Raw genomic sequence first — 57,254 nt, forward strand, 5'->3', positions numbered from 1 at the left:
GTATGGCGCGGCAGGTCCTTCATGGGCCCTACTTTGAAGGCTACTCAGGATCATGGCCTCCGGGAAGGGGATCTTTCAGCCGCTGTTATCCGTCGCGTTCCTGCACGGCCCAGCTTTTGCTCAATGCGGCAGTGCCTGCCGCAACGGGCCCACCCGGTGGCGCTCCGCCAGGAACGCCGCCAGCGCGGGGTTATCGACCTCCCTCGCCAGCCAGGGAACTGCCTGTGCCGCAGCTTCGTCGCCGAGGACAGCCCGGTGGGACTGCCCCCGCACCACGAATTCCCGCATCCCGCTCCGGCTCGCCAGCTCTACCAGCTGCTCCACGAACGCGGCCGCACGGGGAGACCGGCTGGCAATGGAAACTTCCGCCGCCGTATCCAGAAGCCGGGCGGAGTACCAGAGGTACCAGGGTGTGGGTTCGAGGCCCCGGTCTATCCAGTGCTCCGCTGCTGCCAGATCGCCATGCACCATCAAGAGCCGTGCTTCGGCTCCGGCGGCCAGGGCCATGTAGCAGTGATCGCCGGCGAGCTCCGCCATCACCCATGACCGGTCAATCAGGGCCGCAGCCTTCTCCACCTGCCCTGCGGCAAGGTACGTCTCTCCCCGCACGCCGGCAACAAACGGTTCAAACGCCGTCCAGTGTTCCTCCGCAATCCACGCCTGCGCCCGGTCCAGGGAGTCAGCCGCCTGCTCCAGTTCCCCGCGCAGCAGCCGTACCCGGCCCAGCAGTGCCTCGCTGAAGACCTGCTGCCGGCGGTTCCGCACTGCCTTCGCCAGCTTTCCGGACTCCGCCAGCGCCCTCACGGCGTCCCCGTACCGTGCCGTGTCTGAGGCCAGCATGCCCTGGATGGCCAGGATTCTCGCCTGTTCGTCGGGGAATCCCCTGGCCGCCAGCATGGCCCGGTCCAGCCACCCGGCAGCCCGGTCCGGCACACCCCTTTGGACGGACAGGTAGCCCAGCTCGCGGTATGCGGCGGCGGCCGTTCGGGAGGCGCCGTCGGGCCCTTCCGCCTGGAGTGCACGGTGCAGGAAGTCCGCCACCTCGGCGCCGCGGCCGCCCGCCTGATGGATCAGGGCGCCGGACAAGGTGACCAGGGACTCTGCGATCAGGTGACTATCGTCAATGTGCTGCGCCAGCACCACCGCGAGCCGCAGCTGGTCCAGCCCCCGATCCACCGCACCCGCCCACAATGACGCGCCGCCGGCGTCAAGGTAGGAACGCACAGTCGCCGCGGTGGCCGGCATTCCCGGATCTGCCTCCGGCGCAGCATCGGAGAGGGCACGCCGGATTTCCGCGGGCAGCGGCAAACCCAGCTCCTGCCGGTAGAGGGCGCCGCACGCGGTCACGTGCCTGCGGGCCCGGCGGTGCTCACCCAAAGCCACCAGCGCCTTGACCAGGACAGCGTTGCAGTCCGCATGGAAGGGGTCCCGGTGAAGAGCCAGGGTGGCCAGCTCCACTGCCTCGCCGGGAGCACCCGAGGCCAATGCAACCAGCGCGGCCTCGTACAGCAGGGACTGGACCACGTTATCCAGCCGAAAGCGCTGGTCCGCCAGCCACGAATCGAAGACGGGGCAATCGGCGAAGGACAGTCCCTCCAGCAACTGGCCGGTGAAGCCGCGGGGGTCCAGGCCGGGCTTGGCGGCCGAGCCCACCACTTCGAGTGCGTCGCAGCGCCACGGCGGCTGAAGCACCAGCCGCAAAGGATCGCCGGCCACCGTGACGCCGTCAAGGGTCCGCCGCAGCTCGGACAGGTTCCAGCGCAGGGCACCGAGCGGGTCGGCGGCATCCGGAAACAAGAGCGACGCCGTGCGGGACCGGCCGGTGCCCTCGGCCTGCAGCGCGAGGTATGCCAGCACCGCCCAGGCCTTGCGGCCTCTGGGCTGCAGGGGAGCTGCGTCGGGGGACTCGACCGCGGGCGGACCAAGGAGCCGAATCAAATTCTCGGCCATACGGCCCATGGTACGCCGCCGGAGCAGCGGCGTCTGCGGGCCTCACACGCTTGGTCACACGCGGCTTGCACACACTGAAATCGCCCAACCGGCACACCATCACGAGAGGTACAAAACCATGGAATTGCTCGGCATCCTGCTCTTTGGACTCTGGGTTCTGATTGTCACTGTCTGCGTTGTCCTGACCGACGGCCGGGGCCACACGCCCGAGATCCGGTCCACGGACCCGTGGTCCGTAGGCAACCTTCCCAGTGAGCCATACGCGTCGCTGCGGATGTAGGTTCCACAGCCCCAGCCACCGGGAACAACGCGCCCATAACCACCAGGGCGCTCAGCATTCGCGGTCCTGGTCCGCATAGACGGTGCTGGCAAGCGCCGCTTGTGCGGGCCAGGGCCGTCCTTGTGGGAAGTCACCCCACACAGCGCCAGCGCAGGGACTTAAGCCAGGCCCATCGCTTCCCGCACTTCATCCAGGATGTGGTGCATCGCCGATTCGGCCACGGCCGTATCGCCGCGCGCCACTGCTGCCGCCACGTCCTCGTGCGCCTGCAGTGCCTCATCCCGGGGCTTGAACGGCATGAGCCCCTGCTGGGTCCGGCTGGTCAGCACTTCCGCCACCATGCCGTCCAGCGCCTGGAACATCTCGTTCCCGCAGCTTCGCAGGAGCAACTGGTGGAACTCGATGTCCGCGGCCAGGAACCCCCCGAGGTCGCCGGCTTCACCCAGCCGCCGCAGCTCAGCCCCGAGGGCAACGAGCTGGGCCCGTTCCGAGGCGCTGGCACGCCGGGCCGCACCGGCGGCGGCGATGGGTTCGACGGCGATGCGCAGCTCGGTGAGGCTGCTGTACTGGAGCTCGCGCCGGTCTGACGCCAGCCGCCAGCGCACCAGCTTCGGATCAAAAACGTTCCACAGGGACCGGTCCTGGACCACAATGCCCACGCGCCGCCGCGAGTAGACCAGGTTCATGGATTCCAGGACCTTCATGGTGTCCCTGGCTACGGTCCGCGATATCCCGTACTCCTGCTGCAGCCCTTCAAGGGTGAGCCGGCTGCCGGGGGCCAGGTTGCCGGAAGCGATGGCAACCCCCACCGCCTCCAGGACCCGCTCATGCATCGCGGGGGAGGCCCCGCCGTCGTGCGCTTTATCCGCGCCCTCATCTGTCGCCGTCGACATTCTGTCCGCCTCTCCTGCGCCGCAGCGCCTTCCCAGAATACCGGGAAAGAGAGGAAAGGTATGACCTGTAACACGAAAAGATAGTATCTTTGCAGCAAAAGGTGATACCTTATGGCGTAGCCCACTTCTAGACGGGCCCACAGCGAGCTTCTTCGAAAGCCAAAGACGTCTTCTCCGGAGGTATGACATGCAGTATCCCCCCACGCACCTTGTGGTCATGGGCGTTGCCGGCTCAGGCAAAACCACCCTCGCGGCCGCCCTGTCCTCGCAGCTGGGCTGGGCCTGCGCCGAAGCGGACGAGTTCCACCCCGAAGCCAACATCACCAAGATGACGCAGGGCATTGCGCTCCAGGACGAGGACCGCTGGCCCTGGCTGCAGGAAATCCGCACCTGGATGACCGCCCAGGCGCAGGCCGGCTGCAGCACCGTCCTGACATGTTCCGCCCTCAAGAAGAGCTACCGCAAGCTCCTCTCCGAAGCGGAAGGCCGCGTGGTCTTCCTCCACCTCGACGGCGGCGCGGACCTGATCGGCCAGCGCATGCAGGGCCGGGCGGGCCACTTCATGCCGCCCACCCTGCTGCCCAGCCAGCTTGCCACCCTGGAGCCGCTCAGCCAGGAAGAACTCGACGCCGGCAGCCTCCGCCTGGACATCTCGCAGTCGCCTGAGCAGCTGGTCGCCGCCGTCGTGCAGGCCTTGCAGCTTCCCACCGGCCAGGCGCCCTGCGCGCCCTGACCGCCCCCTAAACCCCTAAAAGTACTGTTTCAAAGGAGAACCATGACCATCGAAGGATGGACCCAAACGCTGGGCGCAGGACCCCTGCTGCTCATCGCGGGAGCCGCGATCCTCGTCCTGCTGTTCCTGATCATCAAGCTGCGGATGCACGCCCTGATCGCCCTGATCCTCATCAGCCTCGCCACCGCCTTCGCCACCGGCATTCCCGCCAACCAGGTGGTCCCGGTGCTGATCAACGGGTTCGGCACCACCCTCGGCACGGTGGCACTCCTGGTCGGCCTCGGAGCCATGCTGGGCCGCATCGTGGAAACCAGCGGCGGCGCCAAGGTGCTGGCCGACTACCTCATCGGCGTCTTCGGCGAAAAGCGTGCCCCCTTTGCGCTGGGCCTGGCCTCCCTGATCTTCGGCTTCCCCATCTTCTTCGACGCCGGCCTGGTGGTCATGCTGCCGGTCGTCTTCGCAGTGGCCCACCGCCTGGGCGGGGGAGTGCTCCGCTACGGCCTGCCCGCCGCGGGCGCGTTCTCCGTGATGCACATCTTCCTGCCCCCGCACCCGGGTCCGGTGTCCGCGTCCGCGTTCTTCGATGCCAACATCGGCCTGGTCACCCTCGCCGGCCTGATCGTCGCCATCCCCACCTGGTACGTCACCGCCTACCTCTTCGGCCTCTACACCGGCAAGAAGCTGGTCCTTCCCGTGCCGGAAATCCTGGGCCACGCCTCCGCCGAAGCGGAATCCAACCCGCCGCGCTTCCGCACCGTGGTGGGCCTGCTGCTCCTGCCGCTGGTCCTGATCTTCATGAACACCGGGCTGAACACCCTGGCTTCCTCCGGCGTGCTCGCCGAAGGCGTCAAGGACGAGCAGTGGTACCAGGTCCTGCGGACGCTGGGTGAAACCCCGGTGGCGCTGCTGATCTCGGTGCTGGTGGCCCTGTTCGTGCTGGGCAGCAAGCGCGGCAAGGACGCCGGAGCCCTCGAGAAGCTCCTCGAATCCTCGCTCGGCCCGGTCTGCTCCGTCATCCTGATCACCGGTGCCGGCGGCATGTTCGGTGGCGTCCTGCGCACCTCCGGCATCGGCCAGGCACTCGCCGACGTCCTGGGCGACCTGGGCATCCCGCTCATCCTGGCCGGCTTCCTGATCTCCAGCATCCTGCGCATCGCCCAGGGATCCGCCACCGTTGCACTGACCACCACCGCGGGCCTGATCGCCCCGGCTGTGGCCCTGGCCGGACTGAACGGCATGCAGGTGGCCGCCATGGTGATCGCCGTGGCCGCCGGCTCCGTGGTGGTCTCCCACGTGAACGACTCCGGCTTCTGGCTGGTGGGCCGCTTCTTCGGCATGGACGTCAAGACCACGCTGAAGACCTGGACCGTTATGGAAACCCTCATCGGTGTGATGGGCTTCGCCATCGCGGCCGTGATCTTCCTGGTGGCCGGAGTGGCGGGCTAGCAGCATTCCCATCCACGGCTGACTGGACAACAGCGGCGGGGCGGGCAGCAGAAATGCTGGCCGCCCCGCCGTCGTCGTACCCGGAGACTTTAAGCCGAGCCGCCCGGGGCGGGGCGGTCTTAGGCGAGGTGGGCCAGGCGGGGTGGCCGGTGCTAGGTGCGGGCGTCGATGTCCTTCTGGACTACCGCGGCGAGTGTCCGCAGCACCTGCTGGTCGGACGGGGAGAAGGTCCTGGGCTGCTGGTCAATGACGCAGAGCGTTCCGATGTTCCAGCCCCGCGGCCCGTGCAGGGGGTAGCCGGCATAGAAGCGGATGTAGGGCTCGCCTGTGACCAGCGGATTGGAGGCGAAGCGGTCATCGGCGAGGGTGTCGTTGATGATCAGCATCGAGTTCCGCTCCACCGTTTCCGTGCAGAGGGCAATGACGCGGGGAGCCTCCTCGCGCAGCGGCCCGACGGCCGACTTGAAGAACTGGGCATCCTCGGCGATCAGGGATAGCGATGCGGCGCCCACGCCGAAGAACTTCCAGGCGGCGGCAACAACGCGGTCGTACACTTCCTCCGGGCCGGTGTACAGAAGGTCCGTCTCGTGGAGTGACTTCAGGCGTTCCGCTTCTGCCCGCTCCGGGGAAAGCAGGGATTTGCCGGCGGCACCCAGGGCGGCAAGCGCGTCTTCTTTGCCCGGTTTCTGGCCCGCCGGTTGTTGGCCCGCCGGTGGGTGTCCGGGGCCGCCCCTCTCCGGCTTTACGGGCCGGAACCGCCGCTGTCCTGCGTTGAGTTCCTTTACTGCATCAGGCCCGCGTTCGACCGCCGGCAGGGCCAGGGCTTCATGAAGATAGGCGTCCAGCTCGAACGCGGAACAGGGCGACCTGCCGAAGTAGGAAGGCCAGAGCTTCTGTGGATCCAAGCCGATTGTGGCAGCGAGTTCGAGCCGCCGCTTCACTTCTTTGTCGATTGCGTCCACCTCCCAGATGACGCGTTTCGGGGGTCCGCGTACTCTGTAGTTGCAAAAGCCATGTTGATAAGCTTACTTAGTAATCCGGCCCCCGGCTACCAGGGAGGTTCGGGGCCTCCGGGTGCCGCCGCTAAGCCGCCGCCTATGGCAGCGTTGCAGGGCTACTTGCCGGCGGTACGGGTCTTGCTCTTGGGTTCTTTCGGCGGCATGCCCGCCACGTGCTCATAGGCTTTGTGGATCCATGCTTTGGCGCGGGCGTCGTCGCCGTCGCCTTCCTCGTTCCAGATTTCCGGCAGGCCGGTGTACTCGCGCATCGGCCGGTCCGCCGGGCCGAACGGGACGGTCTGCTCGCCGCTTTCGAGCTGCTGCCTGTTCTCCGGGGAGAGCCGGATGCCGATGGTGCCCCCGAAAAGCCCTGCGAACATGTTGCCGTTGACGAACGCGCCCAGGTTGCCGAACATCGGCTTCACCGACACGTCCGGGACGTCCGGGACCAGGGACCGGAAGCGCTCCTTGTCAGCGTCCGTCGCTTTGGGCATCTCCATTGCTTCCCCCTGGGATCGGACGGCTGGGTGCGGTGCCTGCTGGTGTGTGCAGGATATGCCCTGCCGGGTGGGCCGGGGAACACCCGCCGGTCCGCCGTCGTTGTGCCGGTAGGCAGCGCGCCCACACCGGGCGCCGGACGTTCCCCAACCAAAGGACACCCCTTGACCCCTCGCACCATCGTGATCACCGGCGCCAGCGACGGCATCGGCGCAGCAGCCGCGCGTACCCTGGCCAAAGCAGGGGACCAGGTGGTCGTCGTCGGCCGCTCGGAGGAAAAGACACGGGCCATTGCCAAGGAGCTGGACGCCGACTACTTCGTCAGCGACTTCTCCGACCTCGCCCAGGTCCGCACCCTGGCCGCGCAGCTGGAGTCCGACTACCCGCGCATCGACGTCCTGGCCAACAATGCCGGCGGCATCATGGGCAAGCGCACCCTCACCGTGGACGGCAACGAGGCAACGTTCCAGATCAACCACCTGGCCCCGTTCCTCCTCACCACGCTGCTGATGGAGACCCTCGTTGCCAGCAATGCGAAGGTGATCAACACCTCCAGCGGCGCCAACAGCTTCGGCAAGCTGGACCTGTTCGACCTCAATTCCGAGCAGGGCTACTCCACCAACCGCGCCTACGGCACCGGCAAGCTGGCCAACATTCTCTTCACCTCTGAGCTGCACCGCCGCTTTGGCGAACAGGGAATCACGACGGCGGCGTTCCACCCCGGCGTTGTGCGCACCAACTTCGCGGCGGACTCTACCAGCCCCTTCCGGCACGCTTACAAGACCCTGCTGAACCGCTTCATGCTGACCCCGGACCAAGGTGCCGACACCCTGCTGTGGCTGATCAACGGCACGGCGGGCAAGGACTGGATCTCCGGTGCGTACTACTACAAGCGCGCGCTGGCCAAGGCCAACCCCCAGGCTTACGACGCCGAGCTGGCCCGCCGCCTGTGGGAGCAGAGCGAGGAACTGGTCAAGGCCGATTAAGTTCTAGCCCTCGCAGCCGGTGACGTCACGGAGGTGCTGGGGATAGTAACTGGGTAGCGCTAAGTGTCGTTATGAGCCGTCAAAACGACACTTAGCGCTACCTAGTTGGGTCGGCGGGCGCGCTCTACATCCGCCGCGGACTCGGACTGACCGCGGGCTACCAGGCCCGCCACCACGCCGTCCACGTCCGCTTCCGGCCGGTTCTGGCTCAGCTTCGCCTTGGCCTCGATCCGGGTGATGACCAGCTCCACGCCCACGATGGCCCGCAACTGCCCGGCAATGAAGCGCTCCGGTGCATCGTCCACGTCCCAAGGATGGTCGAAGCCGGACTCGTGCACTCCGGTGAGCCGCCGGACCTGCCGGTCCAGCCAGGCCGGATCGTCATGGATCACCAGCCGCCCGTACACGTGCGCAGTGGTGTAGTTCCAGGTCGGGACAACCCGCCCGTGCTCGGCCTTGGAGGCGTACCAGGACGGGGAAATGTAGGCATCCGAACCTTGAATAATGGCGAGGGCCTCCCCGACGACGGGCGCGGACCACTGCGTGTTGTTCCGCGCCACGTGTCCCTGCATCGCGCCGAACTCCCCGGCGTCGGGGTCGTAGACAAACGGCAGGAGTGTCGCCACGAGGCCCTCCGGGGTCATGGTGACCAGGTTCGCCGCACCCGGCCTGGTGAGCAGGTGCTGCACGGTTTCAGGGACAGCGGCGAAGTGGGCTGGAATGTACATGGGTTAGTCCTATACTGGCTGGCTTGATGCGGGATGAAGTTCGGGGGATGAGGTCGGGGCGGGCTTGAGCCGAACCCGGACAGCGGCGGCGGCACACAGGATGACGGCCAGCCCGCCCAGGACCGTGGACCAGGTCAGGGCCTCACCCAGCAGGACGGCCGCCCAGCAGATGGTGAGGACGGGCTGGATGAGCTGGATCTGGCTGACCCGTGCGATGGGGCCGATGGCCAGGCCGCGGTACCAGGCGAAGAATCCCAGGAACATGCTCACTACGGCGAGGTACCCGAACGCTGCCCACTGCGCGGGGGTTGCTGACGGCGGCTGCTGGGCAGCGGAGGCGGCAGCCAGGACCAGCATCAACGGCGAGGCGAGGACCAGCGCCCACGAGATGGTCTGCCAGGAGCCGAGTTCCCGGGCCAGCAGGCCGCCTTCCGCGTAGCCGATGGCGGCGGCCACCACGGAACCGAGGAGCAGCAGGTCTGCCCAGTGGAGGACGCCAAGGCCGCCGGACTGGACGGATGCGAAGACGGTCACCGCAAGGGCGCCCACACCGCTGACGAGCCAGAACGCCGCTGGTGGGCGTTCCCGCCCGCGAAGGACGGCCGCGGTGGCCGTCGCGGCAGGGAGCAGGGCGATGACAACGGCGCCGTGGCTTGCGGCGGTGCTGGTCAGGGCAAAGGAGGTGAGTAGCGGAAAGCCAATGACGACGCCGGCCGCCACGACCGCCACACGGAACCATTGCGTCCCGCGGGGGAGCGCCTGCCGGGTAAGTGCCAGTGCCGCACCCGCCAAAGCAGCCGCCACTACTGCCCTGCCTGACCCGATAAAGAGCGGCGCCAGGCCTGCGACCGCCACTTTGGTGAACGGGACCGTGAGCGAGAATGCCGCGACTCCAAGGAGACCGAGCCACAAGCCGGCTGAGCTGGAGTGGGATAACGCTGTGCGCCGCCGAAGAGTAGCGCTACTATTGTCTCTCATGGACAACGATAGCAGTTCGCGGATTGTGGCGCATCTGAAAACGTGGATGGCCACTGCGGCGTCGGGAGCGAAACTGCCCTCCACGCGGTCCCTGGTGGCCGACTACCAGGCAAGTCCCGTCACGGTGCAGAAGGCCCTGCAGACCCTCACGGCGCAGGGGCTCATCGAGAGCCGGCCGGGCGTCGGGACCTTCGTGCGGGCAGTCCGCATGGCACGCCCGTCGGATTACGGCTGGCAGACGGCGGCCCTCCGCTCCCCGCTGGCGGCACTGCCACAGGCCTCCTCGACCATGCGGGAGGTACCGCAGGACGCGATTTCCTTCCATTCGGGCTACCCTGCCAGGGAGCTCCTGCCCGAGCGGCTGGTCCGGGCAGCGCTCACCCGGGCCGCCCGCGGAGACGCGGCGCTGTCCCGGCCTCCCGCCGCGGGGATGCCGGAGCTGCAATCGTGGTTCGCGCATGAGCTCGGCGCGTCCACGCCCGCTGGGATAACTCCGCCCAACCCGAGCGACGTCGTCGTACTTCCTGGCAGCCAGAGCGGACTGAGCTCCATCTTCAGTGCCCTGGTGGGCAGGGGGCAGCCGCTGCTGATGGAGTCACCCTCCTACTGGGGTGCCATTTTGGCCGCCGCCCAGGCGGGGGTGCGGGTGGTGCCGGTGCCAAGCGGACCGGACGGGCCGGAACCGGGGGAGCTGGCCCGCGCCTTCGACGAATCAGGCGCCAGGGTTTTCTATGCGCAGCCCAACTACGCCAACCCCACGGGCGCGCAGTGGTCAGCGGAGACGCGCGACCAAGTCCTTGACGTGATCCGTGCCAAAGGTGCGTTCCTTGTGGAGGACGACTGGGCGCACGACTTTGGCATCAGCTCACACCCCGTGCCGGTCGCCTCCCGCGACGACTCCGGGCACGTCGTGTACCTGCGCTCGCTGACCAAGAGCGTCTCCACGTCCATCCGGGTGGCCGCACTGATTGCACGCGGTCCGGCGCGGGAGCGCATCCTCGCTGACAGGGCCGCGGAGTCGATGTACGTCAGCGGGCTTCTGCAGGCGGCAGCGCTCGACGTCGTTACCCAGCCCGGGTGGCAGACGCACCTTCGCAGCCTGCGGCACCAGCTTGAATCCCGCCGGGACCTGCTGGTCACCAGCGTCCGGGAGCACATCCCGCAGGCGCACATTGAGCAGGTGCCGAGAGGCGGACTTAACCTGTGGCTGCGCCTGCCCGACGGGGCTGACCTGCAGCGGCTGGTCCGGGACTGCGAAGCTGGCGGCGTCATCGTCGCCCGCGGGGACGAATGGTTTCCGGCGGAACCGGCGGGTCCCTTTATCCGGCTCAACTTCTCGGGCACGAATCCGGGCGCCTTCCCCGAAGGCGCCCGGATCATTGGGCAGATGCTGGAGCGGAACCTGAGCTAGGACACCGGAGCCAGCAACTTGCAGAGATCGGTCACTTTGCCTTTCCCGGTGAACATGTCACCGACTTCATTCCCATCGGCGTCAAGAATCCAGTTGACGGTTCCGGCCGTGTAGTAAACCCCTGCAGGATGGTCGTTGATCTCAGGCACAGTGATGACATTGGTTCCAGTCGCGGTAAAGAGTACGTTGCCCTTGTCCAGGGGCCGGGTTGTTGTTGCCCCAGTGGCGATGTAAGTCCGAGAGTCCCCATCAGGTCCAGTAACTGTGACTCGCAAGCCTGGAGCTGTATAGATGTTCCGACCACCGGGAAGGTTGATTTCGCCAACCTTTCCCACCGCTGTGAAGGACAAGAAATTATCCTCGGATCCGGGACAAGGCGCGGTGTACTCATAAACAATCGGTTGAGGAACGGGGGTAGCTGCGACCGCAGGCAGAGGTGCGACGAGCGCTGCTGCGGCAAGGGCAGCGGGAGCCAATATGCGAGTGCTGCTGGTTTTCATCGGATCTTCCTTTCAGATGTACTCGGTGTGAGTGGCTCAAGAGTGGCCCTGGGGGCTTAATGGAGCCTTAATCCAACGGCTAACTCTGGATCCAGCACGGGCCCGGGAGCATGATGGGGGTGATGTCGCTCCTCGGGGCGCGTTAGGACGGGGCGGGCGCCAGGGGCCGCTGGTCGGAAAACGCCACGGGATAGGGCACAGCCCGATTCCGTGGCCGGTCAGTGAGGGGTGCTCGGCGATGGGCGCACTGTGGATCAGGGCACTGGGTCCGTTGGAGGTGATCGCTGACGGCGTCCAGGTTCCCGTCAGCAGCCGCAATCTGCGTATTGTCCTCGAATGCCTGGCGTTGCGGGCGAACTCAGTGGTACCCGCCGATTTCCTGGCTGAAGTCCTCTGGGACGGCCACCCGCCCTCTCGTCCGGGCCCGCAGCTGCAGGTGCACGTCGCGAACCTGCGGAACCTGCTTGAGCCCAACCGTCTTAAAGGGGTTGCTTCGCACCGCCTGGCCAGCCGGCCCGGCGGCTACCTCCTGGCTGTTGAAGACGACGAACTCGACCTGTTGCAGTTCCGCGCGCACGTTGCAGCCGGAGAACGTGCAGTAGAAGCGGGCCAACTTGCCGGCGGGGCGGTCCGCCTGCGCCAGGCCCTCGAATTGTTCGTGTGCCCTGCCTTTCCGGACCTTGCCGACATTGAGCTGCTGGTTCCAGACCTGGAAGAAGTGGAGGAGGCCCGGCTGGACACATACCAGGACCTCTTCGACGTTGAACTGGCACTGGGCCGCCACGCCACCGTTGTGGGGGAGCTGCACAGGCTGGTAACGCAGCATCGCTTCCGGGAGCGCTTGTGGGCGTCTTTGGTGCTTGCCTTATACCGCTCCGACCGGCAGGCAGACGCCCTTGCCGCCTGCCGGACGGCCAGGAAAACCTTTGCGGCCGAGCTGGGCATTGATCCCGGGGAACGCTTGCGGGAGCTGGAAACACTGGTGCTGCGTCAGGATGCATCCCTCGGGGCACCCGCCGTGAACGAAAAGCGCCGCGCCAGGCAGCGTCTCGACAACCTGCCTGCCGCACTCACCCCCATGGTGGGTCGGGATGCTGAACTGGGGGAGGTATGTTCGCTCTACCGCTCCGACGGATGCCGGCTTGTCACCGTCACAGGGGCGGGCGGGGCAGGGAAGACCCGTCTCGCGATGGCGGCGGCCGCACGCTTGGGTGAGCGCATGCCTGACGGCGCGGGCTGGGTTAATCTGTCCCCACTCACCCAGGTTGAGCAGGTGCCGGGGGCCATCGCGGCGGCACTCGGACTGGAGGCGCCGGCGGGCGAAGACCCGCTGAAAATCGCGTCCCGTTTTCTGCAAGCCCGCCGCCTGCTGCTGGTCCTGGACAACTTCGAGCACCTGGAAAACGCCTGGCCAGTGGTGCTGGACCTGCTCACCGCAGCCCCGGAGCTTCGGATCCTCACTACCAGCCGGAGGCGGCTGGGGTTGCGTCCTGAGTACGAATTTGAACTTGCACCACTTGAGCTGCCGCCCCTCGACCCGCCCCTGCCTCTGCACCGGTTGCGGGAGGTGCCTGCAATGAAGCTGCTCCTTAGCCGGGGCAGGGCGGTCCGCCCCCGTTTCACGGTGGATCCAGGAAACGCGACAGTCTTGACGCGGCTGTGCCACCGCCTTGACGGCCTGCCGCTGGCCATCGAACTGGCTGCAGCCCAACTGCGTCAGCTGAGCGAGCACGATCTCCTCGTTGACCTGGAAGCCAGCCTGGCCGCAGTGCCTGCCGCCTTCCGTGACCTTCCCGACCGGCAGCGAACTCTCACGGCCACAATGGAGTGGAGCTACCAGCTGCTGGAGGACCCGGAGCGCCTGTTCTTCGTCCAACTCGGAGTTTTCGCCAACGATCCGACGACCGAAGCGATTGACGCCGTGCGAGTCACCCTTCCCTTTGGCGCGCTTTCCACCGAAGAGCTGTTGTCCGCGCTCGCCCGCAACAGCCTGCTCCGGCGCTACACCGACCATGCAGGACGGCGGCGTGTGTCGCTGCTGCAATCCATCCGTGAATTTGCCCGTAACCGGCTGGCGCTGCTTCCCGAGCAACACGACGTGCGCCGGCGGCATGCCGAGTACTACCTTGCCCTGGCTGAGAGATTGGGTCCGCTATTGTGGGGTGCTGGCCAGGTGGAGGCGTTCCGAGTGCTTCACGCCGAAGCCCTCGACCTTCGCGCGGCACTGCTTTGGGCAGCAGGGCCGGGTGGTTCGACGGAACTGGCACTTCGGCTGGTGGGAGAGCTCTGGCATTACTGGGAACTCACTGGAGACGTTACCGAGCAGCAGCGAATGGCCGTGGAGCTCGTGGAGGCAACACCGGATGCGGCGCCGCAGCTTAGAGCACCAGCGCTTAGCGGAGCAGCCACGCTGACATGGACCCTGGGCAGGTATAACCAGGCGGCCCACCTCCACCGCCGTGCCCTTCAAGCGTTTGAAAAGTCCGGCAATAGCCCGGGTGTTGCGTGGACCATCCTGTGTCTGGCCGTGCAGGCAGCACAAAGTGGTGATTTCCCTACTGCCGAGCGGCTTACAGCGGAGGCCGTGTCCTATCCCGGCGCCAGTCTTCGGGTCAGAATTGGGTCGCTGGTTGTCCTGTCCCGTCAGGCTTACTGTGCCGGGGACCATCCGCGGGCACTCGAACTGTGCAGGGCGTGCGCGGAGTTGACCCGCCGCCTAGGGGACCGGTGGCTCCTGGGCGTTGTGCTTACCAATCTTGCAGAGAGCACCGAACAGGCCGGCGATTACGACGGTGCCGAGCTCCTTCTCATCGAAGCTATCAGCGCCTCACTCCAGCTAGGGGCGGAGGGCAACCTGGCCGCTTTCCTTGACTCATTGGGCGGCGTCTATGCGTCACAAAAACGCTATGACTTTGCCCTCCGCCTCCTCGCCACGGCGGACTCCTACCGTGCACACCGCGGTATGTCGCTGGATCAGGCAGAACGACGACGAGTTGATGCCATTATCGACAAAGCCAGGGCTGAAGCCGGTCCCATCCGCTTCGGCCTTGCCTGGGCTGGCGGAGGCAGGCTTACGGTTCGGCAGGCGGTCAACGAGGTGCTCCAGCGCCAACCCGGACTCTCCGGCACCGTCGGGGGTTCAGCCCGATCAGCTTCCCCCGCCGTGGAAAGCGCCACTGACCCGGCCCCGTGGTCCTGACGCCCGGCTTCGTGCCAATCGCAACCGCGTAACAGCGTGCAATATAAGCATGACCTCATGTATTTGATGACTAGAAATTCGGCAGCCGTGCTACTTTCAACACTGCCGCCGCGCATATCTTCGTTGCCAAGGACCGGGACCAGGGGACTGCGCGCGCTCCCATTGCTGAGTCCGACCCTTGGAGACGCCCGTGGAACCCACAACAGACGTGAAGCTGGACGCCCAGCCGGCCAGGCCCCCTGCAGCCGACTCCGGACTCCGCCGCTCCATGGGCCCGCGCCACCTGGTGATGATCGCCATGGGCGGCGTGATCGGCTCCGGACTGTTCCTCAGCTCCGGTTACACCATCTCCCAAGCTGGCCCGCTCGGCGCGGTCATCGCCTACCTCATCGGCGCATTCGTGGTGTACCTGGTGATGGCGTGCCTGGGCGAACTCGCCATTGCCTACCCGGTGTCCGGTGCCTTCCACATCTACGCCGCCCGCTCCATCGGCCCCGCCACGGGCTTTGCCACCGCCTGGCTGTACTGGCTGTGCTGGGCAGTGGCCATCGGCTCCGAGTTCACCGCCTCCGGCCTGCTCATGCAGCGCTGGTTCCCGGACGTGGAGGTCTGGGTCTGGTGCCTGGTCTTCGCGGCCGTCCTCTTCGGCTTCAACGCCGTGTCCTCCAAGTTCTTCGGCGAGTCCGAGTTCTGGTTCGCCATCGTGAAGGTCGCTGCGATCATCGGCCTCATTGTTTTGGGTGGTGCGGCCCTGTTCGGTTTCCGGCCCCTCGGCGGCGGGGGCGAGCACCCCTTCCTGTTCGAGAACTTCGCCACCGAGGGCGGGCTGTTCCCCAACGGCTTCACCGGCGTCCTGGTCACCGTGCTCGCGGTTTTCTACGCCTTCTCCGGCTCGGAACTCATTGGGGTAGCTGCCGGCGAAACCAAGGACCCGGCCACCAGCATTCCCAAGGCCCTGCGCACCACCGTGATCCGCCTGCTCATCTTCTTCGTCGGAGCCATCGCCGTCATCGCCGCCACCATTCCGTACAACGAGGTGGGCCTGGATGAGAGCCCGTTCGTCACCGTCTTCTCAGCGATCGGCCTGCCGTTCGCCGCCGACATCATGAACTTCGTCATCATCACCGCGCTGCTCTCCGCCGGCAACAGCGGCCTGTTCTCCTGCGCCCGCATGCTCTACTCCCTCGCCGACGAAGGCCACGCCCCCCGCGCCTTCAAGAGGCTGACGCGCCGCGGCATCCCCCTCATAGCGCTCTCGGTGAGCATGGTGGGCGGCGTCGCATCGCTGATCAGCAGTGTGGTGGCCCCGGAAACGGTCTACCTGGTGCTGGTTTCCGTCGCAGGCTTCGCCGTGGTGGGCGTGTGGATGTCCATCACCGCCTCGCACTTCTTCCACCGCCGCGCGTTCGTCCGCAGCGGCGGTGACATCAGCACCCTCGCCTACAAGGCGCCGCTGTTCCCGCTGGTGCCCATCCTGGCGTTCTCGCTGTGCGTGATCTCCCTGATCGGCATCGCCCTCGATCCCACCCAGGCCGCCGCGCTCTACTTCGGCATCCCCTTTGTGGCCGCCTGCTACGCCTGGTTCCACTTCCGCTACGGCCGCAGGGCCGTGTCAGCCGGCTAACAAGGAAGCAAGGAGCGGACGACGGCGGCTGCCGGGCAGGTGCGTTGGGGCACCTTGCCGGGCGGGCGCCGTCGTCCTTTCCGCCGCAGGGCCCCACCGCCCCTGAGAGGCGGGGCGTGGAAGAATGGGACGTTGTGACCGGCCGGGAGGGGCAGATAAGCGTGGATTCGTCCGCTGAGGCGTCGTCAATGGCGCAGGGGCTCCGGATTGTCCGGCTGGTAGCTGATCGGGAGAAGCTGGGTCGCCAACTGCTGGGCGTTTCACAGCTGGCTGCCGAACTGGACATGGAGCAGAGCCGCGTCTCCCGCCTGGCGCAGGAACTGTGCGATCTCGGACTGTTGGAGCGCGTGGACCGCGGGCCGTTCCAGACAGGTCCGCGCTTTTTCAGCCTGGCCGCGGCACTGAACACGGGCTGGGTCCGGGAGGCAAAGACCGAACTTGAGGCGCTGGTGGCGGCGCTGGGACTGCGCGCCCGGCTTTCGGTCCGGGACGGCTACCGGGTGATCCTGGTCCGGGCCTCCAGCAACGACGCCATCCCCGGCAGCTTCGTCAAGCCGGGCATGGTGACTCCGGCCTGGTGCACCGGCGCCGGCCGGGCCCTGCTGTGGGACCTTGACCGGCCGGAGCTGGATGCCCTGCTGCAGGACGTGAACTACGTCGGCATCGGGGGACCGGGGGCCGCGCACTCCACCGATGGTGTCTGGGACCTCATGGTCCGCGACCGTGGTGCCGGGTTCATCACCGCAGCCGAGGAATTCGAACACGACGTGCTGGAACTCGCGGTTCCTGTCCGCGACGCCGGCGGTGCCATCCTTGCCTCGCTGAGTGCGCTGGGCAGCCGTGCCGGGATGGGCCAGGATGCGGCAGCTGCGGCGGCTGTGCTCACCAGGGCCGCTGAACGGCTCGGATCCGGCGCGGGTGCCAGCTAACGCTGCGGCTGGTACCCGAGCCTCTGCTCAAGCCACTTTCCCCGGGCCACAAGTGCTTCCGCGCACGCTTCCCGGTGCGGTTCCAGACGGTCCCTGATGCCAACGATCTGCAGCGCGGCCACCACGTCGCCCTTGAAATCCCGGACGGGGACGGCCAGGGAGTAGAGCCCCGGCTCGGCCTCCTCGTCCACGATCGAGTAGCCCCGGTTCCGGGCAGCTTCGCGCCGCGCCAGGAAATCGTCCACGCTGGTGGGCGTGTTGGGGCCGTGCCGCACAAACGCCACATCCGCGAAGACGGTCCGGACTTCTGCTTCCGATGCCTCCCACAGCACGGCCTGCCCGGCGTCACTGCAGTACGCGGGGTAGGGCCGGCCCAGCCACGAGCCCACCAGGTTGGTGCTGGCCGGGACGCTTTCGCCGATGGTCACCGTGCTGTCCCCGTGAAGGACCCCCAGGAAACATGCCTCATCCGTTTCTCCCGCCAGCGCGTCCAAGGCGGTGCCGCCGTCGGACGCTAAACGGCGTTCGGTCAGCAGCTGGGCGTCAGTGAGGACGGACCAGTCCAGGCTGTAGGTGCGCTGGCTGGTCTTCCGGAGGAAACCCTCCTGTTCGGCGCTGCGGAGGCTGCGCGAGACCTGGCTGCGGTCCTTGCCAAGATCGGCGGCGATGTCCGCCACGGTTCCTCCGGGATACCCCGCTGCATGGCGTGCACCCACGGCAAGGAGGGCCATGATTCCGCGGCCCATGCTGGAGGTTTTTGGCATGGAGTCGAGTCTAGTTGAGGTGCTTTCCCTGCCCGGGCTGCCGGGTGCTTCGCCGCTGGAGCGCCGGAATCGCCGGAACAGTGCCGGGACGCCGGAACGCCCCGGCGAGCACGCACACTTCCGGCGACTTCGGTGCAGGCCCGCGACGTCGGCTGAGGGGAGCCGAGGACAAGGCCGGCCCGCCGGGCTCAGCAGATGGCAAACACCCGCGCCGGGAAGCCGCTGCCGCCGAGGGGCTTAGGCCAGGAAGCGACGACGGCGGCGCCGGACTCCGGGAGTCCGTCCAGGTTGGCCATCAGTTCGATCTGCCAGCGGCCCTGGTCCAGGACATAGGTTTCCAGGCTGAAGTCCTGCCGGGATGTGGCCAGACCCGGGTCGGTGTCCGTCTGTTCGTGGCCGACGGCGGCCACGGCACGCTGCTCAACCAGGAAGGAGAGCACTTCCCGGGACCAGCCGGGCGTGTGGCTCACGCCGTCGCTGTCCCGGTTGGCCATTGCCTCCGGATCGGGCCAGCGGCGGCTCCAGCCCGTACGGAGGGCCACAAAGGAACCCGGTGGGACGGTGCCGTTCCGGATCTCCCAGTCCTGTATGTCCTGCAAGGTGGGGGTGGCGTCCGGGTTGCCGGCCACCCGATCGCTGATGTCCAGGACCACCAGCGGAAGGATCATCTCCTCCACCGGAATCTGGTCCAGCGTCCTGCCGCCGCGGATGAAATGCGATGGCGGGTCCACGTGGGTTCCCCACTGGCCCACGATCGTGTAGCGGTGGGCGGTGAAGCCGTCTCCCTTGTCCAGGTCGAAGAGGGCTTCGCGCTGCTCATCCGGAAAAGCGGCGAAGTGTGGCTGGCCCGGGTGGAAGGCGTGCGTCAGGTCCACGAACTGCCGGCCCGCGATCACGGACTGCAGGCCCTCCCAGAGCGACGTGGTGCTGGTGTCCGTCATGATGCGGCTGCTCCTTCTGCCATGGGTGCTTCAGTCTTTGATGCTTCTGCCGGCGGTGCCAGTGCGGTACTGGAGACGCTGATGGGGCCGGTCACTTCAATGACCGGGACTTCCCAGGGGTGGATCTCCACAAGGCGGCGCATGAACCGCTCGACGGCGGCGTCCCCCAGCGAGGCGTCGAAATAGGTGGTGAAAACGAAGGTTGGCGAGAGGGTCTGCTCACCCACGCGTCCCAGGGTGGGGTTGGCGCCCTCGGCAGTAGTGAAGCCCTCGAAACCGAGGCTGGACTCAAATACGTGCTTATAGTGGCCGAAGTCGCCGAGTTCCCGGAATTCGGCCAGGGCCTGCAGCAGGTGCGCGATGCCCGGATCATCCCGGAAGGCGTCCGGCTCGCCCTTGGACAGTTGCCCGAAGGTGGTGCCGCTAATGGGCCAGTGCACGCGCAGCTTGCGTACCGGGTGAAGTCGAACGTCCAAGAACCCTGCCTCTTTCCTCCGCCGGGTGACGGCTGCCAGCCATCGTGACAGAAAGAAATAATCATTACAAGCATAGGCAAATGCGTATTATGACTACTATGCCTTCGACCACGCAGCTCTCGTCCTTGCTGGAATCCGGGGAACACCTCGTGACCGACGGCGCCCTGGCCACGGAACTCGAGGGCCGCGGCTGCAACCTCGACGATCCCCTGTGGTCGGCCAAAGTGCTGCTCGAAGACCCGCTCCTGATCAGGGACGTCCACCGCGACTACTTCTCCGCGGGTGCCAGGATTGCCACCACCGCCAGCTACCAGGCAACGCCGCACGGCTTCGCGCGGCGGGGAATGAGCGGGCAGGATGCCCTGGAGCTGGTGGCGTTGTCGGTCCGGCTGGCGGATGAGGCCCGCCGCGCCCATCTGGCTGCCACCCCGGGCGCAGGCGCGCTGCTCATCGCCGGGTCCGTGGGTCCTTACGGCGCCTACCTGGCAGACGGCTCGGAGTACCGCGGCGACTACATGCTGGGGAAAGAGGAGTTCATGGACTTCCACCGGCCAAGGGTCGCCGCACTCGTCGCTGCCGGTGTGGACTTCCTGGCCTGCGAGACGCTCCCGTCGTTCGCCGAAGCCGAGGCGCTGGCGGCACTCACAGAGGAGTTCGGCGTCGAATCCTGGTTCTCCTTCTCCCTGCGGGACGGCGCCCATGTCAGCGACGGCACCCCGCTCACGGCAGTGGCAGGGCTCCTTGACGCACACCCCCTGGTGGCCGCGATTGGCGTGAACTGCGTGCCGCTTCACCTGGTCACCCCCGCGCTCGCCGCCCTCCACAGCGCGACGGACAAGCCGCTGGTTGCCTACCCCAACTCAGGCGAAACCTATGATCCCGTCACCAAAACCTGGGGCCCAACCACTGCGCCCGGAGAGGGGAACGGGGACACGCACCCCGTGGACCCCGCCGGCGGGGCCGCCACCTGGCTGAACCATGGCGCCCGCATCATCGGCGGATGTTGCCGCACGACGCCAGCGGACATCGCCGCCGTCGGACAGGCCATTGCCGCGCAGCGCTGAATCTGGGAGGCGCTGGACCTGACGGTCCTTAGCCGCCCTCTTCCTTGGTGTCCTTTTGATTGGTGTCCTTGTCCGGGGTGTCCTGTTCCTCCGCGTGGTCAGCCTTCTCCCGGGCCTCCTGCTGGTGCTGCTCAAGTTTCGCTTCGGCGTCCCTGCGCCGGTACCCGATGGACCGGGCCTGCTCCGGGGTGGGATACCGGTGCTCCCGCTCCCAGGCATGGTCATTGACGCCAGTGCCGGGCACGGCCTCGTCGTCAGGCCCAATAATGTCTTTACCATATCCAAACCCTGTCACAGTCGCGGGACGGTGAGTAGGGCCTACGCCCCAAGCCGCCCGTAGGTGCTGATCACGTTGCCCTTGCTGGTCCGGGACTGGTCCAGAAGCACAAGCCTTGTGGTGGGGTCGCCGTCCTGGAAGAGGCGCCGGCCGCTCCCTGCCACCACCGGGTGGGTCATGAGCGTCAAGGAATCCAGCAGGCCGGCGAACAGCAGCTGCCGCGTGATCGAGATGCTGCCGCACACGGCAATTTCCCCGCCGTCGCGCTCCTTGAGCCCCGCCACGAACTCCTCCAGCGGCGCGTCCATCAGCCGCGAGTTCTGCCACTCGAGAGGTTCCGCCAGGGTCCGCGACGCCACGAACTTCTCCACCGGGTTGATGAAGGCGGCAAAGTCCTCGTCCACGGGCGCGGTGGGCCAGTACCCGGCCCACTCCTGGTAGCTGATCCGGCCCAGCACCACCGTGTCCACCGTTTCCATCATGGTGGTCAGGCCGGCTCCCAGCTCGTCGTCAAAGCTGTCGAACTGGAACTTATAGGGATCGGACACCACGCCGTCCACGGAGTGGAACAGGCCGGCAGTGACTTTGCGCATGGGGACCTCCTGCAGGGCTTTGTGAGCGGACACGCCCCACGCTAGTGCGCCCCTTGAACCAGCGGAAGATCCCTGCAACAGCGGACGACGGCGGCCGCGCCAGTAACGTTCATCACTCGCCGAGGCGTCTTGCACGGTTTGGCTGATCCTGAGCCCCATACTTGTGGTGAGCGGCTGTTGCCGTACCCCGGCCAGGCAGGAGGAAAGTGCATGGAAACCCTGAAAAAGATCGTGAGCAACCAGTATTTTCCGGCCGCCGCAGTCCTTACCGCCGTGCTGCTGTTCTGGGCCGTGGGACTCCTGGGCGGGCTGTCCCTCCTGCACAACAACCAGCCTCCGCTGACCACCCTGACCTGGATGCTGTTTGTCTACGCGGCTGCGGTCCTCACCCCGCTGGCGGGCATCCTGGCCGCCGCCGACCTGCTCCGCCGCTGGCGCCGCAACCGCGACGCCGAAACGGCCTACGCCGGGTACCTGGAAGACCAAGATTCAATCGTCCAGCAGGTGGTGCCCGGGCATGCAGGCGAAGAACCGGCAGTCCAGCACGCAGCGCCGCCTGCACCCGCAGCATCCCAGCCGAAGAAAACCGCGAAACAGGCTGGCCGCAAGCAGGCCGCTTAGCCGGCCTCCCGCCGTCGTCCTTCCTACCGTTCCTTCAGCGCGGTGAGGGCTTCCTCCGCCTGCTGCAGCGCGTTCTCCATCCGCCGGCCCGGCTGCGGCAGCGAGAACAGGTATCCCTGCAGCGAATCGCACTCCAGGGCCGCCAGGTAATCCGCCTGCGCCGCCGTTTCCACACCTTCTGCCGTGACGGTCAAACCCAGGCTGTGGGCCATGTTGATCATGGAGCTGAGGATGGGCAGCCGCTCGCTTCCGGTGCGCACCATGGAGATGAAGGTCTTGTCGATCTTCACCGTGTCCACCGGCAGGTCCTGCAGCCTCCCCAGGGAGGAGTAGCCGGTGCCAAAGTCGTCCAGGGCAACCCTGGCTCCCTCATCCCGCAGCGTGCTGAGCTGTTTGATGAGGCTGCAGTCGGCGTCGAAAAACACGCTCTCGGTGACCTCAAGGACCAGCTGGTAGGCGGCGACGCCGCTGGCTTCCGCAAGCCGGAGGACCGTCTGGGCAAACAGGGGATCCTGCAGCTGGACCCCCGAAACGTTCACGGCGAGCGACCGGGACGGATCCTCGCTCAGCCACGGTGCCAGCTGCACCATGCCCAGCGCCATCACTTCAGCGCCGATTTCGTTGATCAGCCCCGTGCGTTCGGCCAGAGGGATAAAGACCGACGGCGGGACGCGCCCGCCGTCCCTGTCCCACCGGGCCAGCGCCTCGAACGTGACCACCTGGCCCATGCGGTGGGAAACTATCGGCTGGAAATCCACCGTGATTTCGCCCCGGGCCACGGCCAGCTGCAGGCCGGCCTCCATGTGGGTCCGCTGCACCAGGGCCGTCATCATGTCCGGATGGAACCGCAGGAACCGGTTCTTGCCGGCGGCTTTCGCCGCATACATCGAGATGTCCGCCTGCCGGAGCAGCTCTGAGGCGCCCACGCTGTCCCGGCCCAGCGACGCGAGTCCCAGGCTGAGGCTCGGCCGCAGGACCGTGCCCTGGATGGTGACGGGAACGTGCAGGCACCGGACGATGCATTCGGCGATCGCATCCGCATCCGGGCAGGCGGTCAGGAGCACCACAAACTCGTCTCCGCCCAGCCGGGCCACCACATCGGCCGTGGGGGTGCAGCCACGGAGCCTCCGGGCCACTTCAACCAGCATGTCGTCGCCGGCCTGGTGGCCAAGGATGTCATTGACTTCCTTGAAGTCGTCCAAATCCAGGAGCAGGACGTCAACGGCCTTGAGCCGCGGTTCCCGCAGGGCATTAGCCAGGGCGTCGTTGAACACCGCCCTGTTGGCCAGTCCCGTCAGCGGGTCCTGGAACGCCATCGCCCGCAGCTTCTCGGCCTGCGCGGCCAGGTCAATCATGGCCTGGTGGGCTTGTTCCTGGGCCTGGCGCCGTGGCGTGACGTCCCGGAAACTCCACACCCGTCCAACGATTTTGTCGCCCACCCGCTGCGGCCGCGAATACCGTTCAAAGGTTCGCCCGTCCGTGAAGTCCAGGACGTCGTGGCTTTCTGCTGCAGGGTCATCCTCCAACGCGCTGACCCGCGTGAGGAAGCCGGCGGGATCCGCAACCTGCTCGATGATGAGCCGCATGATGGGCTCTTCAGTGTCACCTTCCATGAGTGCCGGCGGGATGCCCCACATGGTGAGGAACTGGTCATTGAAACCGGCCACCCTGCCCTCAGAGCTCATCACCAGGATGCCGTCCGCGGTTGATTCCAGCGTGGCGGTCAGCAGGGACATCGCTTCCCGCAGGTCGGCGTCCGCGGCCTGGCGGTGGGAAGTGTCCCGGACCGAGAGCAGGAGCAGCGGATGCGCGCGGTCGCCGTCGTCCGGTCCCGGCTTCCCGTCCGGAGCTTGCCAAGCTCCCTCAGCCTGCGGAGGTGCTGGAGGGAAAAGCGGTGCCGCATCCCACGGCAACAATGATCCCGTTGCCTCGGCAGGGAATTCCGTTCCGTTGCTGTGCAGCCCGTAGATTTCCCGCGGCGGCGGATGGTCCCCGGGCAGGGCACGGAGCCGGGCGAAAAGCTGGTCCGGTTCGCTGCGGAAGCCTTCAGCGAGAAGTGTACGGTGGTCCCGCCCGGTTAGGTCGCTGGCCGTATAGCCGAACAGCCTCCCGGCTGCGGCGTTGGCCATAGCGATGCTGCCATCCGCCGCTATGGCCAGCAGCGCGTCCGGGCTCGCATCCAGGACAGTTCCGAAAGTTTCTGCTGCCGCACCCGTGCTGTGGTTCCAAGAATCAGTCAACACACCACCCCCCCTCGGACATCATAGAGCGCAGAGGCTGAAATGGGGCCGGCTGCCCGGAACCGGTTCCGGGCGGACTGCTGCGGGCCCATTGGCGGTCCTTGCAGTGCCAACGCAAAAGCGCTGCCCCCGCATGGAGGACAGCGCTTTTTGGTTGTATAAATAAAGGGGCCGCTATGCCCGGCGGGAGCTGCGGTTAGTGACTGCACCATAAACCAGCAGCACGATGATTGAACCAAGAATTGCCAGCAGCCAGGTCCGGATATCGAAGAACTCGGCCAGGCCTCCGCCGAAGATCAGCGAACCGATCCAGCCGCCCAGGATGGCACCGACAACGCCGAGGACCAGGGTGACCACCCAGCCTCCGCCTTGGCGGCCGGGCAGGATGGCCTTTGCAATGGCTCCGGCGATCAGGCCCAAAATGAGAAATCCGAGAATGCCCATGTTGTCACTCCTTGTCAGTAAGTTGTGCCGGGCCCCCATTTCCGGTTCCATAATTCAATCAGCGTGCTTACTGCTCTGCAAGAGTTTGATTATCACGGGATGACTGTCAGTTTTGCCGGCTGGAATGCACCACTTCCGCTTATTGGTTGTGAATTCCCGCCCGGGCAGCAGAGGATCGGCTTCGATAGGATTGACTGTCCCCGCAACAAACCAAGGAGTTCCGGCATGTGCAGCCAGCAGACCACTCGGCCACGTGCCATCTTCCTCGACATCGACGGCACCTACGCGGACCACGGACTGGCGCCTGCCGCGCACGTCGACGCGGTCCGGACAGCACGCCGGCTGGGACACCTGGTTTTCGTCTGCACCGGGCGGCCGCTGTCCATGGTCCCAACCCACATCCTGGAAGCCGGCTTCGACGGCAGCATCACCGGCGCCGGCGCCCGGGTGGAGCTCGGGGGAGAAGTCCTGAAGGACACCCGCTTCGACCCGGACCTGGCAGCCCTCATCGTGGAAACACTGGATGCACATGGTGCCGCCTACATCCTGGAAGCACCCGAGGCGCTGCACGGCCGGACGGGCGTGGACCAGAGGCTGCGGGAGGTGCTCGGCCCTATCTTCGCCGGGCGCCCGCAGCACGACGGGGTCCTCAGCACCGATGTTGATCCCCTGGAGGACATCCTGGGGCCCATGCAGTACAGCGACGACCTCCGCTCCACGTCCTACGCCAAAATTTCCTGCTTTGATTCCCCGGTTCCGCTGACGCAGCTGGTGGCGGGGCTCGGGCCGCAGGTAGGCCTGATTCCCAGTTCCTTGTCCGCCTTAGGCGACCGGGCCGGCGAGATCTTCATGGCCGGAACGCACAAGGCCGTGGGCATCCAGGTGGTGGAGGAGCACCTGGGCCTTGACCGCGCGGACATTGTGGCCATTGGGGACAGCGCCAACGACATTGAGATGCTGGAGTACGCAGGTGTGGGCATCGCCGTGGAAGGCGGACACCCTGCGGTGCTGGCCGTCGCGGACCGGACCACCGCCGGGCCGGCAGGCAACGGCGTGGCACTCGCTTTTGAAGAGCTGGGGCTGCTGGGCTGACCGGACTTCCTGGCGCGGGCCGTCAGGAAGTGAGCGGTGCGGGTTCGTGCACGGGCGCGTGTGCCGCAGCGCTGCCGGTGCCCAGGCCCCGCACCGACCAGCCGTTGGCCTGCCAGGCCGTGGCGTCCAGTACGTTGCGCGCGTCCAGCACCACCCGCCGTCGTACCTGTGCTCCGGCAGCGGCGGGGCAGAGGCGGCGGTATTCATCCCATTCGGTAAGCAGCAGCACCAGCTCGGCACCCTCGAGCGCCCGTTCCGTTGACGCTTCGAACCGCAGGCGCGGGTAACGCCGCCAGGCGTTGTTTACTGCCTTGGGATCCGTGACGGTCACGTGCGCCCCGGCCGCCGCGAGCCGGTCGGCGACGTCCAGGGCGGGGGAGTCCCGGATGTCGTCGGTGTCCGGTTTGAAGGATGCACCCAGGACAGTGATGGAGCGGCCGGCAACGCTGCCGCCGGAAAGGTCCGCAGCCAGGGCAACGGTGCGTTCACGCTGGCCAAGGTTGACCGAATCCACCAGCCGCATCCAGTCGTCCAGGGCTGTGACCCCTGCATGGACGGCCTGTGTCCGGAAGCTGCGGATGTCCTTGGGGAGGCAGCCGCCGCCGACACCCAGGCCGGCGTGCAGGTACCGCCCGCCGATGCGCGGGTCCATGCCCATGGCCTCGGCCAGCTCCGCCACGTCCGCTCCCGACGCGTCGCACAGCCCGGCCACCGCGTTGATGAAACTCACTTTGGTGGCAAGGTAGGCGTTCGCCGCCGACTTGATGAGCTCCGCCGTGGCGAAGTTGCAGACCAGGCGGGGAATGCCGGCCCGGAGAAGCGGTTCGTAGACGGCGTCCAGCGCCGCCGTGACGCCGAGCGGGGCGCCGCTGCGGGGATGGAACGCGCCTCCGCGCCCGCCGTCCACGCCGTACACCAGCCTGTCCGGCACCAGCGAGTCCTTCACCGCGGTCCCCTGGCGGAGGAACTCCGGGTTCCACCCCAGCAGCACGTCCGGCCGCCGGGCCAGGACGCCGCGCAGCATCTCCACCGTGCCCACGGGCACCGTGGATTTACCCACGACGACGGCGCCCGCGGCCAGGTGCGGAAGCAGCGTTTCGATGGCGGAGACCAGGAAGGTGAGGTCGGCGGCGTCGGACGTTTTGTCCTGCGGGGTGCCCACGCACAGGAAGTGGACCTGCGCGTCCTTCGCGCTGGCGGCGTCGGTGGAGAAGGTGAGCCGGCCGGTGATCCGCCCGTCCCGCAGGAGTTCGTCCAGTCCGGGTTCGTGGAACGGGGCGGCACCGCGTGCCAGCTGGTCCACTTTGCCGGGGTCGACGTCGATCCCCACCACGGTATGGCCCATGGAGGCGAGCGTGGCCGCATGGACGGCGCCGAGGTAGCCGCAGCCGATCACCGAGACCTTCACTGCGCTGCCCCCGTCCGAAAGCCCGTTGATGCCGTTGCCGGTTCGGCTGCAATGACTTGTTCGTAGTGCCGGACCAGCTCCCCGCACAGCGCTGGCCACGTCCTGTCCTGCACGGAAGCATGGGCTGCAGCAGCGAACGCCCGGCGTTTGGCGGCGTCGCCCATCAGGTCGAGCACGTGGCCGCGCAGGCCGGTCAGGTCGCCAGGTTCGTAGAGCCAGCCTGTCCGTGAGTTTTCCACCAGATCGAGCGGCCCGCCCCGGCCGGTGGCTACCACCGGCACACCCGATGCCATGGCCTCCTGGATGGTCTGGCAGAAGGTCTCGAACTCACCCGGGTGCACAAAGAGGTCGAAGGATGCGACGGCCCGGGCCAGTTCCTCGCCGCCCAGGAAGCCGGTGAAAAGGGCGTCCGGCAAGGCGTCTTGGAGGGCAGCCCGCTGGGGTCCGTCGCCAACAACCACGAGCCTGGTGTTGGGAATCCCGGCCAGGGCAGCCAGGTCCTCCACCTGCTTCTCCACGGCCAGCCGTCCCACGTAGCCGATGATCCGCTGCCCGCCGGGAGCAACGGAAGCCCGCCATCCGTCGTCGCGCTTTTCCGGCGAGAACCGTGCCGTGTCCACTCCCCGGCGCCACATCTGCACCCGTGGGATGCCGCGGCCGCGCAACTGGTTCAGCGCGAACGTGGACGGCACCAGGGTCCGGGTGGCGAGCAGATGGATGTTTTCAACCCGGTTCCAGGCCCAGTTCTCCAGGAACGGCACACCGTATCTCGCCGCATAGCTGGGGACTTCGGTCTGGTAAATGGCCACGCTGGGAATGCCCAGCTGGTGCGCCGCCTGTGCCGCCCGCCAGCCAAGGACGAACGGCGAGGCGAGGTGGACAACGTCCGGTGCGTAGTCGGCAAGGATTCGCTTGACCCGGTACACACCGCCCATGGCCACCCTGACGTTTGCATAGCCGGCCAGCGGCACAGCCGGCAGCCGGAGGATCTCCGCGCCCCGGACATGTTCCGGCGCTTCCCCGTCCAGCGTGGAAGGCGCGATCACCAGGACGTCGTCGCCCCGGTTCTCGAGGTGTTCCAGCACGCGCAGGATGGAGTGCGTCACGCCGTTCATCAGCGGCAGGAATGATTCAGCAACAATTGCGATCCTCACCCCTCCACGGTGTGCGGGCGGCGTTGCCGTGCGGGGGATTGGATGTGACTGTGGGGGAAAGGCTGCATGAACAGCAGGACGCATCACTGAAAAAATTACTAAGTAGGCTTTGCATTTGATGCTAAGCATGCTTAGTGTAGGAGTGCAGCTAACGCAGAGCCTCAAGCAACGGGGCGAAGGCCAGCGCCGGAAACACCCGGTGCCGGGACATCCACATTGTTGGCAAAGCCCAGCGCAACGACACATCCAAGGAGACGTCATGCTCAACAGGGAAAACATCGAAAACCTGCTCACCAAGGGTGGCAACGTCATCGGTTCAGATGGCGAGAAGATCGGTTCCATCGGCCAGCTGTACGCGGACGACGACACCGGCGAGCCCACCTGGGTCACCGTCAAGACGGGCCTCTTTGGCACCTCGCAGTCCTTCATTCCCGTTGAGGGAGCACACAGCCAGGGCGACGACTTGGTGGTTCCTTACACGAAGGAGCACGTCAAGGACGCGCCGCGCGTCGATGTGGACGGCCACCTCACCCCCGAGGAGGAGGACCGCCTGTACACCTACTACGAGCGTGGTGCCCGCACCTACTCGGACACCCGGAACGACGACGTGGACACCCGGACGGATGTCGACTTCCAGGGCGATGCAGACCTGAACGCCGGCACCCCCACCGCCGGTGTGAGCGGCGACCGGGACCGCGACTTGGACCGGGACGCCACCGACCGCCACACCGTTGGCCATGACACCTCCGGCCCCACCACGGACGACGCTATGACGCGCTCCGAGGAAAAGCTCCATGTTGGCACCGAGCGCCAGGAGACCAGCCGTGCCCGGCTGCGGAAGTACGTCACCACGGAAAATGTCACCAAGACTGTGCCCGTGCAGCGTGAAGAGGTCCGCCTGGAGCGCGAGCCCATTACGGACGCCAACCGCGGCGAGGCCTTGGGCGGCCCGGACATCAGTGAAGAGGAGCACGAGGTGATCCTGCACGAGGAGCGCCCCGTCGTGGACAAGGAAACCGTTCCGGTGGAGCGGGTCCGCCTGGACAAGGACGTTGTCCAGGACGACGTCACGGTCAGCGAGGAAGTCCGCAAGGAGCACATTGACGCGGACGGCGTGGACCGCGACGCGCGCCGCTAAGCTTTACCGCTAACGTTTGAGAGCACCGCTGAGGCGCCCTCGAACGGACGGCCGCGGAGGCAAGCGCACAGCACACGACGCCGGGAGTCCACAGACGGGCTCCCGGCGTCGTTGTGCATGCGGAACTTTCTTGAACGCTGGTGCAGTCCACGCGTACGGCGGCAACTGCACCAGCCAGTAGGACGAATATCTTCAGAACTTAGGGTTCTTCTTCATTCGCGGCTCCTGTTTCCCGGTTTACGGATTCCGGGCTATAGCCTGCGGGCCGCCGTCCTGGAGAACAGCCAGCCGGCAACAATCATTACGACGCCCAGCACCAGATGTGCCCAGTTGTCCATCATGTTCAGGGCCAGGAAGTTCGCCGCTGAATCTACTCCGACAATGAGCCCGAAGATGGCCAGGACGATGTACAGCGCGCCGGCCCCCAGGAGGAAGTTCCGTGCTCCGTGTTCTGTCCGGGACATGGCCCAGCCGGTGGCACCGATGGCCAACTGCACGATGTTGAGCAGCATGGACACCTGGAACAGCCCCAGGAACATGGCGTGCGACGCCGGTCCGAGGAACATCAGTTCGCTGTATTGCGTGGTGACACCCGGGATGAAGCCCAGGACGCCGACCAGCATCAAAATAATTCCCACTCCCATGCCAGCGTTTTGGACGTCTGCCCGGCCAAAATGAACGCCGTGTGCATGTGGGGATGCGGTAGTCATTTCTTCCCTCCAATCCACTCGTTGTGGACAGTTAAATTTTACGGCGGACCACCGCGAAAAGCTCCGGAACAGCTTGCGCGGGACTTACAGGCGATCCAGCGGATGAGCCTGTCGTTCCCGGCCCGGACGCCCCTGCCGTGACACCATGGGGCACGATGAAAATGCGTGCTGACCAGACCGGAGACCGTGGCCTTCCCATGCCCTTGTGGCTGCAGGGTGCCCTCGAAACGGCGCAGGCAGCCACCATTTCCGCGCTGGTGGTGATTGCCCCGATCATCGCCGTGTGGGCCACTGCCGGCTTCCAGGACAGCTCCTTCGACGTCCTGGCCCGGCTGGCGGGACAGTCCTGGCTGCTGGTCCACGGAGTTCCGCTGGAACTCAGCGCCGCGGGCTCCGACGCCGCCGGCAACGGGGAATCCGGCGTTCTGTCGCTGATTCCGCTGGGCCTTACCCTGCTGCCTTTCCTCCTTGCCTGGCGTGCCGGACGGCGCCTTGCCCGCGCTTCCTACACAGACCAGCTGTGGCAGGCATTGCTCGGCTCATGGGTTGTCTACGCCGCCTTCGGGACGGCCACCGGTTTCGTCTGCCGCACCCCGGATGTGGGCATCAATCCCTGGTTCGCCATGCTGATTCCTCTCATTCCCTACGCGCTCGGCATGGTGATCGGCGCGCGGCGTGAAGCGGGTTCCTGGAGCAGGCTCATCGGCGTCGACGCCGTGGACTGGATTTCCCGCACCAGCCAGCATTCGCGGTGGGCGGGCTCCTACCTCGCTTCCGCCGGCAAGGCCGGTTTTGTGGCCACCGTTTCCGCGCTGGCCTTGGCTGGCGTGCTGCTGGCGGTTGACCTGTTCATCCACTGGAACCTTGTGGTTGCCGTCTATGAGGCGCTCGACGCCGGCGCCGTAGGGGGTGCCGCCCTGACCATCGCACAGCTCGGCTTCCTTCCCAACCTTGCGGTCTTCGCCCTGGCCTGGACGTCGGGGGCCGGCTTTGCCATGGGTGTCGGTTCTCAGGTGGGTCCCCTGGGAACCGCCGTCGGACCGCTGCCCTCCATCCCGGTGCTGGCCGCCATCCCGTCCGGGCCGCTGGACTACGCCTTCGTGGCCCTGATCGTCCCGGTGCTGGCGGGCGTGCTGGCCGGCTGGTGGTTCCTCCGCGAAGGCGAAAACCACTTCGATGAGTGGCTTTCCATCAAGGTCCGTGCCCGCTGGTTCACGGCAACAGTCTCCACCCTGGTGCTGGGGGTCCTCGCGGGACTGGCAGCCGGGCTCCTGTCCTTTGGCCTGGCGTGGCTGGCCCGCGGCTCGGCGGGAATCGGCCGTCTGACGGACATCGGCCCGGACCCGCTCTGGACTGCGGTGTGGCTGGCTGCGGAAGTGGCTGTCGGCGTCGTGATTGGTTACGCGGCCGGGCCGTGGCTGGAACGTGAGCAGGCGGCGTCGGACGAGGACGCGGAACTGGTTTCCCGGGCTTAGCAACAGCGCCGCTGCGCTGCCTGAGGGTGGCGCTGGCTAGGGGAGCTGCCGGGGCAGCGAGCTTTCCAGCTGGACCCGGCACGCCGACTGTGCCTGATCCGTGAGCGCCCGGCCCATGCATGCCTGGTACTGGCGCACTTCGTCGAAGAACACTGCGCTCACCAGGATCAGCAGCACCATGATGGCAGACACCACCAGGCCGGAGATGGTGCCGATCAGGACCAGCCTGGATTCCTTCAGCTTCGCGGCCCGCACCAGGAGGACAATGCCCAGGGCCACACTGGCCGCCGTGAGGATCCCGGTCAGCCAGAGGTAGTTGACGTCCAGCTGGTAGACAAAGAAGGAGCCGATCACGGAGATGACGAACATCCGGAACAGGGTATGGGTCTTGGACAGCGAGGCTTTGGCTGCCTCGCTGAGCGGCGGCCTGGTCCGCTGCTGCCCAGCCGGTTCGGGGGAGGTGTTCATGTTTTCCAGCCTACGCGAGCCTGCCCATAAGCTAGAGCCATGCGCATCGTAGTCCTCGTTTCCGGTACCGGGTCCAACCTCCAGGCTGTCATCGATGCCGTCAGGGCGGGGGAGCTGGACGTGGAAATCGCGGCTGTGGGTGCCGACCGTCAGGGCACCTTCGGGGTGGAACGGTCCGCGGCCGCAGGCATCCCGACGTTCGTGGTTGACTTCAAGGCGTACCCGGACCGCGCTGCCTGGAATGCCGCCCTGACCGTCGCCGTGGCCCGGTTCCAGCCCGATGTGGTGGTCTCCTCCGGGTTCATGCGCATCGTCAGCCCGGAGTTCATCGATGCCTTCAACGGCAAGTACCTGAACACCCACCCGGCACTGCTTCCGGCGTTCCCGGGCGCCCACGGGGTGCGGGATGCGATGGCCTACGGCGTTAAAGTCACCGGCTGCACCGTGCACTGGGCTGACGCCGGGGTGGACACCGGCCCCATCATCGCCCAGGAGGCCGTGGCCATCGAGGATTCCGACACCGAGGAAACCCTTCATGAGCGCATCAAAGTCGTGGAGCGCCGCCTGCTGGTGTCCACCCTGGCCTCCCTCGCCGCCGACCACCGCGCCGGCGCCTCGAACCTTCCCGCCTAACCCCTCCGCCCCACCCAACTAGGTAGCGCCAAGTGTCGTTTTCAGCCCTCATAACGACACTTAGCGCTACCTAGTTGGGCATCGGAGCGCAAGCCTGTGGATAACCTCTGCGGCATCCCGTCCTGGCTGCCACGATGGGCGGATGAAGGTACCGAGTCAACTGCCCGAGCAGCTTTCGTCATGCCCTTTCACTTTCCAAGAAGCGGTCGACGCCGGAATCAGCCGGCGGCGTCTACGTCACCAGGGCTTGCTCTGGCCAAGCCGTGGAGTCCGGGTGCCGGATGCCGCCAACGAACACCACCTTGCCCCGCGCATCCGTCCCTACACATTGGTGACGGACTGTGCTGCTGCTTCGCATGCCTCGGCCTTTCTCCTGTGGAGGTTCCCAGGTTTCCTTCCGGGCAGTGATGAGCCCCTGCTGCACATTTCGCGGCCCGACACAGTTGCCATCATGCGCCGGCCCGGCGTGAAGGGGCATCGCGGGCAGTTTTTCGCGGACGAGATCGTGAATCTTTCGGGATTGCTGGTCACGTCGCCGGTAAGGACCTGGTTGGACTGTTCACGCAAGATGAGTATCGAAGAGTTAACCGTTGTTGCTGATCATCTGCTGCGGGTCCCGCGGCCGGACCTCGAGGGCAGGTCGGAGCCGTATGCAACCCGGGAAGATCTCGAGGAAATGCTCGACAGGCACAAGGGGACGCCCGGAATCAGGAAGGCTCGGGTTGCCCTTGATCGTGCGCGGGTCGGATCGGATTCCGCCCCTGAAACCCGCCTGCGGCTGGCGTTGGAGGACGCAGGCCTGCCCGAACCTCTGCTGAACATGCCCACGAAACTGCATGCCGCCGTCGTACGCCACCCTGACCTTGGCTATCCCGAACAGAAGGTGGCGGTGGAGTACGACGGCGAGGGGCATTCCCAGGCTGCCCAGATCGTCCGCGACATCGCCCGCGAGGAGGACTTTGCGCGTGCAGGCTGGCTGCTCGTGAGGATTTCAAAGCGGCACATGGAGAGGGACGCCCGGCCAGCGGTGGCCAAAGTCCGCTCATCGCTCCTGAGCCGGGGCTGGTCTCCCAGCGAGCAAAACTAGGTAGCGCTAAGTGTCGTTCCGAGGAGTCAAAACGACACTTAGCGCTACCTAGTTGGGGGAGGGGTGGCTACTCGAGGCGGCGCTGCTTGGTTTCCGGGGAGAAGAACGCCATCCACAGCACCGCAATCAGCACCAGCCCGCCGGCGAGGGCGAAGGACGTGGCCAGCCCCAGCTCGGGCCAGAAGTAGTTGGCGAAAATCAGCGGCCCGAAGCCGGCGCCCAGGCGGGAGAACGTGGACGCCCAGCCGAAGCCGGTGCCGCGCAGCTCGGTGGGGTAGAGCTCGGACACGTAGGCGTACAGCACCGGGATGGCCACCTGCACCACGAACCCGAACACCAGCAGCCAGAACACCGCCGCCGTGGGGATGTCCACCACAAAAGCCACGATCACCAGGGTCAGCGCGGACAACGGGCCGGTAATGGCCAGGATCCATTTGCGCCCAACCCTTTCCACCAGCAGGGCGGCCACAACCACACCCAAAAGCCCAACGGCTGCCATGGACGCCGTGGTGACGAATGCCTTGTACTCCGCGAACCCGGCGCCGATCAGGATCCGGGGCATCCAGGTCAGTGACAGGTAGTAGACCAGCAGGATGCTGAAAAACAGGGCCCAGGCGGTGGCCGTAATCTTCCAGTTGAACTGCCAGACCAGCCGCAACTGGTGCCAGGCGCTGCCGGCCGAGAGCCGCGGCACTTCCTTGGCATCGGGCAGGCTGTAGGCGCGGGGTTCTGCTCCGGTTGCGGCTACCAGACCGTCGATCACCTTGGCCGCCTCCTCACGCCGGCCCTTGCGGATCAGGAACAACGGGGACTCCGGAACGCTGCGCCGGACCCAGAACACCAGCAGGGCAGGCAGGACCATCACCAGCATGGTCAGCCGCCAATCGCCGTACAGGGCCACAAGCCCGGCGGACACAAAGCCTGCCAGGGCTGCCCCCACCGGCCACCAGCCGTCCATCGCCGTGAGGACCTTGCCGCGCTGCTTGCGGGGGGTGAACTCACCCACCAGTGCGTAATCCACCGGGATGCAGCCGCCCAGGCCAAACCCGGCCATGAAGCGGAACACGCAAAACCAGATGAAGTCGGGGGAGAAGGCGCCCAGGACAGTGAAGAGCGAGAAGATCAGCAGCGTGGCTGTAAATGCCTTTTTGCGCCCGATGGTGTCGGCGATGGTGCCCCACACAAACGCGCCCACGGCCATGCCGATCAGGTTTGAGGTGCCCACCCAGGCCACCTCGCCCGGGGAAAGGGCCCAGTGGGTTGAGAGCAGAGGAATGAGGATGCCGTTGAGCGTCACATCCCAGGCATCGAACATGAAGCCAAGGCCGCCGATCAAAAAGATCTTGCCCTGGACTTTCCATCGCCAGGGCAGTTCCTGGACCACCTGTTCGCCGCTCGGCACAGTGGTGTAAGTATTCATCGCAGCCTCCTGGGAAAACTTTAGCCGGGCGCACGGGGGTTCACACTCCGGCCGACTCGCGGGGCAACCACCGCTTCGGGATAAACTGGGCCGTATCCCCACCAACCGCGGCACTGTTCCGCGACATAAGACGGAGACATTTGTGAGCTTCACGCAGCATGAGCGCGTATCCATCGACCGTGTTCCCATCCGCCGGGCACTGATCTCGGTTTACGACAAGACCGGTCTGGAGGAGCTCGCGCAGGGCCTGCATGCAGCCGGAGTGAAGCTCGTGTCCACCGGTTCCACGGCCAAGAAGATTGCCGCCGCAGGCATTCCTGTCCAGGAAGTCGAGGAAGTCACAGGTTCCCCGGAGATGCTGGACGGCCGGGTCAAGACCCTGCACCCGCGCGTGCACGGCGGCATACTGGCCGACCGCCGCGTGGCAGCCCACATGGACACACTCACCCAGATGGAGATCGAACCCTTCGACCTCGTGGTGGTGAACCTCTACCCGTTCGTGGAAACCGTCAAGTCCGGCGCTGGCCAGGACGACGTCGTCGAGCAGATCGACATCGGAGGCCCCGCCATGGTGCGCTCCGCAGCGAAGAACCACGCCGCCGTCGCCATTGTGGTGGACCCCGCCTTCTACGGCCAGGTGGTCACCGCGGCCGCTGAGGGCGGCTTTGATTTGAAGACACGACGCCGGCTGGCCGCCAAGGCGTTCGCCCACACGGCCTCCTACGACAACGCCGTGGCCACCTGGACCGCGAGCCAGTTCCTCGACGAGGACGGCGACGGCGTCATCGACTGGCCCGCCTACGCCGGCCTGTCCCTGGAGCGCTCCGAGGTGCTGCGCTACGGCGAGAACCCGCACCAGCAGGCTGCCCTGTACGCGGACAAGGCGGCCCCGGTGGGCATCGCCCAGGCTGACCAGCTGCACGGCAAGGCCATGAGCTACAACAACTTTGTCGACGCGGACGCTGCCCTGCGCGCCGCCTACGATTTCAGCGAGCCGGCGGTGGCCATCATCAAGCACGCCAACCCCTGCGGCGTCGCTGTGGGTTCCGAAGATGCTGCGGACCCCATTGCCGACGCCCACGCCAAGGCCCACGCCTGCGATCCCGTCTCGGCGTTCGGCGGCGTCATCGCAGCCAACCGCACCGTGACCGCGGGCATGGCCAACACGGTCAAGGACATTTTCACCGAGGTTGTCATCGCCCCGGGGTTCGAGCCTGAGGCCGTGGAGATCCTGTCCAAGAAGAAGAACATCCGCCTGCTCGCCCTCCCCGAGGGCTACGGCCGCTACCCCACCGAGTTCCGCCAGGTCTCCGGCGGCATGCTGGTCCAGGTCAGCGACAAGGTGGACGCCGACGGCGACAACCCCGCCAACTGGACCCTGGCCGCCGGTGAAGCCGCGGACGAGAAGACGCTCGCGGACCTCGCCTTCGCCTGGACCGCCTGCCGCGCCGCAAAGTCCAACGCTATCCTCCTCGCCTCGAACGGCGCCGCCGTGGGCATTGGCATGGGCCAGGTCAACCGCCTGGACTCCTGCCGGCTGGCCGTGGAGCGGGCCAACACCCTCGGCGTGACGGTGGAGTCCGACAGTGCTAGTGGGGGCGATGCCCCCGGCGGTGCCTCCAACGCCAGCGGTGCCAGCGCACCCCAGCGTGCCCGTGGCGCCGTTGCTGCCTCCGACGCATTCTTCCCGTTTGCTGACGGCCTGCAGATCCTGATCGACGCCGGGGTCCGCGCCGTGGTCCAGCCCGGCGGTTCCGTGCGGGATGAGGAAGTCATCGCCGCGGCCAACGCCGCCGGCGTCACCATGTACTTCACCGGGGCACGCCACTTCTTCCACTAATCCCCACCGGCACCGATTGCTCCGTACCTGCCGTTTTCGCATCCGATAACGGCAGTTACGGAGCAATCGATGAGTTAACGACGACGGCGCCCGCCCCCTGCGAAGGGGACGGGCGCCGTTGTTGTTTCCAGGCTTTGTCTATTCAGAAGATCCGGACGCCGTTTCACCAGCGTCCGCGCCCCTCTGCTTGAGGCGCGGACCCTCCTCCGGAAGCCGCAGCTCCCGGGGCTTGGCCTCCGCCATCCGTTCCGCCGTCCAGTACTCGAGGATCTCCTCGTGCGTCTGGCCCAGTTCGGCGTGGCTGACGGGGTCCTGGCCAGACGGGATCTCCTTAGGAGGCTGCTGCACTGGCGTAGGTCTGCTGAATGACGGATCCCCAGTACGGGCCGTACATCACAGCGGAGCGGTTGTAGCCGTAGCTGTTGACGGAGTTCTGGACGCCCGCGGAGCTGGTGCCGATGAACCACGGGCCACCGGAGGAACCGCCAGTCATGTCGCAGGGGATGCCCTGGGTTTCAAACTTCGGGTTGTTGGGATCGTTCGTGGCCGTTCCGGTGCAGCTCTTGAGGGTTTGGCCGTTGAAGGGCGATGCCGCGGGGTAGCCGAAGGACTTGTAGGTGAGGCCGCGGGCCTCGTTGAACGCCACGCCGGATCCGCCCACGACGTCCGTGAGGGTCTGGCCGTTCAGCGTGTTCATGACGGCAAAGCCGGTGTCGTAGGCCATGTCCCCGTTGGCGCTCCACTGGGTGGGGGCGTGGAGGGATTTGGCGGTCCACTTGCCGTAGGGCTCGGCGCCGTTCTCGTAGGCCGGCACAAAGGCGAAGTTGGTGGCGAAGGCTCCCGGCCCCTCGTTGAGGCAGTGGCCCGCCGTGGAGACGGTGCTTTCATTGGCGGAGGTTACGGCGTTGCCGGAGCAGACGTAGTTCGAGCCAGCCAGGGTGAAGAAGACCTTGCCGATGTGCTTCACCGGCGCTTCGCTCTGCGCGATGGTGGGCTTGCCCTTGGTGGCCTTGACCTCAGACTTCTTGCCCTTTCCCACGAGTCCGGCGTTGGAGCGGTTGCCCCGTTCCAGCGCTTTATCGGCGAGGACGTCTCCGGGGATGGCGCTCTGCATCCGGTCGGCCGTCCAGTAGTCAGCCACGCCCGCGGCATCCACGACAGTGCTGGTGACGGAGGGGTTTGCCTTGTCCTTCGCCGGAGCAGCGGTGGCTCCGCCGGCGGAGGTGAGTGCCAGAACGGCAGCGGCTGAGAGGCTCAGGAAGCCGGTAGCCAGAGACCTGGTGCGAGTCATTATTGTCCTGTCGTAACGGGGAGATGGCCCCGGTAGGGGCGAAGTGACCCTGCGAATTTATCGCCATATGACAAGTTTGTAAATAGTAGTGACGTATCATGTATGGCCGTCAGCGGCCTGCTGGGATGCCAAGGTGAGGAAAGCGCGACGGCGGATGGGCGCCCAGGTGCGTGCCGGCGTCGTCCGTTCTCCATCGCTGTAATCCTGCCCGGGCCGGGGGTAACGCAGCAGTCCCGGTAGGGGTGAAATCCCTGTGCTCGGGTAAGTTGTACATGGTGAAATGGACCGAATTTTCACAACCAAGCCGACCCACAGGGAGACGCCCGCGCATGTCCAAGATTATCTACACCCACACCGACGAAGCGCCGATGCTGGCTACCTATTCGTTCCTGCCCATCATCGAGGCGTTCGCCTCGACAGCAGGTGTGGAGGTGGAGACCCGCGACATTTCGCTCGCCGGCCGCATCATCGCCGTCTTCGGTGACTACCTGACCCCCGAGCAGCAGATCGGTGACGCCCTTGCTGAACTCGGTGAGCTGGCAAAGACGCCGGAAGCGAACATCATCAAGCTGCCCAACATCAGCGCTTCCATCCCGCAGCTGAAGGCCGCCATTGCCGAGCTGCAGGAACAGGGCTACGCCCTCCCGGACTACCCGGACAACCCCTCCTCGGACGAGGAGACGGCCATCCGCTCGCGCTACGACAAGATCAAGGGCTCCGCCGTGAACCCGGTCCTGCGTGAAGGCAACTCGGACCGCCGCGCACCGCTGTCCGTCAAGAACTACGCACGCCAGAACCCGCACTCCATGGGCGCCTGGACTGCCGACTCGAAGACCAACGTGGCCACCATGGGCCAGGACGACTTCCGTTCCAACGAGAAGTCCGTGGTTGTGGAGTCCGAGGGCACCATCGCCATCCAGCTGGTCCGCGAGGACGGCTCGGTCAAGGTCCTGAAGAAGGCCTTCCCCGTCCTGGCCGGTGAGGTCATCGACGGCACCGTGATGCGCGCCGCCGCCCTGGACGAATTCCTCAAGGCGCAGGTTGCCCGCGCCAAGGAAGAGGGCGTGTTGTTCTCCGCCCACCTCAAGGCCACCATGATGAAGGTCTCGGACCCCATCATCTTCGGCCACGTGGTCAAGGCCTACTTCTCCGAACTGTTCGAGACCTACGGCAAGCAGCTCTCAGCCGCCGGCATCAGCCCCAACAACGGCCTGGCCGCCATCCTGAGCAGCCTCGAGGACCTGCCCGAGGACGTGCGCGAAGGCGTGCAGAACCTGATCAAGAAGGGCCTCGAAGATGGTCCCTCGCTGGCCATGGTGGACTCGGACAAGGGCATCACCACCCTGAACGTCCCCAGCGACGTGATCGTGGACGCCTCCATGCCCGCCATGATCCGCAGCTCCGGCCACATGTGGGGCCCGGACGGCAAGGAAGCCGACACCCTGGCCGTCCTGCCGGACAGCTCCTACGCCGGCATCTACCAGGTGGTCATCGATGACTGCCGTGCCAACGGCGCCTACGATCCCACCACCATGGGCACCGTGCCGAACGTGGGCCTCATGGCGCAGGCCGCCGAAGAATACGGCAGCCACGACAAGACGTTCGAAATCCAGGAAGCCGGAACGGTCCAGATCGTTGACGGCTCCGGGAACGTCCTGGTTGAACACCAGGTTTCCGAGGGCGACATCTGGCGCGCCTGCCAGACCAAGGACCTGCCCATCCGCGACTGGGTCAAGCTGGCCGTGACCCGCGCCCGCGCCTCAAAGACTCCGGCCGTGTTCTGGCTGGATGAGGAACGCGCCCACGACGCCAACCTCATCGCCAAGGTCAACGAGTACCTGAAAGAGCACGACACCGAGGGCCTGGACATCCAGATCATGTCCCCGGTCAAGGCGATCGCTTTCACCCTGGACCGCATCCGCAAGGGGGAGGACACCATCTCGGTGTCCGGCAACGTGCTCCGCGACTACCTCACGGACCTGTTCCCCATCCTCGAGCTGGGCACCAGCGCCAAGATGCTCTCCGTTGTTCCGCTGATGAACGGCGGCGGCCTGTTCGAAACCGGCGCCGGCGGGTCTGCCCCCAAGCACGTCCAGCAGCTGCTCAAGGAAAACCACCTGCGCTGGGACAGCCTGGGCGAGTTCCTGGCCCTGGCCGTCAGCTTCGAGCACCTGGCCACCACAACCAACAACGCCCGCGCGCAGGTCCTGGCCGACACCCTGGACCGCGCCACCGGGACGTTCCTGCTGGAGAACAAGTCGCCCAGCCGCCGTGCCGGCGAGCTGGACAACCGCGGCAGCCACTACTTCCTGGCCCGCTACTGGGCTGAGGAACTGGCCAAGCAGACGGACGACGCCGACCTGGCGGCCTCCTTCAGCTCCATCGCCGGAGAGCTTTCCGCCAAGGAAGAGGCGATCGTCGGCGAGCTGGCTGAGGTCCAGGGCTCGCCGGTGGACATCGGCGGCTACTACCGCCCGGACGATGCCAAGGCAACTGCGGTGATGCGTCCTTCGGCAACACTTAACAAGGTCATTGCAACCCTGAGCTAGGACTGCAGCAAAGCGGCGTTCCGGATGTCCGGAACGCCGCTTTGTGTTTTCAGGGTAGGCGCAGAGCTTGTGGCCGCAGGAATCGTTGCTAGGGTACTAAGTGCGCTTAGTATATCGGTTTGCGCCGATGACTGCTGACGTTGCCGATCCTGAGGAGAAAAAATCGTGCCAGAAGACAGCAACATCCAGATTCCCGGCGTCCCCGCCAGCGAACCTGCCAGCCTCCAGGAACCTACCACCCCACGCGAGCCGCTGCCTCCGAAGCCGGACCAGCAGGCCCCTGAGGCTGTGTCGCCGACGGGAAGCCCCACCGGCGCGCCGGCTACTGCCCGTGCCCAGTCCGGCCAGTACCTGACCACCGCGCAGGGGCTTCGCCTTGGCGATACGGACCACTCGCTGAAGGCAGGTTCCCGCGGACCCATCCTGCTGCAGGACCATCACCTGCGCGAAAAGATCACCCACTTTGACCATGAGCGCATTCCCGAGCGTGTGGTTCACGCCCGCGGGGCGGGAGCCCACGGTGTGTTCCGCTCCTACGGGACCGCGTCCAACATCACCCGTGCGGGCTTCCTGGCCAAGGACGTGGAGACGCCCGTCTTTGTCCGTTTCTCAACCGTGCTCGGCTCCCGCGGCTCCGCGGACACGGTCCGCGACACCCGCGGCTTCTCCACCAAGTTCTACACGGACGAGGGCACGTATGACCTCGTCGGCAACAACATCCCGGTCTTCTTCATCCAGGACGGCATCAAGTTCCCGGACATCGTCCATGCCGCGAAGCCGCACCCGGACCGGGAGATCCCGCAGGCCCAGAGCGCCCATGACACCTTCTGGGACTTCGTTTCCCTGCACACCGAGGCGCAGGCCCACACCATGTGGAACATGTCCGATCGCGGCATCCCGCGTTCGTTCCGGACCATGGAAGGCTTCGGCGTTCACACGTTCAGGTTTGTGAACGCCGAGGGCAGGACCACCCTGGTGAAGTTCCACTGGAAGCCGAAGCAGGGTGTCCACTCGCTGGTGTGGGAAGAAGCCCAGATCATCAATGGCATGGATCCTGACTTCCACCGCCGGGACCTGGCGGACGCGATCGAGGCAGGCGCCTTCCCTGAGTGGGAACTCGGCGTCCAGACCTTCCCCGACACTGAAGACCAGATGTTCGAAGGCATCGACCTGCTGGATCCCACCAAGTTCGTCCCCGAGGAACTGGCCCCCGTCCAGCCCATCGGCATCATGACTCTCAACGCCAACCCGACCAACTACTTCGCTGAAACCGAGCAGGTGGCCTTCCACCCCGGCCATCTGGTGCCCGGCATCGACGTCACGAATGATCCGCTGCTGCAGGTGCGGCTGTTCTCCTACCTGGACACCCAGATCTCCAGGCTGGGCGGGCCGAACTTCGCCCAGATCCCCATCAACCGGCCGCAGGCCCCGGTGAACGACATGCTGCGCGACGGCATGCACCAGCAGGCGGTCCATGGCGGAGCGGCCCCTTACCGCCCCAACTCGCTTGACGGCGGCTGCCCGTTCCTGGCTGGCCAGGACGTGGGGGCTTTTATCGACGTGCCGGAGGAACTGGCCGCATCCATCAAGGAGCGGAAGAACGCGGCGTCCTTTGACGACCACTTCAGCCAGGCACGGCTCTTCTTCCGCAGCCTCAGCCCGGTGGAGCGGGACCACGTCATCCAGGCCTACACGTTCGAACTGGGCAAGTGCTACGAGAAGTCCATCCGCGAACGCCAGCTCGCGGCCCTGGCCAACGTGGACGCGGAGCTGTGTGCCGCCGTCGCCAAGGGTCTGGGCCTTCCCGCACCGGAGGCAACAGAACAGGTAGCGGACTCAGACCCCAGCCCCGCGCTGTCCCAGATTGGCGGGACCTGGCCGGTCGCCGGCAGGGTTGTGGGCATCCTTGCCGACGCGGACAGCGACCTGGCAGCCGTGAATGCGGCACGGAAGGCGCTGGATGCGGAAGGCATCGTCCCGCTGGTCATCGCCCCGGCGGGTGGCTTCCTTGGACACGAGAACGACGGCGGGGTCCCCGTCCAGCGGACCTACCTCACCGCACGTTCCACCGAGTTCGACGCCGTCATCGTTGCGGCGGCCGCCGCGCCGGCTCCTGATGCCGCGCCCGGACTGGATGCCAAGGCCGGCGCTCCCGGCGGCGCCTCCGACCCGCGGGCAGTGCTGCTGCTCACGGAAGCGTACCGGCACGCTAAGGCAATCGGTACCTGGGATTCCGGCGCCGAAGCCCTGGCCGCAGCGGGCATTCCGCAGGACACCCCGGGCATCGTGTCCGCGAGCGACGCCGAGTCACTGGTCTCTAAGCTGACGGCCCTGCTGGCAGCCCACAGGGTGTGGGAGCGGTTCCCGGCATCACCGGCCCAATCCTGAACGGGCGTGGCCGCTGACGCAGCAGCCGGCTGACGCCTCATTGGCTGACACGGGCACCGCCCGGGAAGGCCATTTTCCGGAGGGGAGCGCCGCCGTCGTCATGACGGGGTGCTCCCTTCCGCATGTGGCGTCAGTCGTTGCCTTTGCCCTTGCCCTCGTTGTCCTTCTTGTCGTTGTCCTTCTCGCCTTCCGGCGCTGGCGCAGGGGCTGGCGCGGGGACCGGGACCTCGACGGGTGGCGGGGGAGTGGCCGCTGCGGCCTGTTCCTCAGCGATCCGTGCCTCTTCGGCTGCCTTGTCCGCCGCCGCCTTCTCCGCCGCTGCGATCGCTTCGTTAAGGTCTGCACGGACGGCCGTAGCGATCGTGGTGATGCTCCGGCGTCGTTCCTCCGAAATCTGGCCTGCAGACTGCGCCGCTTCCAGTTCGGCTTCAAGCCCCTCCAACGCCCGCAAGGCGGCGGCGGGGTCGTTCTCCGACGACGCCTGGGTCACCTCGAGGACGCGTGCCTGAAGCTGCCGTGCCGCCTCGCGCTCGAGGCCGGCCTCCGTTGTGCCGCAGCCGCTCAGCAGTGCGGCCGCCAGGAAGGCACCGGACCATGCGAGCACGGACGCGCGTCCAGCGGTAAAGCTCAGCCTCACGGTTCCACGCTCTTCTGGAGTTCCTCGAGGTGCTCGCCCAGGACGCCGGTCACCGTGGGGTAAGGCACGACGTCGGGCGGCGACTGGGCTGACAGGGTCATCAGCGCTGCAGCCACCGCGGCCGCCACCACCACGAGGGCCAGGACCGCCGCGAGCCAGAACCGCTTTGTGCGCTTCTTGCTGTCCTTCGCCCGGTCCTGGTTCAGGGCTTCGTGAGCGGTTCCCGGAAATTGCCCAACAGCGAGGGAAACATCCGGGCCAGCCGCTTCCCGCAGCTCATCTATGGATTCCTCGGCGGTGATGGACGGCGGGTGGAAGGGCATCGCGGGCAGCACCCTGGTGGTCTCCGGGGCAAGTTCACCCGGCGTGGATGCTGGTGAAACCAACGCCTGCCGCAAGGCCGTTTCGATGTCCGCGGCGGCCGGCCGCTCGAGTGGTTCGATGGCGGTCATGGACCGGATGAGGTCAGCCCATTCGGCGGGCAGGTCCTCGGGGATTTCCGGTGCGCGGTGCAGGCGCGCCACCGCAGATTCCACCGCGCTGCCCGGGTATTCCACGGTGCCTTTGATGCATTCGAGCAGCACCAGGCCGAGCGAGTAGATGTCCGTGGAGGGGCCGAGTGGCTTGCCGAGCGCCTGCTCGGGACTGAGGTAGGCAGCTGTGCCCACCATGGTTCCCGTTGCGGTCAACCGGGTTGCGTCCACGATCCGGGCGATGCCAAAGTCCGTGAGCTTGGGCCGCAGCGGTTCACCGGGGCGGATCTGGACCAGCAGGATATTGCCGGGCTTGATGTCACGGTGGATGACGCCGAGGCCATGGACGTACGCCAGGGCGTCGGCGATGCCGGCACCGATGACCGCCAGTTCCTCCAGCGGTACGGTGCTGTGCCGGATCCGGGCACGCAGGTCCTGTCCCTCCACGAGTTCCATGGTCAGGAAGGGCCTTGGCTCGTCAGGGATGCGGGTATCGATCCCGGCGTCGAACAGCGTCACCAGGCCGGGGTGGTTCAGGGTTGCCAGAAGCTGGATCTCCGCTTCCTGGCGCTTGAGTTCATCGGCGTCCGGGGCTTGGGGAGCGAAGAGCTTGAGTGCCACGTCGCGGCCCAGATTTTCGTCCCGGGCACAGTAGACCGACGACATACCGCCGCGGCCAATCACCTCACCCAACCGGTAACGTCCGCCGACCACTTCATTCTTGATGGAGCTAGGCGATTCCGCCACCATGACCCGTTCCTCCCGGTGCGCTGCGGCACTGTCGTACCTCAAATTATACGGGCGGTGGAGTAAAGGGACGATTCACCCGGGGCCGCCGAGCTGCCGCACACCGGTGGTCCGGCGGCAAAGGTGTGCTTTCGCCGCCGGACCACCGTTCACAAGGACATGTGTGCTGAATACATGTTGTACGTGGTCTTGGTGTGGTGTTTTGCGGACCTCCTTTCCTTCAGCCCGCTCCGTTGCAGCCGCTTCAGGCGCGTGGTGCAGGCACTGTCAGCAGGTGGCCGGCGCTACGACAGCTTCCGCTTACGAAGCATCAGGAGTCCTGCCACCAGAAGCAGGAGGGCGAGGGGCGCCAGGGAGGCATCCACACCCGTGTTTGCCAAAGCAGTGGCCCCTTGGGCCGGGGTGCTGCCGGTGCCGCTGCTTGCACGGGTGTCCACAGCAATGGCACCGCCAACTGCGGTGGATCCTGCGGCAGGTGCTGTGGAGACTCCGTCGGTCAGGGCGCCAGTGCCACTTCCGTTGCCCGGGGTGCCCGTAGTCCCCGTGGTTCCGTTGTCAGCGCCGGGATCCGTGGCCCCTGGGTCAACAGTGCCGACACCGTCCGTGGTGCCGTTACCCGGGTCGGTGGTGCCGGGGTTGTCGGTTCCCGGTGTTCCCGTTCCCGGGTTTTCGGCGTCGGTAGTGCCGGTTCCGCCGATGGTGAGGTCGATATTGGCGTCGGCGAGTTCACCGGTGGTGCCGGTGTTTCCGCCGATCGTGGCATCGACGTTGGCGTCGATAAGTTCACCGTTGCCGGTGGTGCCACTGCCGCCGATGGTGGCATCGATGCTGGCATCTATGAGGTCGCCGCTGGTGCCGGTGCCGCCGATGGTGGCGTCGATGTTGGCATCTACGAGTTCGCCGGTTGTGCCGGAGGTTCCGTTGGCGCCGATGGTGAGGTCGGCCTTGGCATCCACGAGTTCCCCGGTGGTGCCGGTGCCGCCGACGATGGCATCGATATTGGCGTCCACGAGTTCGCCGGTTGTGCCGGAGGTTCCGTTGGCGCCGATGGTGGCGTCGATGTTGGCATCTACGAGTTCGCCGGTTGTGCCGGTGTTGTTGCCGCCGATGGTGAGGTTGACGTTGGTGTCGACGAGGTCGCCGCTGGTGCCGGTGCCGCCAATGGTGGCATCGGCGACGACGACGACCGCCGCGGCGAGGCCGGTGGCGTCCATTGTCGCGCCGGTGGCACCTCCAAGCGCAACGTCGGCTGCGACGGCAGCGTCAGCTGCAACGGACGGCGTTGGGTCACCCAGCTGGCCCAACGACGTCGAGTCAACGGACGCCGCCGCCGAGATGAGGGCGGATGCGGAAAGGTCCGATCCACTGGTGGTGTCCGCGGCATTTGCCGCAGTGCAACTGAGGGCTAGGAGCCCGCCTGCAAAGAGGGTGCCGAGCATTCCCCGGCGGAGGTTCGAGTTCATGGTGATGTCTCCTGAAAAGTTGAGTACAGGCTGCTCAGCAGCAACCCGGATGGCCGTTTTCTGCCGTAAGGGCAGGCGGGCGTCAACTAGTCAGGAGATGAACCGGGGTCGAAAGACACCGGTGCGGGGGCATGCTCGGAGAACTCGCCGGCAAGGACAACACCGGTGGTAGGAAGGTTGAGGTCAAAGGGGCTTAGCCATGCCGCCGCCCCGGAGGAAGCGGCAGAAGTTGTGCTGCTTCCCGTGGCGGAGCCAGGGGCGGGAGGAGCCTGGGCAGGGGCGGTCGATGGGTCTGCCGCCCCCGGCTGCCCCTCGCTGACATTGGGTACCAAAACCGCAGTTTGAAGTGCCACGTAAGTGGTGGCTACGTCCACCGGACCCGCTGCGGGGGTGCCGGTTCCTGGGACCTCAAAAATGCCGGTGGAGGCTGGTTCAGCCGATGCCGCAGGTGGCGTCGCCACAGCCACGCTGGTTGGAGCAAGGGCCTGTATCGGGCCGGGCACGGCTGCAGACGGCGCCATATCATCAGGAACTGCCACGGGGAGCTCAGGAAGGCCTGGCCCGGCGGATACCAGGTCTTCAACGGGCTGCAGGGCCGGCTCGAGGACCGGAAGTATTTCGGTCACAGGTTGAATAACAGCTTCCACTGCTTCCGCCACCGCCACGTCCACGGATTCGGCGACTGGAACAGCTATGACCGACACCGTTCCCGCAGGGATGACGTTGTTTACGAAAGGTACCGACGAAACAATCTGGTCCGCAAGCCCGGAAACCTCTCCCGCCAGGGGCTGCAGCAGCCCAGTGGACGAGTCCGGCGCCGGTGCTGAGGCGGCGGGTGCGGGATCAGCAAGACTGGCTACGGAAAGGGGCAGCTCTTCCGCCACCGAAGATACTGAACCGGTGACGCCCCCCAACAGGGAAGTTGCATCCTGCAGCGTGTCTGCCGAAGCAGCTGACGCCGAAAAGGTCAGCCAGGTGAGGGTGGCGGCGCCTGCAAGGAACACAGGACGAAGGGCACGCCACGGCGAGCGACTACCAGCCATGCGTACCACCCCCAGTACTGATGCATTCGACGATGGCTACAGCCTAAGACCGAATGTTGCAGGAAGTCTAGGGCCTGCTCAAACAACTCGACAAAACTGAAAACTTCACATCTCAGGAATAACAGAGCCGCCGGAACTGGTCATACGTGACGTTGGAGCGAAGCTTCCCGGTGCGAGGCTCAGTGCCGGTCGTTCGGATAGCTGACACCGAGCTGCGCACGGACGCCATCAAAGAGCCGCATTGTATTCAGGGTGTCCTCCAGCGGCATCACCGGGCTTTCCGTTAGGCCCTGCTGGATGCAGCGGGTTACTTCGCGCAGCTCGTACACGTATCCTCGGCCCACCGATTCAAAGGCTTCGGTCCTGCGGGAGTCCCAGCCTGTTGATACCGTCAGTTCACCGGGATTATTAATGGAGCCCACGCTTTGAAGGAAACCAAGGCTTCCGGCCACTGTGGCGGTCCGGGGACCATGCGCCAGCAGCGAGGACGTAAGCTGCACCTGCGCCCCGTGGTTGTATCCCAACGTCAGCGCGTTCTGGGCGTCCACACCGTCGTCATTGATGAACCCGGTGGCACTCACGGTCTGCGGAAAGCCGAGAGTGCCCAGCGCCCACAGGAGTGGGTAAACCGAAAGATCCAGCAGCGCGCCGCCGCCGTCCTTTCTGGCCCACAACCTGGCGGTAGGGGAGTAGGGGGCCGGGAAACCAAGGTCTGCCGTGACCCAATGGATGTCGCCGAGCTCGCCGGACGCGGCAATCTCGAACGCCCGCTGCATGCTCGGCAGGAAACGGCTCCACACCGCTTCCATGAGGAACAGGTTGCGGCTCCTGGCAACGTCGATGAGCTCGGACGCTTCCCGGGCGTTAATGGTGAACGCCTTTTCGCACAGGACGTGCTTGCCGGCGTTGAGCGCGGCGAGGACGATTTCGTGGTGCTGGGCATGGGGCGTCGCCACGTAGACGACGTCCACGTGCTCGTCCGCGAGCAGCCGCTGGTAGCCGGGCACGCCGCCGTCGTCACCGTAAGCCTTCGCGAAGTCGTAGGCCACCGCAAAGGCATCCGCCGTGTCCTGGCCGCGTGAACTGACGGCATACAGCTCGGCGTCCGCCAGCAGGGCCAGGTCCTGCGACACCGAGCGGGCGATACCGCCCGTGGCGATGATCCCCCAGCGCAGGGGAGAACCGGTAGCGGAACGGGGGTCCTGGTCGGACTGGCTGGACAGCCACGGCTTGGCGATGGGGGCACTCATGGTGACCATCCTCTCATTGAGGTGAGCGAGGGTTCAGTTATGACCTGCAGTAAGTGCAAGAGCGTCGGTTAACTCTTGGAAATGCATGGCAGCTGGTTGTGACAAACCCTTGACAGCATTGTCGCGGGTTCCTTCGGCGTGCTGCTGCAACTCAAGGGGACCGTCACGGTGGACCGTGGTCCTTCGCCGTCGCTTAGACACCTCCCGACGCCCCGCTGCGGTCGCTGGGCGACCTTCGCGTCGTGTCTAAGCGACGGAGAAGGTCTGTGCGCCGGCGGACCTGGCCCCGGGGGTTTTCCGAGCACCGGCGCAAAGACGCTATGAGGTCAGCACCCTGGCCGGAGTTAAGGCTGCGCTGGCAAACAACGGCGACCCCAAGGCTCCCAAGATCGTCTACGTCAACGGGACCATCGACGGCAGCCAGGCGCCCGATGGCCGAATCCTGGGGGAGCAGGACTACGCCCCGGGGTATGACATCAACAAGTACATTTCCTGCTTTGGGCCGGAGGGAAAGGTCTGGAGCGACCAGACCTATGAATACTGCAAGAAGCAGAGGCAGCTCCGGCAGACCGGCAGCAACAACATGAAGCGGCAGATCGAAGTAAGTCTGCCCAGCAACACCACCCTGATTGGACTCGGCGCCGACACAGGTTTCGTTGGCGCCAACATCGTAATCCTCAGTGCCACCAACGTGGTGATGCGCAACCTCAGCGTGGAAGCGCCCGTGGACTTCTTCAGCACCTGGTCCCCTGACGACGGTGATGGCGCCTGGAACGCGAGGTTCGATGCAGTCTCTTCCGTTACCTCCGACCATCTGTGGATAGACCATGTCCGGCTGACCGATGGGAGGTTCCCCGACAGCGAGGCACCGATCGGGCCTAACGGGAAGCCGGCCAACCGGCACGACGGCCTTTTGGACCTCAAGGACGGCACCGACTACGTGACCGTCTCCAACAGCAAGCTGTACAACCATGACAAGACCATGCTGCTCGGGTCAGGTGACGAACATGTGGACAAGGACGGCGGGAAACTCCGCGTCAGCTACATCGGCAACCACCTCGAAAATATCCAGCAACGCGGTCCGCGGGTGCGGTTCGGGAAAGTCCATGTGCTGAACAACTACTTTGTGGCCAGCACAGAACACCCGCAGTACCCCATGATCAGCGAGGGCCAGGGTGGTAACAGCTACTTCCTGGGTGCAGGCTACGAGTCGCGGATTTTCTCCGAGCGCAACGCCTTCGTCTACACCGGACCCGGGGCTGACGAATCAATCATGGTGAGCAGCTACAACGGACACCGTTTCAAGGACATCGGGTCCTGGTTCAACGGTGAGGAGGCTGACCTCAATGCCGTGGCGCAGGCATCCTTCGAGCAGAACCGCGCGGAGGCCCTGGCGGAGGCGGAGTTCAACGGGGAGCCTGCCCCGGACTGGACGGGCTGGGACTTCAGCACAGACGTCGGCTGGGACCCTGCGGATGCATACAACTACAAGGCATTCGCAACGCCCCAGGCGGTGCGGAACCACGCGCTGCACTTCACGGGTCCGGGGGTCCTCACCGTTAAGCAGTAGAACGAAGGACGGCCAGGCACAAGGAACGCCCGGCCCCCAACAGGGGACCGGGCGTTCTGCTTGCAGATGGCTACTTGGTGATCGGCTCGAGAACCGGGTCGCCTTCGTAAGCGGTCTTGACGTTCGCAGCGGTGACGATGACCGGCTCCAGCAGGTAGGCCGGAACAGTCTTCACACCGTTGTTGTAGGAGTTCTCGTCGTTGATTTCCAATTCGTTGCCGGCCTGGAGATCCTTCACCATGGTGATGGCGTGCTCAACGAGCTTGCGGGTGTCCTTGTTGATGGTGGAGTACTGCTCGCCCGCAATGATGGACTTGACGGACTCAACCTCGGAGTCCTGGCCGGTGACGACGGGAAGCTCCTTGCCTGCTGCCTTGACGGAGGTCAGGACTGCGCGGGCCAGGGTGTCGTTCGGGGACAGGACACCGTCCAGGGACTCGCTGGAGTAGCTGCCGGTGAGCAGGGTGTCTGCGCGGCGCTGGGCGTTTTCAGCCTTCCAGCCCTGGGTCACAGCCTGCTCGAAGCTGGTCTGGCCGGAGAGGACCTTGAGCGTGCCGTCGTCGATCTTCGGCTGCAGGACGCTCATGGCGCCGTCGAACAAGACCTTGGCGTTGGCATCGTCCGGGGAGCCTGCGAAGAGTTCGACGTTGTAGGGACCTTCGCCCTTCTTCTCTTCGAGGCCTTCCAGCAGGGCCTGGCCCTGGAGCTCGCCCACCTTGAAGTTGTCGTAGGCCACGTAGTAGTCCACGTTCTCGGTGTTCAGCAGCAGGCGGTCGTAGGCGATGATCGTGGCGCCGGAGTCTTTGGCCTGCTTGAGCTGGGTGCCCAGCTGGGAGCCGTCGATGGCACCCACGATGATGACCTTGGCGCCCTTGGTGACCATGGCGCTGATCTGGTTCTGCTGTTCGGACACGCCGCCGTTGGCGAACTGTACGTCAGGCTTGAATCCGGCCTCGGTGAGGCCTTCGTTGAACAGCTTCTCCGCAAGGACCCAGTTTTCACTGGTCTTCTGCGGAAGCGCGACGCCGATGGCGGAGTCCTGCTCGAAGCCGCTGGCGCCCTCGGTGCCGCCGCCTGTGGAGGTCTCAGACCGTCCGCAGCCCGTCAGCGCCAGTGCTGCGATGGCAGCGACCGCTGCTGCCTTTCCTGCTTTACCAATCATTCGCATTGTTGGTTCTCTTTCTTTGTGGTGGTGTAACGCTATTCAGGCCGCAAGGCTCAGGCTTCCCTGGCGATCGCTTCCTTCGTGGAGGTGGTCTCGTCCGGCTGGTTGGGGTTGGAGGGCCCCTGCCTGCGGTTGAAGTTCTGGGTGAGCAGGCCGATGATCGACTTCTTGCCCTGGCTCTTGTTGTAGACGTCGAAGGCGACGGCGATCAGGAGCACCAGGCCCTTGATGATCTGGGTGAGGTCGGCGCCGACGCCGAGGAGCTGGAGGCCGTTGTTCAGCACAGCCATGACCAGGCCGCCGATGATGGAGCCGACGACGGTTCCCACGCCGCCGGTCACTGCTGCGCCGCCGATGAAGACGGCCGCGATGGCGTCCAGTTCCCAGCCGACCCCGTCAAAGGGTCCCGATGCGGTGGAGCGTCCTACGAAGATCATGCCGGCCAGACCGGCCAGGATGGACATGTTCATCATGACCAGGAAGTTGACCTTCTTGGACTGGACGCCGGAGAGTTCGGCCGCGTGGCGGTTGCCGCCGACGGCGTAGACGTGGCGGCCCAGGACGGTGCGTGACGAAATGAAGCCGTAGATCAGCACCAGGACGGCCAGGATCAGGCCGGGAATCGGGAACGACGTGCCGGGCCGGCCGGTGGCAAACAGGTACGTGGCGTAGAGGATGGCACCGCAGATCAGGACGAGCTTCAGCGCGGTGACCCACATTTCCGGAACCTCGGCGCCCAATGCCTTGGCCCGGGCGCGGGACCGCAGTTCGCCAACCACCACAAATGCCGCGGCAGCGATGCCCAGCAGCAGGGTCAGGTTGTTGAAGCCTGTATTGGGTCCCACTTCCGGGAGGTAGCCGGAACCGAGGTACTGGAAGTCGGCCGGAACGGGGATGGTGTTGGACTTGCCGACGAACTGGTTGAAGCCGCGGAACAGCAGCATACCGGCGAGGGTCACAATGAAGGCGGGTATCCCCACATAGGCCACCCACCAGCCCTGCCAGGCGCCGATCAGCGCTCCAAGAGCCAGGCCCAGAAGTACCCCGGCATACCAGGGGATGCCCCAGTCCCGGATGGCCAGGGCAACCGTGACCCCCACGAAGGCTGCAATGGAGCCCACGGACAGGTCAATGTGCCCCGCGATGATCACCAGGACCATGCCGATGGCGAGGATCAGGATGTAGGAGTTGCCGTTGAAGAGGTTGATGACGTTGCCGGGGGTGAGGGTCCGGCCGTCGGTGGCGATCTGGAAAAAGACGATCAGTGCAACCAGGGCGAAGATCATGCCGAATTGGCGGGTGTTTCCGCCAAACAGCTTTTTGAGGGCGTTCATGGTGTCAGTCCTTGTGTCCGGAAGGTTCTGGGATGATCCAGAGGGTCAGGCGGCGTCGGCTTTGCGGGCGGAGGTCATCAGTTTCATCAGGCTTTCCTGGCTGGCCTCGTCTTTGTTCAGGACACCTGTGATGGCGCCTTCGAAAATCGTGTAGATGCGGTCGGACAGGCCCAGGAGCTCGGGGAGTTCCGAGGAAATGACAATGACTCCCTTGCCCTGGTTGGCAAGCTGCTGGATGATGCCGTAGATCTCGTACTTGGCGCCAACATCAATGCCGCGGGTCGGTTCGTCCAGGATCAGCAGGTCGGGGTCGGTGAACATCCACTTGGCGAGGACCACCTTCTGCTGGTTGCCGCCGGAGAGCTTGGCCACGCCTTCCTCCACGGACGGGGTTTTCGTGCGCAGTGACTTGCGGTACTGCTCCGCCACAGTGAATTCCTGGTTCAGGTCCACCACCGAGTTGTGGCTGATCTTCCGCAGGTTCGCTGCCACCGTGGTGGTCTTGATGTCATCGAGCAGGTTCAGTCCCAGGGACTTGCGGTCCTCGGTGACGTAGCCCAAACCGGCGTCGATGGCCTGGCGCACTGACTTGAGGGTGATCTCCTTGCCGTCCTTGTAGATGTGCCCGTCGATGAAGCGGCCGTAGGAGCGGCCGAAGACTGATCGTGCCAGCTCGGTGCGTCCCGCTCCCATGAGCCCGGCGAAGCCGACGATCTCCCCGCGTCGGACGAAGAAGCTCGAGTCCTTGCACACCAGCCGGTCCGCCACGTTGGGATGGCCCACGGTCCAGTCCTTGACTTCGAAGAACACCTCGCCGATGTTGGGCGTATGGTCCGGAAAACGGGACTCCAGCGTGCGCCCCACCATGCCCTTGATGATCCGGTCCTCGTCCACGCCGTCAGCCTTGACGTTCAGCGTTTCGATGGACTTGCCGTCACGGATGATGGTGATGGAATCGGCAATCTGCTCGATCTCGTTCAGCTTGTGGGAAATGATGATGGACGTGATGCCCTTGGCCTTCAGGCCGAGCATCAGGTCCAGCAGGTGCTGGGAATCAGATTCGTTCAGCGCCGCGGTGGGCTCGTCCAGGATGAGGATCTTCACGGACTTGTTCAGCGCCTTGGCGATTTCCACCAGCTGCTGCTTGCCGACGCCGATTTCCTTGATGGGGGTATCGGGGTCCTCGCGCAGGCCCACCCTGGCCAGCAGGTCCAGGGAGCGCAGCCGGGCTTCAGCCCAGTTGATGACGCCGCGCTTGGTGGGCTCGTTGCCCAGGAAGATGTTCTCCATGATGGACAGTTCGGGGATGAGCGCCAGTTCCTGGTGGATGATCACGATGCCGGCGTGTTCGCTGGCCCTGATGTCCTTGAACTGCTGCACCTGGCCCTGGTAGACGATGTCGCCGTCGTAGCTGCCGTACGGGTAGACGCCCGAGAGGACCTTCATCAGGGTGGACTTGCCTGCACCGTTCTCGCCGCAGATTGCGTGGATCTCCGCGGCTTTGACCCGCAGGCTCACGTTATCCAACGCTTTAACGCCCGGGAATTCCTTGGTGATGGACCTCATCTCAAGGATGATCGGTTCCGTTTGCGTGGTCTGGGACGTCATGAACCCTAACCCTCCAATGCAATGACTTCTTTGTCCGGCCGGCAAAGCGCAGGGCCGTCTGATCCAAAAGTAAACTGGATCACGCCTATTGTCGTCAAGTCTTTAACGCAATCGGCGGGTAACGAAACGGTCTAGGTTTTCCGTATCCCGGCGTGCTGGAACACCAAAGCAGCCGCCCCGAGGGCCTCGGCGCGATCGCCCAGGGAGGACATGGCCAGGGTGGTGGTTTCCCCGATCACCGGGACGGCGTGCCTCACCAGGCCGCGCTTGATGGGGTCCAGCAGGATGTCGCCAAGGCCCGCGAGCGGCCCTCCCACCACAATGACTTCGGGGTTGATCAGGTTGGCGACGTTGCCCAGTGCGCGGCCGACTGAGAGCCCGGCATCGTCCACCACCCGGAGCGTCGCTGGGTCCCGGTTGAGGGCCTTCTTGACGATATCCGCGGGCGTCAGGGGCCTGTCCTCGCCCCGGCTGAGGAGTTCGATCATGGTGGTGGTGGATGCAATGGTCTCCAGGCATCCACGGTTGCCGCAGCGGCACACGAGGCCCTGCTCGTGGATGGTGGCATGGCCTATTTCGCCTGTGATGCCGACGTTTCCGTAATAGGGGGCCCCGTTGAGGATCAGGCCCGCGCCGATGCCCGATCCGATCTTCAGGAACATGAGGTTGCTGACCCCTGAATGCTGTCCCCACGTGACCTCGGACCAGGCGCCCAGGTTCGCGTCGTTATCAACGAACACGGGGATCTGCAGCGTCTCCTCGAGATACTGGAGGATGTTGATCCCCACCCACTCCGGGAGGATGGCGCCTTGGGCCACGGTTCCGGTGCGCCGGTCTATAGGGCCGGGAATTCCGACGCCGGCACCCACCACGGCGCTGCGCTCGATGCCGCTCTCCCGCAGCAGTTTGTCCAGCAGGGCCACGGCGGCCCGGATGCCTTCTTCAGCCTGGTGGCCGAGCGGAAGCATCACGGATTCCTCGGCGATGACGTGGTAACTGAGGGAGGCCAGCACCACCCGGAGGTGGCGCCGCCCGAAGTCGATTCCCACAGCGACGGCGCCGTTGCTGTTGAGCCTGACGTTCAATGCGCGGCGGCCGGAGCTGGTGATTGGTTCTGCCGAGGCAAGGCCGGAGTCCAGCATGATTTTGACGATGTTGGACACCGTCGCGGTGGAGAGGCCGGTCTGGCGGGCGAGTTCAGCCTGCGTGGCCGGTCCGCCCATCAGGGTTTCGATGATCCGTTGCTGGTTCAGCTGGCGCAGCGCGGACTGCGATCCCGGATTTTGTTGCTTGCTCCTCGTTGAGCGCGGGGTTGCGGACATGCTAAGAAGATTGCCCTATCCCGGCTCTTGTAGTCAAGAAGTTAACGCAAGAGGCGGTTTCGGTCCGGAATTAGGGAGCCAGGACAATCTGACCCCGCTGCCGCCCGGAGGGGTGCAAACAGCCCCGATTGCGCCGCCAGGGCATCGCTAGGCTGGAGGAAGGCCTGTTCCGTGGCCGCTCCAACGAAGGAAGGTGGTAGCAGTGCTGCTGGCACTCCTGCAGGAAAACTCTGTGGTCCTTGACGTGGAGGCGAATTGCCGCGTAATCGACGCTGCTGCCCGGACCGCGGCAGCCCGCGGGGCGGCTGTCCTGGTGACGCCCGAGCTTTTTCCCGTGGGCTATGCTCCCCGCAGGGTGCGTTCCGGCCTGGATCCTTCCCTGCTGCCGGAACTCCAGGAGCGGATGGCGGGCATTGCGCGCAGTAACGGCATCGGGCTGGTCTACAGCCTCCCGCGGGTTACCGGGCAGGGTGACTGGCAGATCAGCGCAACCCTCCTGGACGCCAGCGGCGCCACCCTGCTCAGTTATGGCAAGGTGCACCTGTTCGGCGATGACGAGCGGGCGGCGTTCAGCCCCGCCCGGGAGGCGCCCGCCGTCGTGGACTTCAACGGCATCCCCACCTCCCTGGTGATCTGTTACGACGTCGAGTTTCCGGAGTCCGTCCGCGCCGCAGCCGTCGCGGGCGCGGAGCTGCTGCTGGTCCCCACCGCCCTGGCGCACGGCTTCGACGACGTGCCCCAGGTCCTGCTGCGGGCGCGGGCGCTGGAGAGCCAGGTGACTATTGCCTACGCGAACCACTCCGGGGAAGAGGACGGCTGCAGGTTCCTGGGCGGCAGCGTTGTTGCCGGGCCCGACGGCGGACTACTGGCCGGGGCGGGCGGGGAACCGCAGCTTCTCTACGCGGAGGTGGACCCGGGCGCCGCCGCCCGTGAGCGGCAGAATGTGCCGTACCTGGCAGAACGCCGCCCGGACCTCTACCGACTGTGGGGCCTCTAGGCAGGGTCCGCCGGCCCGGCGCCATCCACGTACTGCAGCGCAATCCAGAGCTCGGCCCGGGCCTGGGCCTGCCTAAGATCAATGCCCAGCAGCTCTGCCACACCGTTGATCTGGCGGCGGACACTGTTCCTGTGCAGTCCCAGGTCCTTGGCGGTTGCGTCCCAGCTCCCGTGCGCGCCCAGCCAGGACCGGAGCACGCGGAGGTGCGACGCCCTTCGCTCGGCGTCCAGCTCCAGCACCGGCGCCAGCAGCCGTGCGGCCAGCAGGGCGCCGGCATCGCCGCCCAGCAGGCCGGTTACTGACCACGTCAGCTCCTCCTCCCGGAGGCTCTTGTGGGCTGTGGACACGCGGGGGCGCAGCGCACTGGCGCGCCGGTGGGCGGCGGCCAGCCCAGGCAGCTCGGTGGCTTCACCCACCAC

Annotated in this window: 51 protein-coding genes (1 of these 51 cut by a window edge); 20 read left to right on the top strand and 31 right to left on the bottom strand. The window is 65.9% G+C overall.

The features are described 5' to 3' along the window. Positions 1-120: 120 nt before the first annotated feature. Positions 121-1,950 (bottom strand): SARP family transcriptional regulator, encoded by a 1,830-nt coding sequence (locus tag IEX43_RS03555; protein ID WP_229666300.1) that lies wholly within the window; start codon positions 1,948-1,950, stop codon positions 121-123. Between the two features lie 118 nt (positions 1,951-2,068). On the opposite strand from IEX43_RS03555, the gene IEX43_RS03560 reads away from it, so the two are divergent. Then, positions 2,069-2,230, top strand: a complete 162-nt coding sequence (locus IEX43_RS03560) for a hypothetical protein (protein WP_188730503.1) — start codon at positions 2,069-2,071, stop codon at positions 2,228-2,230. Between the two features lie 158 nt (positions 2,231-2,388). On the opposite strand, the gene IEX43_RS03565 is transcribed toward IEX43_RS03560, so the two are convergent. Continuing rightward, on the bottom strand, positions 2,389-3,123 hold the full coding sequence (locus IEX43_RS03565; protein WP_188809121.1) for a FadR/GntR family transcriptional regulator: 735 nt from the start codon (positions 3,121-3,123) through the stop codon (positions 2,389-2,391). Positions 3,124-3,310: 187 nt separating this feature from the next. Between IEX43_RS03565 and IEX43_RS03570 the strand changes: the two genes are divergently transcribed. Together IEX43_RS03570 and IEX43_RS03575 are read left to right on the top strand one after the other, a co-directional pair. Further along, a complete protein-coding gene (locus tag IEX43_RS03570; protein ID WP_188730499.1) occupies positions 3,311-3,856 on the top strand; it encodes a gluconokinase in 546 nt (181 codons plus the stop codon). 42 nt (positions 3,857-3,898) lie between these two features. Further along, positions 3,899-5,302, top strand: coding sequence for a GntP family permease (locus tag IEX43_RS03575; RefSeq protein WP_188730497.1), 1,404 nt, complete (start codon positions 3,899-3,901; stop codon positions 5,300-5,302). Between the two features lie 152 nt (positions 5,303-5,454). Here the strand turns inward: IEX43_RS03575 and IEX43_RS03580 are convergent, their stop codons facing one another. Both IEX43_RS03580 and IEX43_RS03585 read right to left on the bottom strand, forming a co-directional pair. Next, entirely contained in the window at positions 5,455-6,264 is an 810-nt protein-coding gene (locus IEX43_RS03580; RefSeq protein WP_188809122.1) for a GAF domain-containing protein, read from the bottom strand. A gap of 152 nt (positions 6,265-6,416) precedes the next feature. Then, the gene (locus IEX43_RS03585; RefSeq protein ID WP_188809123.1) at positions 6,417-6,800 is read right to left on the bottom strand and encodes a TfoX/Sxy family protein; all 384 of its coding nucleotides are present in this window, start codon (positions 6,798-6,800) and stop codon (positions 6,417-6,419) included. 162 nt (positions 6,801-6,962) lie between these two features. On the opposite strand from IEX43_RS03585, the gene IEX43_RS03590 reads away from it, so the two are divergent. After that, entirely contained in the window at positions 6,963-7,784 is an 822-nt protein-coding gene (locus IEX43_RS03590; RefSeq protein WP_188809124.1) for an SDR family NAD(P)-dependent oxidoreductase, read from the top strand. A gap of 101 nt (positions 7,785-7,885) precedes the next feature. On the opposite strand, the gene IEX43_RS03595 is transcribed toward IEX43_RS03590, so the two are convergent. Then, positions 7,886-8,512, bottom strand: coding sequence for an FMN-binding negative transcriptional regulator (locus IEX43_RS03595; protein WP_188809125.1), 627 nt, complete (start codon positions 8,510-8,512; stop codon positions 7,886-7,888). Between the two features lie 9 nt (positions 8,513-8,521). Continuing rightward, on the bottom strand, positions 8,522-9,490 hold the full coding sequence (locus IEX43_RS03600; protein WP_188809126.1) for a DMT family transporter: 969 nt from the start codon (positions 9,488-9,490) through the stop codon (positions 8,522-8,524). Between IEX43_RS03600 and IEX43_RS03605 the strand changes: the two genes are divergently transcribed. Then, positions 9,489-10,901, top strand: a complete 1,413-nt coding sequence (locus tag IEX43_RS03605; RefSeq protein WP_188809127.1) for an aminotransferase-like domain-containing protein — start codon at positions 9,489-9,491, stop codon at positions 10,899-10,901. The two genes, IEX43_RS03600 and IEX43_RS03605, sit on opposite strands and share 2 nt — an antisense overlap. Here the strand turns inward: IEX43_RS03605 and IEX43_RS03610 are convergent. Next, on the bottom strand, positions 10,898-11,401 hold the full coding sequence (locus IEX43_RS03610; RefSeq protein WP_188809128.1) for a hypothetical protein: 504 nt from the start codon (positions 11,399-11,401) through the stop codon (positions 10,898-10,900). The genes IEX43_RS03605 and IEX43_RS03610 overlap by 4 nt on opposite strands. Before the next feature lie 238 nt (positions 11,402-11,639). Here IEX43_RS03610 and IEX43_RS03615 point away from each other — a divergent pair, with 238 nt between their 5' ends. The 3 genes from IEX43_RS03615 (at position 11,640) to IEX43_RS03625 (ending at position 17,153) form a co-directional block, all read left to right on the top strand. Further along, a complete protein-coding gene (locus tag IEX43_RS03615; protein WP_188809129.1) occupies positions 11,640-14,600 on the top strand; it encodes a BTAD domain-containing putative transcriptional regulator in 2,961 nt (986 codons plus the stop codon). Between the two features lie 190 nt (positions 14,601-14,790). After that, complete coding sequence (locus IEX43_RS03620) at positions 14,791-16,224, top strand: amino acid permease (RefSeq protein WP_188809130.1); 1,434 nt, start codon at positions 14,791-14,793, stop codon at positions 16,222-16,224. Between the two features lie 161 nt (positions 16,225-16,385). Next, a complete protein-coding gene (locus IEX43_RS03625; RefSeq protein WP_188809425.1) occupies positions 16,386-17,153 on the top strand; it encodes an IclR family transcriptional regulator in 768 nt (255 codons plus the stop codon). On the opposite strand, the gene IEX43_RS03630 is transcribed toward IEX43_RS03625, so the two are convergent. From IEX43_RS03630 to IEX43_RS03640, 3 genes are all read right to left on the bottom strand, one after another. Continuing rightward, complete coding sequence (locus IEX43_RS03630) at positions 17,150-17,917, bottom strand: IclR family transcriptional regulator (protein ID WP_188809131.1); 768 nt, start codon at positions 17,915-17,917, stop codon at positions 17,150-17,152. The two genes, IEX43_RS03625 and IEX43_RS03630, sit on opposite strands and share 4 nt — an antisense overlap. A 188-nt stretch (positions 17,918-18,105) precedes the next feature. Next, on the bottom strand, positions 18,106-18,858 hold the full coding sequence (locus tag IEX43_RS03635) for a cyclase family protein (protein WP_188809132.1): 753 nt from the start codon (positions 18,856-18,858) through the stop codon (positions 18,106-18,108). Continuing rightward, complete coding sequence (locus tag IEX43_RS03640) at positions 18,855-19,334, bottom strand: hypothetical protein (RefSeq protein ID WP_229666301.1); 480 nt, start codon at positions 19,332-19,334, stop codon at positions 18,855-18,857. The genes IEX43_RS03635 and IEX43_RS03640 overlap by 4 nt, the downstream gene beginning before the upstream one ends. 98 nt (positions 19,335-19,432) lie before the next feature. Here IEX43_RS03640 and mmuM point away from each other — a divergent pair, with 98 nt between their 5' ends. Continuing rightward, positions 19,433-20,398 (top strand): homocysteine S-methyltransferase, encoded by a 966-nt coding sequence (gene mmuM / locus IEX43_RS03645; protein WP_188809133.1) that lies wholly within the window; start codon positions 19,433-19,435, stop codon positions 20,396-20,398. A 28-nt stretch (positions 20,399-20,426) separates the two neighbouring features. Here mmuM and IEX43_RS03650 read toward each other — a convergent pair whose 3' ends face one another. Together IEX43_RS03650 and IEX43_RS03655 are read right to left on the bottom strand one after the other, a co-directional pair. Continuing rightward, positions 20,427-20,642 carry a hypothetical protein gene (locus IEX43_RS03650; protein ID WP_188809134.1) on the bottom strand — a complete coding sequence of 72 codons (216 nt, stop codon included), beginning with the start codon at positions 20,640-20,642 and terminating at the stop codon, positions 20,427-20,429. 74 nt (positions 20,643-20,716) lie between these two features. Continuing rightward, positions 20,717-21,268: a dihydrofolate reductase family protein gene (locus tag IEX43_RS03655; RefSeq protein ID WP_188809135.1), complete on the bottom strand. Its 552-nt coding sequence runs from the start codon at positions 21,266-21,268 to the stop codon at positions 20,717-20,719. 210 nt (positions 21,269-21,478) lie between these two features. Here IEX43_RS03655 and IEX43_RS03660 point away from each other — a divergent pair, with 210 nt between their 5' ends. Next, a complete protein-coding gene (locus IEX43_RS03660; protein ID WP_188809136.1) occupies positions 21,479-21,889 on the top strand; it encodes a hypothetical protein in 411 nt (136 codons plus the stop codon). Positions 21,890-21,912: 23 nt separating this feature from the next. On the opposite strand, the gene IEX43_RS03665 is transcribed toward IEX43_RS03660, so the two are convergent. After that, complete coding sequence (locus IEX43_RS03665) at positions 21,913-24,129, bottom strand: sensor domain-containing protein (RefSeq protein WP_188809426.1); 2,217 nt, start codon at positions 24,127-24,129, stop codon at positions 21,913-21,915. Positions 24,130-24,303: 174 nt separating this feature from the next. Then, positions 24,304-24,573 (bottom strand): GlsB/YeaQ/YmgE family stress response membrane protein, encoded by a 270-nt coding sequence (locus IEX43_RS03670; RefSeq protein ID WP_174175383.1) that lies wholly within the window; start codon positions 24,571-24,573, stop codon positions 24,304-24,306. A gap of 225 nt (positions 24,574-24,798) precedes the next feature. Between IEX43_RS03670 and IEX43_RS03675 the strand changes: the two genes are divergently transcribed. Continuing rightward, entirely contained in the window at positions 24,799-25,665 is an 867-nt protein-coding gene (locus tag IEX43_RS03675; protein ID WP_188730466.1) for an HAD hydrolase family protein, read from the top strand. A 22-nt stretch (positions 25,666-25,687) separates the two neighbouring features. Here IEX43_RS03675 and IEX43_RS03680 read toward each other — a convergent pair whose 3' ends face one another. Beyond that, on the bottom strand, positions 25,688-27,073 hold the full coding sequence (locus tag IEX43_RS03680) for a UDP-glucose dehydrogenase family protein (protein WP_188809137.1): 1,386 nt from the start codon (positions 27,071-27,073) through the stop codon (positions 25,688-25,690). Beyond that, positions 27,070-28,227 (bottom strand): glycosyltransferase family 4 protein, encoded by a 1,158-nt coding sequence (locus tag IEX43_RS03685; RefSeq protein WP_188809138.1) that lies wholly within the window; start codon positions 28,225-28,227, stop codon positions 27,070-27,072. Before IEX43_RS03685 ends, IEX43_RS03680 begins: the two co-directional genes overlap by 4 nt. A gap of 259 nt (positions 28,228-28,486) precedes the next feature. Between IEX43_RS03685 and IEX43_RS03690 the strand changes: the two genes are divergently transcribed. Next, a complete protein-coding gene (locus IEX43_RS03690; protein WP_188809139.1) occupies positions 28,487-29,365 on the top strand; it encodes a DUF2382 domain-containing protein in 879 nt (292 codons plus the stop codon). 251 nt (positions 29,366-29,616) lie between these two features. Here IEX43_RS03690 and IEX43_RS03695 read toward each other — a convergent pair whose 3' ends face one another. After that, positions 29,617-30,075 (bottom strand): DUF4383 domain-containing protein, encoded by a 459-nt coding sequence (locus IEX43_RS03695; protein ID WP_188809140.1) that lies wholly within the window; start codon positions 30,073-30,075, stop codon positions 29,617-29,619. 155 nt (positions 30,076-30,230) lie between these two features. On the opposite strand from IEX43_RS03695, the gene IEX43_RS03700 reads away from it, so the two are divergent. Continuing rightward, positions 30,231-31,550 (top strand): cell division protein PerM, encoded by a 1,320-nt coding sequence (locus IEX43_RS03700; protein ID WP_188809141.1) that lies wholly within the window; start codon positions 30,231-30,233, stop codon positions 31,548-31,550. Between the two features lie 36 nt (positions 31,551-31,586). On the opposite strand, the gene IEX43_RS03705 is transcribed toward IEX43_RS03700, so the two are convergent. After that, positions 31,587-32,018: a hypothetical protein gene (locus IEX43_RS03705; RefSeq protein ID WP_188809142.1), complete on the bottom strand. Its 432-nt coding sequence runs from the start codon at positions 32,016-32,018 to the stop codon at positions 31,587-31,589. A gap of 39 nt (positions 32,019-32,057) precedes the next feature. On the opposite strand from IEX43_RS03705, the gene purN reads away from it, so the two are divergent. Together purN and IEX43_RS20205 are read left to right on the top strand one after the other, a co-directional pair. Beyond that, positions 32,058-32,651, top strand: coding sequence for a phosphoribosylglycinamide formyltransferase (gene purN / locus IEX43_RS03710; protein WP_188809143.1), 594 nt, complete (start codon positions 32,058-32,060; stop codon positions 32,649-32,651). A 568-nt stretch (positions 32,652-33,219) separates the two neighbouring features. After that, complete coding sequence (locus tag IEX43_RS20205; RefSeq protein WP_229666302.1) at positions 33,220-33,738, top strand: hypothetical protein; 519 nt, start codon at positions 33,220-33,222, stop codon at positions 33,736-33,738. 67 nt (positions 33,739-33,805) lie between these two features. Here IEX43_RS20205 and IEX43_RS03720 read toward each other — a convergent pair whose 3' ends face one another. Further along, positions 33,806-35,158, bottom strand: a complete 1,353-nt coding sequence (locus IEX43_RS03720; protein ID WP_104185440.1) for an MFS transporter — start codon at positions 35,156-35,158, stop codon at positions 33,806-33,808. A gap of 142 nt (positions 35,159-35,300) precedes the next feature. Here IEX43_RS03720 and purH point away from each other — a divergent pair, with 142 nt between their 5' ends. Beyond that, the gene (gene purH, locus IEX43_RS03725) at positions 35,301-36,998 is read left to right on the top strand and encodes a bifunctional phosphoribosylaminoimidazolecarboxamide formyltransferase/IMP cyclohydrolase (RefSeq protein ID WP_188809145.1); all 1,698 of its coding nucleotides are present in this window, start codon (positions 35,301-35,303) and stop codon (positions 36,996-36,998) included. Between the two features lie 138 nt (positions 36,999-37,136). On the opposite strand, the gene IEX43_RS03730 is transcribed toward purH, so the two are convergent. Further along, positions 37,137-37,346: a hypothetical protein gene (locus tag IEX43_RS03730; protein ID WP_188809146.1), complete on the bottom strand. Its 210-nt coding sequence runs from the start codon at positions 37,344-37,346 to the stop codon at positions 37,137-37,139. After that, complete coding sequence (locus IEX43_RS03735) at positions 37,330-38,289, bottom strand: trypsin-like serine peptidase (protein WP_188809147.1); 960 nt, start codon at positions 38,287-38,289, stop codon at positions 37,330-37,332. The genes IEX43_RS03730 and IEX43_RS03735 overlap by 17 nt, the downstream gene beginning before the upstream one ends. A gap of 329 nt (positions 38,290-38,618) precedes the next feature. On the opposite strand from IEX43_RS03735, the gene IEX43_RS03740 reads away from it, so the two are divergent. Continuing rightward, complete coding sequence (locus IEX43_RS03740) at positions 38,619-40,838, top strand: NADP-dependent isocitrate dehydrogenase (RefSeq protein WP_188809148.1); 2,220 nt, start codon at positions 38,619-38,621, stop codon at positions 40,836-40,838. A 165-nt stretch (positions 40,839-41,003) separates the two neighbouring features. Then, entirely contained in the window at positions 41,004-43,226 is a 2,223-nt protein-coding gene (locus IEX43_RS03745) for a catalase (protein ID WP_188809149.1), read from the top strand. Positions 43,227-43,356: 130 nt separating this feature from the next. Here IEX43_RS03745 and IEX43_RS03750 read toward each other — a convergent pair whose 3' ends face one another. The 5 genes from IEX43_RS03750 to IEX43_RS03770 form a co-directional block, all read right to left on the bottom strand. After that, positions 43,357-43,863: a hypothetical protein gene (locus IEX43_RS03750; RefSeq protein WP_229666303.1), complete on the bottom strand. Its 507-nt coding sequence runs from the start codon at positions 43,861-43,863 to the stop codon at positions 43,357-43,359. Then, positions 43,860-45,086, bottom strand: coding sequence for a serine/threonine-protein kinase (locus tag IEX43_RS03755; protein WP_188809150.1), 1,227 nt, complete (start codon positions 45,084-45,086; stop codon positions 43,860-43,862). The genes IEX43_RS03750 and IEX43_RS03755 overlap by 4 nt, the downstream gene beginning before the upstream one ends. Before the next feature lie 281 nt (positions 45,087-45,367). Beyond that, complete coding sequence (locus tag IEX43_RS03760; protein ID WP_188809151.1) at positions 45,368-46,546, bottom strand: hypothetical protein; 1,179 nt, start codon at positions 46,544-46,546, stop codon at positions 45,368-45,370. Positions 46,547-46,632: 86 nt separating this feature from the next. After that, positions 46,633-47,550: a hypothetical protein gene (locus IEX43_RS03765; protein ID WP_229666304.1), complete on the bottom strand. Its 918-nt coding sequence runs from the start codon at positions 47,548-47,550 to the stop codon at positions 46,633-46,635. 218 nt (positions 47,551-47,768) lie between these two features. Next, positions 47,769-48,839 carry a Gfo/Idh/MocA family protein gene (locus IEX43_RS03770; protein WP_188809153.1) on the bottom strand — a complete coding sequence of 357 codons (1,071 nt, stop codon included), beginning with the start codon at positions 48,837-48,839 and terminating at the stop codon, positions 47,769-47,771. 583 nt (positions 48,840-49,422) lie between these two features. Between IEX43_RS03770 and IEX43_RS03775 the strand changes: the two genes are divergently transcribed. Then, the gene (locus IEX43_RS03775; protein WP_229666305.1) at positions 49,423-50,409 is read left to right on the top strand and encodes a pectate lyase family protein; all 987 of its coding nucleotides are present in this window, start codon (positions 49,423-49,425) and stop codon (positions 50,407-50,409) included. A 70-nt stretch (positions 50,410-50,479) separates the two neighbouring features. Here IEX43_RS03775 and IEX43_RS03780 read toward each other — a convergent pair whose 3' ends face one another. The 4 genes from IEX43_RS03780 to IEX43_RS03795 form a co-directional block, all read right to left on the bottom strand. Continuing rightward, complete coding sequence (locus tag IEX43_RS03780) at positions 50,480-51,577, bottom strand: substrate-binding domain-containing protein (RefSeq protein WP_188809154.1); 1,098 nt, start codon at positions 51,575-51,577, stop codon at positions 50,480-50,482. A gap of 50 nt (positions 51,578-51,627) precedes the next feature. Beyond that, a complete protein-coding gene (gene mmsB / locus IEX43_RS03785; RefSeq protein ID WP_104185429.1) occupies positions 51,628-52,908 on the bottom strand; it encodes a multiple monosaccharide ABC transporter permease in 1,281 nt (426 codons plus the stop codon). Positions 52,909-52,953: 45 nt separating this feature from the next. Then, positions 52,954-54,516 carry a multiple monosaccharide ABC transporter ATP-binding protein gene (mmsA, locus tag IEX43_RS03790; RefSeq protein WP_188809155.1) on the bottom strand — a complete coding sequence of 521 codons (1,563 nt, stop codon included), beginning with the start codon at positions 54,514-54,516 and terminating at the stop codon, positions 52,954-52,956. A 131-nt stretch (positions 54,517-54,647) separates the two neighbouring features. After that, the gene (locus tag IEX43_RS03795) at positions 54,648-55,838 is read right to left on the bottom strand and encodes an ROK family transcriptional regulator (protein WP_188809156.1); all 1,191 of its coding nucleotides are present in this window, start codon (positions 55,836-55,838) and stop codon (positions 54,648-54,650) included. A gap of 202 nt (positions 55,839-56,040) precedes the next feature. Here IEX43_RS03795 and IEX43_RS03800 point away from each other — a divergent pair, with 202 nt between their 5' ends. Continuing rightward, the gene (locus IEX43_RS03800) at positions 56,041-56,835 is read left to right on the top strand and encodes a nitrilase-related carbon-nitrogen hydrolase (protein WP_188809157.1); all 795 of its coding nucleotides are present in this window, start codon (positions 56,041-56,043) and stop codon (positions 56,833-56,835) included. Here the strand turns inward: IEX43_RS03800 and IEX43_RS03805 are convergent. Then, a protein-coding gene (locus IEX43_RS03805) for a PucR family transcriptional regulator (protein ID WP_188809158.1) crosses the window boundary here: on the bottom strand, positions 56,832-57,254 show its end. 1,185 nt of this gene lie beyond the right edge of the window; only the last 423 of its 1,608 coding nucleotides appear in the window; its start codon lies beyond the right edge, outside the window; it ends in the stop codon at positions 56,832-56,834. The genes IEX43_RS03800 and IEX43_RS03805 overlap by 4 nt on opposite strands.

Origin of the sequence: Pseudarthrobacter polychromogenes, from assembly GCF_014644495.1 — a bacterium.
GTDB lineage: Bacteria > Actinomycetota > Actinomycetes > Actinomycetales > Micrococcaceae > Arthrobacter > Arthrobacter polychromogenes.

Bases quoted from the DNA above. Each gene is read 5' to 3' on its own strand.
- IEX43_RS03555 (WP_229666300.1), bottom strand. From the start codon at position 1,950: ATGGCCGAGAATTTGATTCGGCTCCTTGGTCCGCCCGCGGTCGAGTCC.
- IEX43_RS03560 (WP_188730503.1), top strand. From the start codon at position 2,069: ATGGAATTGCTCGGCATCCTGCTCTTTGGACTCTGGGTTCTGATTGTC.
- IEX43_RS03565 (WP_188809121.1), bottom strand. From the start codon at position 3,123: ATGTCGACGGCGACAGATGAGGGCGCGGATAAAGCGCACGACGGCGGG.
- IEX43_RS03570 (WP_188730499.1), top strand. From the start codon at position 3,311: ATGCAGTATCCCCCCACGCACCTTGTGGTCATGGGCGTTGCCGGCTCA.
- IEX43_RS03575 (WP_188730497.1), top strand. From the start codon at position 3,899: ATGACCATCGAAGGATGGACCCAAACGCTGGGCGCAGGACCCCTGCTG.
- IEX43_RS03585 (WP_188809123.1), bottom strand. From the start codon at position 6,800: ATGGAGATGCCCAAAGCGACGGACGCTGACAAGGAGCGCTTCCGGTCC.
- IEX43_RS03595 (WP_188809125.1), bottom strand. From the start codon at position 8,512: ATGTACATTCCAGCCCACTTCGCCGCTGTCCCTGAAACCGTGCAGCAC.
- IEX43_RS03605 (WP_188809127.1), top strand. From the start codon at position 9,489: ATGGACAACGATAGCAGTTCGCGGATTGTGGCGCATCTGAAAACGTGG.
- IEX43_RS03600 (WP_188809126.1), bottom strand. From the start codon at position 9,490: ATGAGAGACAATAGTAGCGCTACTCTTCGGCGGCGCACAGCGTTATCC.
- IEX43_RS03610 (WP_188809128.1), bottom strand. From the start codon at position 11,401: ATGAAAACCAGCAGCACTCGCATATTGGCTCCCGCTGCCCTTGCCGCA.
- IEX43_RS03615 (WP_188809129.1), top strand. From the start codon at position 11,640: ATGGGCGCACTGTGGATCAGGGCACTGGGTCCGTTGGAGGTGATCGCT.
- IEX43_RS03630 (WP_188809131.1), bottom strand. From the start codon at position 17,917: ATGCCAAAAACCTCCAGCATGGGCCGCGGAATCATGGCCCTCCTTGCC.
- IEX43_RS03635 (WP_188809132.1), bottom strand. From the start codon at position 18,858: ATGACGGACACCAGCACCACGTCGCTCTGGGAGGGCCTGCAGTCCGTG.
- mmuM (WP_188809133.1), top strand. From the start codon at position 19,433: ATGCCTTCGACCACGCAGCTCTCGTCCTTGCTGGAATCCGGGGAACAC.
- IEX43_RS03655 (WP_188809135.1), bottom strand. From the start codon at position 21,268: ATGCGCAAAGTCACTGCCGGCCTGTTCCACTCCGTGGACGGCGTGGTG.
- IEX43_RS03660 (WP_188809136.1), top strand. From the start codon at position 21,479: ATGGAAACCCTGAAAAAGATCGTGAGCAACCAGTATTTTCCGGCCGCC.
- IEX43_RS03670 (WP_174175383.1), bottom strand. From the start codon at position 24,573: ATGGGCATTCTCGGATTTCTCATTTTGGGCCTGATCGCCGGAGCCATT.
- IEX43_RS03675 (WP_188730466.1), top strand. From the start codon at position 24,799: ATGTGCAGCCAGCAGACCACTCGGCCACGTGCCATCTTCCTCGACATC.
- IEX43_RS03690 (WP_188809139.1), top strand. From the start codon at position 28,487: ATGCTCAACAGGGAAAACATCGAAAACCTGCTCACCAAGGGTGGCAAC.
- IEX43_RS03695 (WP_188809140.1), bottom strand. From the start codon at position 30,075: ATGACTACCGCATCCCCACATGCACACGGCGTTCATTTTGGCCGGGCA.
- IEX43_RS03700 (WP_188809141.1), top strand. From the start codon at position 30,231: ATGAAAATGCGTGCTGACCAGACCGGAGACCGTGGCCTTCCCATGCCC.
- IEX43_RS03705 (WP_188809142.1), bottom strand. From the start codon at position 32,018: ATGAACACCTCCCCCGAACCGGCTGGGCAGCAGCGGACCAGGCCGCCG.
- purN (WP_188809143.1), top strand. From the start codon at position 32,058: ATGCGCATCGTAGTCCTCGTTTCCGGTACCGGGTCCAACCTCCAGGCT.
- IEX43_RS20205 (WP_229666302.1), top strand. From the start codon at position 33,220: ATGAGTATCGAAGAGTTAACCGTTGTTGCTGATCATCTGCTGCGGGTC.
- IEX43_RS03720 (WP_104185440.1), bottom strand. From the start codon at position 35,158: ATGAATACTTACACCACTGTGCCGAGCGGCGAACAGGTGGTCCAGGAA.
- IEX43_RS03735 (WP_188809147.1), bottom strand. From the start codon at position 38,289: ATGACTCGCACCAGGTCTCTGGCTACCGGCTTCCTGAGCCTCTCAGCC.
- IEX43_RS03740 (WP_188809148.1), top strand. From the start codon at position 38,619: ATGTCCAAGATTATCTACACCCACACCGACGAAGCGCCGATGCTGGCT.
- IEX43_RS03755 (WP_188809150.1), bottom strand. From the start codon at position 45,086: ATGGTGGCGGAATCGCCTAGCTCCATCAAGAATGAAGTGGTCGGCGGA.
- IEX43_RS03760 (WP_188809151.1), bottom strand. From the start codon at position 46,546: ATGAACTCGAACCTCCGCCGGGGAATGCTCGGCACCCTCTTTGCAGGC.
- IEX43_RS03770 (WP_188809153.1), bottom strand. From the start codon at position 48,839: ATGAGTGCCCCCATCGCCAAGCCGTGGCTGTCCAGCCAGTCCGACCAG.
- IEX43_RS03775 (WP_229666305.1), top strand. From the start codon at position 49,423: ATGAAGCGGCAGATCGAAGTAAGTCTGCCCAGCAACACCACCCTGATT.
- IEX43_RS03780 (WP_188809154.1), bottom strand. From the start codon at position 51,577: ATGCGAATGATTGGTAAAGCAGGAAAGGCAGCAGCGGTCGCTGCCATC.
- mmsB (WP_104185429.1), bottom strand. From the start codon at position 52,908: ATGAACGCCCTCAAAAAGCTGTTTGGCGGAAACACCCGCCAATTCGGC.
- mmsA (WP_188809155.1), bottom strand. From the start codon at position 54,516: ATGACGTCCCAGACCACGCAAACGGAACCGATCATCCTTGAGATGAGG.
- IEX43_RS03795 (WP_188809156.1), bottom strand. From the start codon at position 55,838: ATGTCCGCAACCCCGCGCTCAACGAGGAGCAAGCAACAAAATCCGGGA.